This is a genomic window from Streptomyces sp. NPDC002851, assembly GCF_053591935.1.
The window spans coordinates 114,980-172,650 of sequence record NZ_JBSFUT010000013.1; the positions used below are offsets into that span (position 1 = coordinate 114,980).

Annotated in this window: 49 protein-coding genes and 1 pseudogene (2 of these 50 running past the window's edge); 24 read left to right on the forward strand and 26 right to left on the reverse strand. The window is 71.1% G+C overall.

All coding sequences use genetic code 11. From position 1 onward, the window contains the following. From ACWD10_RS16235 to mmuM, 8 genes are all read right to left on the reverse strand, one after another. Positions 1-1,890, reverse strand: partial view of a heavy metal translocating P-type ATPase gene (locus ACWD10_RS16235; RefSeq protein ID WP_451091281.1) — the 5' portion only. It extends 300 nt beyond the left edge of the window; the window shows 1,890 of its 2,190 coding nt (coding positions 1-1,890); the start codon lies at positions 1,888-1,890; its stop codon lies beyond the left edge, outside the window. Between the two features lie 2 nt (positions 1,891-1,892). Continuing rightward, positions 1,893-2,201 (reverse strand): DUF1490 family protein, encoded by a 309-nt coding sequence (locus ACWD10_RS16240; RefSeq protein ID WP_451091283.1) that lies wholly within the window; start codon positions 2,199-2,201, stop codon positions 1,893-1,895. Between the two features lie 208 nt (positions 2,202-2,409). Then, the gene (locus ACWD10_RS16245) at positions 2,410-3,273 is read right to left on the reverse strand and encodes a metal ABC transporter permease (protein ID WP_451091285.1); all 864 of its coding nucleotides are present in this window, start codon (positions 3,271-3,273) and stop codon (positions 2,410-2,412) included. Beyond that, positions 3,270-4,217, reverse strand: coding sequence for a metal ABC transporter permease (locus tag ACWD10_RS16250; protein ID WP_451091287.1), 948 nt, complete (start codon positions 4,215-4,217; stop codon positions 3,270-3,272). Before ACWD10_RS16250 ends, ACWD10_RS16245 begins: the two co-directional genes overlap by 4 nt. Further along, positions 4,214-5,146, reverse strand: a complete 933-nt coding sequence (locus ACWD10_RS16255) for a metal ABC transporter ATP-binding protein (protein ID WP_451091289.1) — start codon at positions 5,144-5,146, stop codon at positions 4,214-4,216. The genes ACWD10_RS16250 and ACWD10_RS16255 overlap by 4 nt, the downstream gene beginning before the upstream one ends. Further along, positions 5,143-6,123 carry a metal ABC transporter solute-binding protein, Zn/Mn family gene (locus tag ACWD10_RS16260; protein ID WP_451091291.1) on the reverse strand — a complete coding sequence of 327 codons (981 nt, stop codon included), beginning with the start codon at positions 6,121-6,123 and terminating at the stop codon, positions 5,143-5,145. Before ACWD10_RS16260 ends, ACWD10_RS16255 begins: the two co-directional genes overlap by 4 nt. A 244-nt stretch (positions 6,124-6,367) precedes the next feature. Further along, positions 6,368-7,453 carry a WD40/YVTN/BNR-like repeat-containing protein gene (locus tag ACWD10_RS16265; RefSeq protein WP_451091293.1) on the reverse strand — a complete coding sequence of 362 codons (1,086 nt, stop codon included), beginning with the start codon at positions 7,451-7,453 and terminating at the stop codon, positions 6,368-6,370. Positions 7,454-7,601: 148 nt separating this feature from the next. Then, entirely contained in the window at positions 7,602-8,567 is a 966-nt protein-coding gene (gene mmuM, locus ACWD10_RS16270; protein ID WP_451091295.1) for a homocysteine S-methyltransferase, read from the reverse strand. Between the two features lie 32 nt (positions 8,568-8,599). Here mmuM and aroQ point away from each other — a divergent pair, with 32 nt between their 5' ends. Further along, the gene (gene aroQ, locus ACWD10_RS16275) at positions 8,600-9,061 is read left to right on the forward strand and encodes a type II 3-dehydroquinate dehydratase (RefSeq protein WP_451091297.1); all 462 of its coding nucleotides are present in this window, start codon (positions 8,600-8,602) and stop codon (positions 9,059-9,061) included. A gap of 50 nt (positions 9,062-9,111) precedes the next feature. On the opposite strand, the gene ACWD10_RS16280 is transcribed toward aroQ, so the two are convergent. After that, positions 9,112-9,552: a nuclear transport factor 2 family protein gene (locus tag ACWD10_RS16280; RefSeq protein WP_451091299.1), complete on the reverse strand. Its 441-nt coding sequence runs from the start codon at positions 9,550-9,552 to the stop codon at positions 9,112-9,114. A 224-nt stretch (positions 9,553-9,776) separates the two neighbouring features. On the opposite strand from ACWD10_RS16280, the gene ACWD10_RS16285 reads away from it, so the two are divergent. Then, the gene (locus ACWD10_RS16285) at positions 9,777-10,481 is read left to right on the forward strand and encodes a DUF6882 domain-containing protein (protein WP_451091301.1); all 705 of its coding nucleotides are present in this window, start codon (positions 9,777-9,779) and stop codon (positions 10,479-10,481) included. A 197-nt stretch (positions 10,482-10,678) separates the two neighbouring features. Continuing rightward, positions 10,679-12,139 (forward strand): annotated as a pseudogene (locus tag ACWD10_RS16290) (alpha-amylase); the annotation flags it as partial. 69 nt (positions 12,140-12,208) lie between these two features. Here the strand turns inward: ACWD10_RS16290 and ACWD10_RS16295 are convergent. Beyond that, positions 12,209-13,237 (reverse strand): LacI family DNA-binding transcriptional regulator, encoded by a 1,029-nt coding sequence (locus tag ACWD10_RS16295; protein ID WP_451091303.1) that lies wholly within the window; start codon positions 13,235-13,237, stop codon positions 12,209-12,211. A gap of 350 nt (positions 13,238-13,587) precedes the next feature. Here ACWD10_RS16295 and ACWD10_RS16300 point away from each other — a divergent pair, with 350 nt between their 5' ends. The 6 genes from ACWD10_RS16300 to pulA all read left to right on the forward strand — a co-directional run bounded on the left by ACWD10_RS16300 (position 13,588) and on the right by pulA (position 22,543). Beyond that, complete coding sequence (locus tag ACWD10_RS16300) at positions 13,588-14,856, forward strand: extracellular solute-binding protein (protein ID WP_451091305.1); 1,269 nt, start codon at positions 13,588-13,590, stop codon at positions 14,854-14,856. Between the two features lie 18 nt (positions 14,857-14,874). Next, a complete protein-coding gene (locus ACWD10_RS16305) occupies positions 14,875-15,885 on the forward strand; it encodes a carbohydrate ABC transporter permease (RefSeq protein WP_451091307.1) in 1,011 nt (336 codons plus the stop codon). 125 nt (positions 15,886-16,010) lie between these two features. Continuing rightward, entirely contained in the window at positions 16,011-16,802 is a 792-nt protein-coding gene (locus tag ACWD10_RS16310) for a sugar ABC transporter permease (RefSeq protein ID WP_451091424.1), read from the forward strand. Positions 16,803-16,856: 54 nt separating this feature from the next. Further along, the gene (locus ACWD10_RS16315; protein ID WP_451091309.1) at positions 16,857-18,527 is read left to right on the forward strand and encodes a glycoside hydrolase family 13 protein; all 1,671 of its coding nucleotides are present in this window, start codon (positions 16,857-16,859) and stop codon (positions 18,525-18,527) included. Beyond that, a complete protein-coding gene (locus tag ACWD10_RS16320; RefSeq protein WP_451091311.1) occupies positions 18,527-19,573 on the forward strand; it encodes a LacI family DNA-binding transcriptional regulator in 1,047 nt (348 codons plus the stop codon). Before ACWD10_RS16315 ends, ACWD10_RS16320 begins: the two co-directional genes overlap by 1 nt. A gap of 201 nt (positions 19,574-19,774) precedes the next feature. Further along, positions 19,775-22,543, forward strand: a complete 2,769-nt coding sequence (gene pulA / locus ACWD10_RS16325; RefSeq protein ID WP_451091313.1) for a pullulanase-type alpha-1,6-glucosidase — start codon at positions 19,775-19,777, stop codon at positions 22,541-22,543. Between the two features lie 64 nt (positions 22,544-22,607). Here pulA and ACWD10_RS16330 read toward each other — a convergent pair whose 3' ends face one another. The 6 genes from ACWD10_RS16330 to ACWD10_RS16355 all read right to left on the reverse strand — a co-directional run bounded on the left by ACWD10_RS16330 (position 22,608) and on the right by ACWD10_RS16355 (position 31,434). Next, positions 22,608-25,673, reverse strand: a complete 3,066-nt coding sequence (locus tag ACWD10_RS16330) for an NHLP bacteriocin export ABC transporter permease/ATPase subunit (protein ID WP_451091315.1) — start codon at positions 25,671-25,673, stop codon at positions 22,608-22,610. 1 nt (position 25,674) lies between these two features. Beyond that, positions 25,675-27,918 carry an NHLP family bacteriocin export ABC transporter peptidase/permease/ATPase subunit gene (locus ACWD10_RS16335; protein ID WP_451091426.1) on the reverse strand — a complete coding sequence of 748 codons (2,244 nt, stop codon included), beginning with the start codon at positions 27,916-27,918 and terminating at the stop codon, positions 25,675-25,677. A gap of 56 nt (positions 27,919-27,974) precedes the next feature. Further along, complete coding sequence (locus ACWD10_RS16340) at positions 27,975-28,781, reverse strand: HlyD family efflux transporter periplasmic adaptor subunit (protein ID WP_451091317.1); 807 nt, start codon at positions 28,779-28,781, stop codon at positions 27,975-27,977. Positions 28,782-28,935: 154 nt separating this feature from the next. Then, positions 28,936-29,157 (reverse strand): type A2 lantipeptide, encoded by a 222-nt coding sequence (locus ACWD10_RS16345; RefSeq protein ID WP_451091319.1) that lies wholly within the window; start codon positions 29,155-29,157, stop codon positions 28,936-28,938. 592 nt (positions 29,158-29,749) lie between these two features. Further along, the gene (locus ACWD10_RS16350; protein WP_451091321.1) at positions 29,750-30,193 is read right to left on the reverse strand and encodes a hypothetical protein; all 444 of its coding nucleotides are present in this window, start codon (positions 30,191-30,193) and stop codon (positions 29,750-29,752) included. Positions 30,194-30,417: 224 nt separating this feature from the next. Beyond that, on the reverse strand, positions 30,418-31,434 hold the full coding sequence (locus ACWD10_RS16355; RefSeq protein WP_451091323.1) for a LysR family transcriptional regulator: 1,017 nt from the start codon (positions 31,432-31,434) through the stop codon (positions 30,418-30,420). Between the two features lie 246 nt (positions 31,435-31,680). On the opposite strand from ACWD10_RS16355, the gene ACWD10_RS16360 reads away from it, so the two are divergent. After that, a complete protein-coding gene (locus tag ACWD10_RS16360) occupies positions 31,681-32,316 on the forward strand; it encodes a hypothetical protein (RefSeq protein WP_451091325.1) in 636 nt (211 codons plus the stop codon). A 74-nt stretch (positions 32,317-32,390) separates the two neighbouring features. Here the strand turns inward: ACWD10_RS16360 and ACWD10_RS16365 are convergent, their stop codons facing one another. Both ACWD10_RS16365 and ACWD10_RS16370 read right to left on the reverse strand, forming a co-directional pair. Next, positions 32,391-33,806 carry a hypothetical protein gene (locus ACWD10_RS16365; RefSeq protein WP_451091327.1) on the reverse strand — a complete coding sequence of 472 codons (1,416 nt, stop codon included), beginning with the start codon at positions 33,804-33,806 and terminating at the stop codon, positions 32,391-32,393. A 120-nt stretch (positions 33,807-33,926) separates the two neighbouring features. Beyond that, entirely contained in the window at positions 33,927-34,295 is a 369-nt protein-coding gene (locus tag ACWD10_RS16370) for a DUF488 domain-containing protein (RefSeq protein ID WP_451091329.1), read from the reverse strand. Between the two features lie 269 nt (positions 34,296-34,564). Here ACWD10_RS16370 and ACWD10_RS16375 point away from each other — a divergent pair, with 269 nt between their 5' ends. Continuing rightward, positions 34,565-35,341, forward strand: coding sequence for an IclR family transcriptional regulator (locus ACWD10_RS16375; RefSeq protein WP_451091331.1), 777 nt, complete (start codon positions 34,565-34,567; stop codon positions 35,339-35,341). After that, positions 35,338-36,183: an SMP-30/gluconolactonase/LRE family protein gene (locus tag ACWD10_RS16380; RefSeq protein ID WP_451091333.1), complete on the forward strand. Its 846-nt coding sequence runs from the start codon at positions 35,338-35,340 to the stop codon at positions 36,181-36,183. Before ACWD10_RS16375 ends, ACWD10_RS16380 begins: the two co-directional genes overlap by 4 nt. Positions 36,184-36,466: 283 nt before the next feature. Here ACWD10_RS16380 and ACWD10_RS16385 read toward each other — a convergent pair whose 3' ends face one another. Both ACWD10_RS16385 and ACWD10_RS16390 read right to left on the reverse strand, forming a co-directional pair. Beyond that, entirely contained in the window at positions 36,467-37,747 is a 1,281-nt protein-coding gene (locus tag ACWD10_RS16385) for a YncE family protein (protein ID WP_451091335.1), read from the reverse strand. A gap of 172 nt (positions 37,748-37,919) precedes the next feature. Beyond that, complete coding sequence (locus ACWD10_RS16390) at positions 37,920-38,339, reverse strand: GNAT family N-acetyltransferase (RefSeq protein ID WP_451091337.1); 420 nt, start codon at positions 38,337-38,339, stop codon at positions 37,920-37,922. A gap of 193 nt (positions 38,340-38,532) precedes the next feature. Here ACWD10_RS16390 and ACWD10_RS16395 point away from each other — a divergent pair, with 193 nt between their 5' ends. The 8 genes from ACWD10_RS16395 (at position 38,533) to ACWD10_RS16430 (ending at position 48,389) form a co-directional block, all read left to right on the forward strand. Beyond that, positions 38,533-40,407, forward strand: a complete 1,875-nt coding sequence (locus ACWD10_RS16395) for an alpha-L-fucosidase (RefSeq protein ID WP_451091339.1) — start codon at positions 38,533-38,535, stop codon at positions 40,405-40,407. Positions 40,408-40,624: 217 nt separating this feature from the next. Beyond that, positions 40,625-41,515 carry an MBL fold metallo-hydrolase gene (locus ACWD10_RS16400; RefSeq protein WP_451091341.1) on the forward strand — a complete coding sequence of 297 codons (891 nt, stop codon included), beginning with the start codon at positions 40,625-40,627 and terminating at the stop codon, positions 41,513-41,515. Between the two features lie 135 nt (positions 41,516-41,650). After that, on the forward strand, positions 41,651-43,045 hold the full coding sequence (locus ACWD10_RS16405) for a M20/M25/M40 family metallo-hydrolase (protein ID WP_451091343.1): 1,395 nt from the start codon (positions 41,651-41,653) through the stop codon (positions 43,043-43,045). Then, positions 43,042-44,583, forward strand: a complete 1,542-nt coding sequence (locus tag ACWD10_RS16410; RefSeq protein WP_451091345.1) for a YfcC family protein — start codon at positions 43,042-43,044, stop codon at positions 44,581-44,583. Before ACWD10_RS16405 ends, ACWD10_RS16410 begins: the two co-directional genes overlap by 4 nt. 26 nt (positions 44,584-44,609) lie before the next feature. Beyond that, positions 44,610-45,182 (forward strand): dihydrofolate reductase family protein, encoded by a 573-nt coding sequence (locus ACWD10_RS16415; RefSeq protein WP_451091347.1) that lies wholly within the window; start codon positions 44,610-44,612, stop codon positions 45,180-45,182. 153 nt (positions 45,183-45,335) lie between these two features. Further along, on the forward strand, positions 45,336-46,490 hold the full coding sequence (locus tag ACWD10_RS16420) for a type III polyketide synthase (protein WP_451091349.1): 1,155 nt from the start codon (positions 45,336-45,338) through the stop codon (positions 46,488-46,490). Then, positions 46,487-47,794: a cytochrome P450 gene (locus tag ACWD10_RS16425; RefSeq protein ID WP_451091351.1), complete on the forward strand. Its 1,308-nt coding sequence runs from the start codon at positions 46,487-46,489 to the stop codon at positions 47,792-47,794. The genes ACWD10_RS16420 and ACWD10_RS16425 overlap by 4 nt, the downstream gene beginning before the upstream one ends. 52 nt (positions 47,795-47,846) lie before the next feature. Beyond that, positions 47,847-48,389, forward strand: coding sequence for a cupin domain-containing protein (locus tag ACWD10_RS16430; RefSeq protein ID WP_451091353.1), 543 nt, complete (start codon positions 47,847-47,849; stop codon positions 48,387-48,389). Positions 48,390-48,396: 7 nt separating this feature from the next. Here ACWD10_RS16430 and ACWD10_RS16435 read toward each other — a convergent pair whose 3' ends face one another. Continuing rightward, positions 48,397-48,906, reverse strand: a complete 510-nt coding sequence (locus ACWD10_RS16435; protein WP_451091355.1) for a DinB family protein — start codon at positions 48,904-48,906, stop codon at positions 48,397-48,399. A gap of 50 nt (positions 48,907-48,956) precedes the next feature. Further along, complete coding sequence (locus tag ACWD10_RS16440) at positions 48,957-49,409, reverse strand: Lrp/AsnC family transcriptional regulator (RefSeq protein ID WP_451091357.1); 453 nt, start codon at positions 49,407-49,409, stop codon at positions 48,957-48,959. A gap of 111 nt (positions 49,410-49,520) precedes the next feature. Between ACWD10_RS16440 and ACWD10_RS16445 the strand changes: the two genes are divergently transcribed. Continuing rightward, positions 49,521-50,162 carry a LysE family translocator gene (locus ACWD10_RS16445; protein WP_451091359.1) on the forward strand — a complete coding sequence of 214 codons (642 nt, stop codon included), beginning with the start codon at positions 49,521-49,523 and terminating at the stop codon, positions 50,160-50,162. Here the strand turns inward: ACWD10_RS16445 and ACWD10_RS16450 are convergent. Continuing rightward, a complete protein-coding gene (locus tag ACWD10_RS16450; protein WP_451091361.1) occupies positions 50,152-50,778 on the reverse strand; it encodes an RBBP9/YdeN family alpha/beta hydrolase in 627 nt (208 codons plus the stop codon). The genes ACWD10_RS16445 and ACWD10_RS16450 overlap by 11 nt on opposite strands. A gap of 12 nt (positions 50,779-50,790) precedes the next feature. Further along, positions 50,791-51,156 (reverse strand): PH domain-containing protein, encoded by a 366-nt coding sequence (locus ACWD10_RS16455; RefSeq protein WP_451091363.1) that lies wholly within the window; start codon positions 51,154-51,156, stop codon positions 50,791-50,793. Between the two features lie 221 nt (positions 51,157-51,377). On the opposite strand from ACWD10_RS16455, the gene ACWD10_RS16460 reads away from it, so the two are divergent. Further along, positions 51,378-53,441, forward strand: a complete 2,064-nt coding sequence (locus ACWD10_RS16460) for an ATP-binding protein (protein ID WP_451091365.1) — start codon at positions 51,378-51,380, stop codon at positions 53,439-53,441. Positions 53,442-53,466: 25 nt separating this feature from the next. Here ACWD10_RS16460 and ACWD10_RS16465 read toward each other — a convergent pair whose 3' ends face one another. Further along, positions 53,467-56,016 carry an NACHT domain-containing protein gene (locus ACWD10_RS16465; RefSeq protein ID WP_451091367.1) on the reverse strand — a complete coding sequence of 850 codons (2,550 nt, stop codon included), beginning with the start codon at positions 56,014-56,016 and terminating at the stop codon, positions 53,467-53,469. Positions 56,017-56,116: 100 nt separating this feature from the next. Next, positions 56,117-56,362, reverse strand: a complete 246-nt coding sequence (locus ACWD10_RS16470) for a hypothetical protein (RefSeq protein WP_451091369.1) — start codon at positions 56,360-56,362, stop codon at positions 56,117-56,119. A gap of 189 nt (positions 56,363-56,551) precedes the next feature. Between ACWD10_RS16470 and ACWD10_RS16475 the strand changes: the two genes are divergently transcribed. Together ACWD10_RS16475 and ACWD10_RS16480 are read left to right on the forward strand one after the other, a co-directional pair. Further along, positions 56,552-57,439: an AraC family transcriptional regulator gene (locus tag ACWD10_RS16475; protein ID WP_451091371.1), complete on the forward strand. Its 888-nt coding sequence runs from the start codon at positions 56,552-56,554 to the stop codon at positions 57,437-57,439. Between the two features lie 173 nt (positions 57,440-57,612). Further along, positions 57,613-57,671 carry the beginning of an SgcJ/EcaC family oxidoreductase gene (locus ACWD10_RS16480; RefSeq protein WP_451091373.1) on the forward strand. Its footprint extends 499 nt past the window's final position, so 59 of the gene's 558 nt are visible here — the first part of the coding sequence; the start codon lies at positions 57,613-57,615; the stop codon falls past the right edge of the window.

Here is a 57,671-nt window from a genome sequence, read left to right on the forward strand (position 1 = left end):
GGTCTCCAGGGCCACATGGGACGAGTGCTCGCCCATCGCGATACCGACGTCGGCCAGGGCGAGGGCCGGGGCGTCGTTGGTGCCGTCGCCGACCATGGCCACGGTGTGGCCCTCGGTCTGCAGATCGCGGATCAGCTGGAGCTTCGCCTCCGGCAGGGCATGCGCGTGCACTTCGGCGATGTCGAGGGCGTCGGCGACGACTTGGGCGGTCTCCGGGGCGTCGCCGGTCAGCAGGATGATCCGCTGCACGCCCAGGTCCCGCAGCTGTTGGATGACCGTACCCGCCGCGGCACGTACGGCGTCGGATACGCCGAGCATGCCGATGAGGTCCTCGTCGTGGGCGAGGCAGATGACGGTCTCGCCCTGACGGCGGAGCTGTTCCGTCCACTCCTGGGCGGCATCGGTGAGTTCAAGGCCGTGCCGACGGAGCAGTGCGGGGCTGCCCACGAGGAGCCGGGTGCCGTCGAGTTCGGCCCGCATGCCCATCCCCAGGAGCACCTCGCAGGCCTGGTGGATGGGAATGTGCAGGTGCTGTTCCTCGGTGCGGGTGACGATGGCCTGGGCGAGCGGGTGGCGGGCGTGCAGTTCGCCCGACGCGGCGAGACTCAGCACGTGGTCGGCGGTGTAGTCGCCGTGCAGCGCCACCACGCTGGTGACGAGGGGGCGGCCGAAGGTGAGCGTGCCGGTCTTGTCGAAGACGACGGCGGTGACCCGGCCGATGCCCTCCAGGTGCGTGCCGCCTTTGATGAGGGTGCCGTGGCGCGCGCCGTTGCCGATGGCCGCGCTGATCGCGGTGGGGGTGGCGAGCCCGGCGGCGCAGGGGCAGGCGATGAGCAGCATGGTCATGGCCCGGCGGGCGTCCCGGGTCAGCAGGTACGTGCCCGCGGCCAGGGCCAGCGATACGGGGACGAATCGGCGGGTGAAGCGGGCGGCCACGGTCTGGATCGGCGCCCGGTCGGCCTGGGCCTCCTCGACGCGGCTGACGATGCGGCCCACGGTGGTGTCGCCGCCGACGGAGACGGCGCGTACGGTCAGCGATCCGGACGTCACGATGGTGCCCGCGTAGACCTCCGAGTGCTGCTGCGTGTAGACGGGCAGGGCCTCGCCGGTGATGGCGGCTTGGTCGACGAGGGCCTCGCCCGAGACCACGACTCCGTCGACGGGGATCTTGTGGTGCTCGTAGACCGCGACCGTATCGCCGATCTCGACGTCTTCCAGGGCCGCTTCGACCTCGGCGCCGTCGCGTACGAGCCAGACCCGTTCCTCGCCGATGCTCAGGAGTTCCTCGATGGCCCGGCGGGTCCGGCGCAGCGTGATCGTCTGGAGGAACTCCCCGATGTTGAGCAGCCAAAGCACGGTGAGCGCGACGACGTTCTCGCGCAGCAGCAGCGAGATGACCGTGGCCGCGGTCACGAGCGTGTCGGTGCCCGGATGTTGACGTCCCGTCAGGGTGCGTAGTGCACCGCGGAAGAACGGCAGTCCGCTGAAGACGGTGACCGCGCCCAGGAAGCTCGAGGGGCCGCCGGTCACCCAGGGCGGGCGCCGAAGGAGCAGGCGGCGTACGGCGACCAGGGCCAACACCGCCCCGCCGACGACGAGTCGGGCCACCTCACCGGTGGAGGAGTCGGGCGTCGACCGGCTCGGCCGGGCCGGTACCGAGGGCGACGGGGCCTCTTCGAGTGCGGCGACCATCCGGTCGATGTCCACGTCATTCGGCTTGACCCAGATGATGACGCTGCCGGTCCGGGGGAAGATCCTCAGCGCGCGGAAACCCGGTGTGCCCGCGATGCGTTCGTCGATCAGCCCCGCGCATCCTGGGCGCGCCTCGAGCCACGGGACGACGAGGCGAATGCGTCCGGCCGCGGCGGAGCGTACGACGACGCCGGACATGATCAATGCTCGTGGTCGTGGGCGTGGCCGGTGTCGACCGCCGAAGGCGGCGGAGCCTCCTCGCCCAGGGAGGAGCGGGCCTCGGCCAGCATGTCCCCGGCCTTCAAGCGGGCCTCCTCCGCGGCGGAACCGAGCCACCGGCCGGCCACGATGCCCCCGGCAAGACCACTGACCAAGGTCTTACGAGCGGCGGGTTTGGCCTTCGGCGCGTACTTCACCGCACCACGGAAGATGGCTCCACCGATCAGGCCCGAGACCGCGTAATGCGCGAGACGACCGGCAGCGGCACCGGCGAGAGCTGCAGGGTGCATGGCGTCCTCCCTCTTTTCCGGCTTTTCCGGACCGTGTTTTCCGGACCGTGCGGAGACCGGAGACCCACACAGCTCGGTCAAGTGGTGTACGTCAATTGTGCGCCTCCATACCGCCGTAGCGCATTTGTTGCTCCATCAACCTGAATACGCCGGACGGCAGCGTGAGTTGGATGGAAATGGATGTCATCTGCCGCTCGGCGGAGCGCACTCAGCGAGCTACGGTGCGTGGCCGTATCCAGGGCCGGGGCAGCAGCGTCATCGCGTACACCACGACCGCCATGGTGATGATCGAGAAGCTGGGCGGCAGGCCGGGCACCGCATAGCTGAGGCCGAGCCCCGCCCACATCTCGCCCACGGCGAGTACGCAGGAGAGCGCGAGCGCCCGGAACGGCCGGTTCGTCAGGCGCTGCGCCGCCCCGGCCGGAGCGGCGAGCAGGCCGAGGAGCAGTAGCGCACCGACGGCCTGTGCAGCCTCGGCCGCGCACGCCCCGACCAGCGCGATGAAGGCGAACCCAAGGAGGCGCACCGGAACACCCCGGGCGGCGGCCACCGACTCGTCGACCGAGGCGAACAGCAGCGGACGGGCGAGAATCAGCATCGCGACGCAGATCCCGACGGCCACCACCGCGGCCAGTTGGGCCCGGGAAGCGGACAGGCCGAAGATCGAACCGAAGAGGACATCCACGCCCACGCCGCTGTCCGAGGTGCTGCGCGTCGTGGTGTAGAGCGTGAGGAAGAAGACCCCCAGGCCGAGCACCCACGAGAACACGCTGCCAATGGCCACGTCGTCGGCCCGTCCGCGCCGCCCGAGCACGCCGAGCAGCAGGGCGACGGCAATGGTCGCACCGAAAAGGCCCACCCGCGGGTCGTAACCGAGGGCGAGCGCCGCCACGGCTCCCGTGAACGCCACATGGCTCAGGGCGTCGCTGGTGAAGACCTGCGCGCGCAGCACCAGGAAGTGGCCGACGAGTCCGCAGGCGGCAGCGATCGCCGTGCCCGCGAGCAGCGCGTTACGGAAGTAGGGCTGGTCCAGAGCCGCCGCCCACACCACGACCTGCGCGCCGCCCGTCATACCGCGCCCCCGGTCGGTCGAGTCTCGGGTGACGGCTGGCGCACACCCAGGCGTGGGCGCACCACCCCGTACAGCCGCGCCATCACATAGACGGCGAACGCGAACGACGTCACCCAGAACCCGATCGGGTACGCCGAGTAATACGCGACGACAAGCCCGCTCCACGTGACCGCGAGCGCGATGACGATGCCCAGGGCCAGACTCACCGCGGGCCGGGCACTGAACCGCTGCGCGGCGGCGGGCGGCATCACGAGCAGCGCGAAGACAAGCAGGGCACCGGTGATCTGGCTCGCCTCCGCGGTCGCCGCCCCGAGCAGCAGCAGGAACAGCACCGAAAGCGCACGCAGCGGCACCCCACGTCCGGCCGCGACCTCGGGATCCACGGAGGCGAACAGCAACGGCCGCGCCATGCAGGCCAGCGCCGCGAGCACCACCGCGGCCACCACGGTGAGGAGAACGACCTGGCCGTGCGTGATGCCGAGGAACCGGCCGAAGAGCAGCTCGTTCACGCCGCTGAGCGATCCCCGGTACAGCGCGATGAACAGAAAGCCGCAGGCGAGCAGAAACGCCTGGACCGTACCGGTGATGGCGGCACTCTGCCCGTTGTCGCCCCGGCCGCCGCTCCCCGCCCCGCCGCGTGGTGCCAGGACGGCGATGGCCAGCGCGGCCGTCAGACAGAAGGCGAAGTACCCGTACAGCGCGCTGACCCCGACGAGCAGGGCACCGGCCGCTCCGGGAAATCCCACGACCGCGATGGTGTGCCCGGCGAAGCTCTGTCGGCGAAGGACCATGAACCAGCCGATCGTGGCGGCGAGTACGGCGACGACCGTACCGGCCCGGAACGCGTTGACCATGAACGGATAGGCCCACAACTCCGGCAGACCGACGGCCTGTTGCACACCGGCGACGGGATCCCACACGGGGCCGGTGCCGCTCCACGTCATGGCGGGTCCGCCGAGTCCCGGTGCGGATGCCCGTCGGTAGGCGCGGCAGGTGTCTCCGGCGTCCCCACCACGGCAAGCCGACCGTCCCTGGTGTGCAGGACCTCCACCGGTGTGTCGTACAGCCGGGACAGCGTCTCGGTGGTGATCACCTCCTCCGGTGTGCCGACGGCCGCACGGCCCTCGGCGATATACACCACCTGGTCCACATAGGGCAGGATCGGATTCACGTCGTGGGCCACCATCACCACACCCACGCGCTCCTCCCGGCAGATGCGCGCGATCAGCGCGGCGACCGCACCTTGATGGGACAGGTCAAGGCTCTCCAACGGCTCGTCGAGCAGGAGCAGTTCAGGGCGGCACACCAGTGCCTGCGCGATCAGGAGCCGCTGCTGTTCCCCGCCCGAGCACGCGCCGATCGGCCGGTGTGCATACGCGCTCGCGCCCACCAGGTCGAGTACGGCGGCGATCCGCTGCCGGGCGGCACGCCGCCGGGCACCGACTCCCGCTGGCAGGGGCAACGGGGTCCCCCAGCGGTCGCCGTCGAGTCCGAGCCTGACGATGTCGACGCCCCGGAGCGGCAGGGTGGCGTCGAAGCCGCGCCGCTGCGGAAGGTAGCCGATGCTGTGGTTGGCGCGGCCGGGTGGCCTTCCCAGGACGCGGAGTTCGCCCGCGGACGGTCGTACGAGCCCGAGCAGGACCTTGATCAGAGCGGTCTTGCCGACACCGTTGGGACCGAGGACGGCCACGAACTCCCCTGCGTGGACGTCGAGATCGACCCCCGACCACAGGGTGCGGCCGCCGACGCGGGCGGCGGCGCCGCGCACGGAGACCAGGGCATCACCCGCCGCTCCGGTCGCGGGAACGGCCGGAAGTCTCGCCGTCCGATTCGCTGTCGCCTCGCGGACTCGTTCCAGCGGGTTCATGGTCATCGGCCCGTCGCCTCGGCCAGCGCTCGCTCGATGCCCTCGAGCTGCGCGACCTGCCAGTCCTGGAAGGAGGCGTCCGGCGGGACCGGCGTCTCGGTCACCGAAGCGACCGGGATGCCCGCCGCCTTGGCCGCATCGACCTGCGCCCGCACGTCCGGCGTCGAGTTCTGGCTGTTGTGCAGGTAGACCTTGATCTCCTGGGTCTTGATCTGCCGGTCGACGGTCGCCTTGTCCTGCGCGGTGGGGTCGGCACCCTCGCTCATCGCGTCGAGGAACGACTCCGGGGTGAGCAGCTTCAGGCCGAGCCCTTCGGCGAGCGGCGTGACGATCGACTCCGACGCCCCGACCGGGGTGCCCCCGTAGGTGTTCCTGATCTCGGAGATGAGCTCGTCGTAGCGGGCCAGCGCCTTGTTCTCGTAGTCGCGCTTGCGCTCGTCGAAGTACGCCGACTCCGCGGGCCGCTGCTTCTTGTAGTCCGCCGTGATCCGGTCGATCACCTGATGCACGTCGTCCGGCGCGTACCAGCGGTGCGGATTGCCGCCCTCCTGCTCTCCGACCAGCTCCCCGACGTTCAGGACGGTGCGCTCGCCGTCGCCGGGGCCCTCTGCGTCACCGTCGGCGTCGAGGAGCCGGGTGGCCCAGGCGTCGTAGCCGACACCGTTGAGGATCACGTAGCGCGCCTCGGCGACCTTTCGGGCGTCCGCTGCTGTCGGTTCGTAGTCGTGCGGGTCGGCGTCCGGGTTGCCGATGACGCTCTCGACCGACACCTGGGTGCCGCCCAGTTGCTCGGCGATGCTGCCCCAGAAACTCTCCGCCGCCACGACCCGGATCTTCCCCGTGTCCCCGTCGGGAGAAGGCCGGGCGGCGCCCGGCTCGGAGGAGGTGGCACAGGCCGTACCGGTCAGGGCCAGGGCCAGAGCGACGGCCGAGCCGCGCCTCAGCGAGCGGTGGAGGCCCGTACGGGAGGTCACTGCAGGCATATCAGCCTCCTCCACGGCGGCCGGGCCCGCGCGGACAGGCCCGCTGCGAGGGACACTTCCACAGTAAGCAGGAACGATTTTCAGCACCACCGAAGCCCGGTTCGACCTGGTCACGGCCGCCGAGCCGGACGCCAACCGGTGGCCGAGGGTTGGCCCGGCCCGGCCCGGCCACCGGCTGACGGCACGCTCGCCTCTTCTCCGCCCCTCGGGTTCTCCGCCCCTCGGGACAGCTCTGCTCAACGCCTCAGGCCAGTACCGCCGCTCGTACGCACAGCACGTCCGGGAGGTGCGTCGCGAGCTGCTGCCAGCTGTCGCCGTCGTCGGCGCTCGCGTACACCTCGCCGTTGCGGTTGCCGAAGTAGACGCCCGCCGGGTCCGCGTCGTCCGTGCGGAGGGCGTCCCGGAGCACCGTCCCGTAGTGGTCGCCCTCGGGCAGCCCCGCCGACAGGGGCTCCCAGCTCTTGCCCGCGTCCGGTGTGCGGTAGACGCGGCAGCGGTTACCGGCCGGGACCCGGTCCTCGTCGGCGTTGATCGGGAAGACGTACGCGGTGTCGCCGCGGTGCGGGTGTGCGGCCGCGGCGAAGCCGAAGGTGGACGGCAGGCCCGCGCCGATGTCGGTCCACTGGCCGCCCGCGTCGTCGCTGCGGTACACACCCCAGTGGTTCTGCAGATACAGCCGGTCCGGGGTGACCGCGTCCCGCGCGACCTTGTGCACGCACTGGCCGAACTCGGGGTTCGGGTCCGGCAGGAAGACCGCCGAGACGCCGGAGTTGGACGGCGCCCAGCTCGCGCCGCCGTCCCGGGTGCGGAACACTCCGGCCGCGGAGACGGCCACCGTGACATCGGCGGGACTCCGCGCGTCCGTCAGGATGGTGTGCAGGCCCTCTCCGCCGCCGCCCGGTTCCCACTCGGAGCGCGTCGGATGCTCCCACAGCGGCCGGACGAGCTCGAAGCTCTCGCCGCGGTCCTCGGAGCGGTACAGCGCCGCCGGTTCCGTGCCCGCGTACACCACGTCCGGCTCGGCGGCGGACGGGTGCAGCTGCCACACCCGTTCCAGCGAGGCACCCGTGTCCTTGGGGAACTTCACCGGTGGCGCCGCGGGCTCCTTCCAGTTCGCCCCCAGGTCATCGGAGTGGAGCACGGACGGGCCCCAGTGCGCGTTGTCCCCGCCGACGAGGATGCGGGGGACCGGGCTGCGGGTGTCGATGGCGATGGAGTAGATCGCCTGGGCCTTGAAGTGCGGTCCCTCGAACTCCCAGGCGCCGCCGCGCCTGCGGCCGATGAACATGCCCTTGCGGGTGCCCACGGTCAGAAGAACATCGGTCGGCATGCCGACCACCTCCGCTGTCGGTTGACCTCGTTGTCACGACATGGCTCAGTCTGCACCCCACCACTGACAACGGCCCCGAAACCCGCCCTGACCTGGCATTTCCACCCCTGGTCCCGGCCAGAAGCGGGCGCCTGGCCGTGCGGCTGCGTCAGGGACTCGTACGCGACCCCGTGAGCGACGCCAGACGCGCGATCCCCGCCGGGCCCACCCGGCAACACCCGCCCACCAGCCGGGCGCCGGACGCCACCCAGTCCCGCACCCGGGCCCCGTCGAAGGTCGCGGGACCCCGGAAGGCGCGCGCTCGCGCGTCCCACCGCTCGCCGCTGTTGGGGTAGACCACGACCGGCTTCCCGGTGATCCGGGCGGCGAGTTCGACGGCCGCGTCCGCATCCTCCGGCGCACAGCAGTTGACGCCCACCGCGAACACCTCGTCGCTCTCCGCGGCCACCGCGAACGCCTCGGACAGGGGCTGCCCGGCCCGCGTACGGCCGCCCTCGACGGTGTACGACAGCCAGGCGGGCACCCCCAGGCCGCGCACCGCCCGCAGCAGCGCCCGGGCCTCGTCGACGTCCGGCACCGTCTCCAGGGCCAGGGCGTCGGGCCCGGCCGCGGCGAGCGCTTCGAGGCGTGGCCGGTGGAAGCGTTCCAGGGCGGCGACGCTCAGGCCGTAGCGGCCCCGGTACTCCGAGCCGTCCGCGAGCATCGCCCCGTACGGGCCCGCCGACGCGGCCACCCACAGCGGGCGCCGCACCCCGGCGGCATGCGCGCGACGGGCCGCCTCGCGGGCCAACTCCACGCTCAGGCCGAGCAGTTCCGTGGTGCGGGCGGCGTCGAAGCCGCGCGGCGCGAAGCCCTCGTACGTGGCCTGGTAGCTCGCCGTGATCGCGACGCTCGCGCCCGCCTCGTAGTACGCGAGATGCGCGGCCGTGACGGCCTCGGGCCGGTCGGCGAGCAGCCGCGCCGACCAGAGCGCGTCCGACAGGTCGTGCCCGTCGGCCTCCAACTGGTTCGACATCCCGCCGTCGAGCACCACCGGGCCCTCCGCCACGGCCTGCGGCAGTGTCGGCCCGGCGGTGGGTGGAGTGCCGGGCGTGGGAGTGCCGTGGGAGCTCATACGTCGACGTTAACGCGCCGTACGCTGTGCGCATGGCTTCCGTACTGATCCTCAATGGCCCCAATCTCAATCTGCTCGGCACCCGTGAGCCCGGCATCTACGGCGCCCAGACCCTCCAGGACGTCGAGGCGCTGTGCCAGAAGACCGCCGCCGGGCTCGGCCTGACGGCGGACTGCCGTCAGTCCAACCACGAGGGTCAGCTCCTCGACTGGATCCACGAGGCGGGCCGTGAGCAGGCCGAGGGCCGGTTGATCGGCGCGGTGCTCAACGCGGGTGCCTATACGCACACTTCGGTCGCCTTGCACGACGCCATCAAGGGCGCCGGGCTGCGCACCATCGAGGTGCACATCTCGAACGTGCACGCGCGCGAGCCGTTCCGGCACCACTCGTATCTGTCCCCGGCCGCGGCCGGCATCATCGTCGGCTTCGGTACGGATGGCTACCGCATGGCCATCGAGGGCCTGCACCGTCAGGCGACGGCGGCCCAGGGCTGAGGCCGAGCGCGGGCTGAGGGCGGACGCAGGCTGAGGACGGACGCGGCCGCCTAAGGCCGAAAACCGGCCTCCGTTTCGACCGGTCGTACGGTGTGGTCCTCCGGCGGCGCCGGGCAGACCCGGCTCGTCAGGAGGAGCCAGGTTCCGTCCTTCTCGACCCAGGTGCGGATGCACAACACCCGCTCGCTCAGGCCCAGGTCGAGGAGACGGTCGGACGGGACGCCCTCCGTGGTGAGGAGTCTGCGGGTGATGCCCGTGCGGCCGTTGACCGTCGCGATGGTCTCTTCCGTGACCAGGTGGTCCACACCGCGGCCGCCCGCGCGCATCCGCTCGATCACCTCGCGTCTGTCCAGTCTGCGGCCGTCCGGGCGGACGGACACGAAGTCCGGGTGAAGCAGCAGGTCGACGGTGGTGGCGTCACCGGCACGGACGGCCGTGCCGAGCCGCCGCTCCATGGCGATGAGCGCCTCGGCGGGGAACATGTCGTCCATTGCGCCGATCGTACGTCGGCGCGGGCCCCTCTATGTCGCCGACTCCCTTGCGGCCAGGGCGTTTTCGGCCAGGATCGCGCGGCCGTGGCGCGGTGCTGACGGCATCTGGCCGGAACGGCTCGGGAACCGGTCGGTTCGCACCGTGCCGCACAGGACGTGAAGGGCATGTGAGCGACTTCGATCACCGGCGTGGCGGGAGATCCGCTGACGTAGGGTCGGGCGTCATGATCACGACGTTCAGCGACGCTTTTGTCCGGGTGGCCGAGCCCCATATGGGATGGGTCGTGGAACAGCTGGAGACGTTCCAGGGATTTCTGCCGGACGCGCCGTGGACCGCGGATCTGGAGCAGGGCGTGTACCGGCAGGGCGAGCGCGAGGTCCGCGTCGGGGTGCTCGGCACCTACGACGAGACGGACCGCTCCTGGATGTGGGCTCTGGCCAACCCCGGTTTCGCCGGGACGGCGGCGGTGGCCGCCGCGAATGCCGTACGGGACGTCGGGCTCGGCGTCGGCGTGCCGGAGTTCACCGAGGACGTCATCGACCTGTCGGGCTTCCCGGACCCGCGCATCGCGGCGGAGACCCTGGCCTGCGCGGCGATGGGGGTGCTCGGCGCCACCGGGTACCTCGGCCTGGACGCCGGGCCCGGGGTACGGGTCTATCTGGTGCCCGAGGACCCGCGGGTGCCGCGCGCCCCGCTCGTACCGGCCGCCGTGCCACGGGTGCTGCTCGCCGGGGCCGGTGTCTTCGGGGCCTCGCCCCGCCGCGTCGTCACCGGCTACTTCAGGCACCACGGCCTGACCGCGGAGCGCTCGCCGGACCGGATCTCGGCGCGTACGGCCGACGGCGTCGCCATCGAGGTGCCGTTCGACGCGGCGGGACGGATCGCGTCGGTCGAGGTACGGGGGATCGGGGCCGAGCACAGCGGGTAACGGCCGCTCCTGCGGAAGGCGTTGAGGGACTGAAGGGGTTGACCCTTCAATCAGCCGCCTCTAGGGTCCGACCGCAAGATGTTTCTGCAAGAAGTCAGCAACTTGCCGGAAACATTCAACGGGCCGTTTCCCGCGGCGTCTTGAGCCGCCCGGTCTCCCCGGCCCGTCCCCCCACTTTCCCCCACGGAGGAGGACCGATGCGCGGTCGTACCCGGAGAACCCACCGCATACCCAGGTCCCGCAAGCTGCTCGCACTCACCGCCGCGCTCGCCGCGGGCACGGCGGGCAGCATCTATCTCGGCGCTCACGAGCCCACCGAGGCCGCGCCGAACGCCGCACCGGGCGCCGGGCCCAAGGCCGCCGCGGCGGCCGCGGCGGCCGAGAAGGATGTCACCGCGGTGATGTTCGAGTGGAGCTTCGCGTCCATCGGAAGGGCCTGTACCGATTCGCTCGGCCCCGCCGGATACGGCTCCGTGCAGGTCTCGCCGCCGATGGAGCGGATCAAGGGCGAGCAGTGGTGGACCGGATATCAGCCGGTCAGCTACGACATCGCGTCCTCGCTCGGCGATCTCGACGCGTTCAAGGCGATGGTGAAGAGCTGTCACGACGCGGGCGTGAAGGTCGTCTCCGACGCGGTGATCAACCATATGACGGCCGGATCCGGCACCGGCACCGGCGGCTCGTCGTACACGAAGTACGACTACCCGGGCCTCTACCAGGCCGCCGACATGAACGACTGCACGAGCGAGATCAAGGACTACACGAACCGCGCCGAGGTGCAGAACTGCGAACTCGTGGGCCTGGCCGACCTGGACACCGGCGAGGAGCACGTCCGTGGCGCTATCGCGGGCTACTTGAACGACCTGATGGAGCTCGGTGTCGACGGCTTCCGTATCGACGCCGCCAAGCACATGCCCGCGGACGACCTGAAGGCCATCAAGGCCAAGCTCAGCAACCCGGACGCGTACTGGAAGCAGGAGGTCATCCCGGCCGCCAGTGAGCCGATCAAGCAGGACGAATATCTCGGCACCGGCGACGTGCAGGAGTTCAACCTCGCGTACGCCCTCAAGTCGGCCTTCGAGAGCGGAAATCCGGCTTCACTGAAGAACGTCACGGACGGCAAGCTGCCCAGCGAGTCGGCGGCGACGTTCGTCACCAACCACGACACCGAGCGGCAGGGCAACACGCTCACGTACAAGAACGGCGCCGCCTACACCCTCGCCCATGTCTTCCTGCTCGCCCACCCGTACGGGCAGCCCGATGTGCACTCCGGCTATGTCTTCGACGACAAGGACGCGGGCGCCCCGGACGGCGGCAACGCCGACTGCTCCTCCGACGCCTGGGTGTGCCAGCACGCGCAGCGGGAGATCGCGAGCATGGTGGGCTTCCGCAACGCGGCGGGCGACGCCGAGCTCACCGACTGGTGGGACAACGGCGGCAGCGCGATCGCGTTCGGTCGCGGCGACAAGGCGTACGTCGCGATCAACGGCGGCGACGGCGAGCTGACGGAGACCTTCAAGACCTCGCTGCCGGCGGGGGAGTACTGCGATGTGCAGTCCGGCAAGCCGGTGACCGTGGGCGACGGCGGTGAGCTGAAGGCCACGCTGGCCGCGCAGAGCGCTCTCGCGGTGCACGTCAACGCCACGAGCTGCGACGGAAACTGACGGGTTAACGGCTCGCGGCAGGTTCCGGAGATTCCGGAGGTTCCGTCCGGGGTGTGGGTGTGCTCACGCCCCGGACGGACGCCGTCCCGAAGCCGTCGAGCCGCGTACCACCAGCTCCGGCATGAACACGAACTCGTTGTGCGGCGCGGGCGTGCCGCCGATCTCCTCCAGGAGCGTGCGCACCGCCGCCTGGCCCATCGCCTGCACGGGCTGCCGGATCGTGGTCAGCGGCGGATCGGTGAACGCTATCAGCGGGGAGTCGTCGAAGCCGACCACGGAGATGTCCCGGGGCACCTCCAACTCCCGCTCCCGGGCGGCCCGTACGGCCCCGAGCGCCATCATGTCGCTGGCGCAGACGATCGCCGTACAGCCGCGGTCGATGAGGGTGCCTGCGGCGGCCTGCCCGCCCTCCAGGGTGTACAGCGAGTGCTCGACGAACGCCTCGGCCTCGTCCGCCGGTACGTCGAGCCGCTCGCGCAGCCCGAGCCGGAACCCCTCGATCTTGCGCAGCACGGGCACGAAGCGCTTCGGCCCGACCGCGAGGCCGATCCGGGTGTGCCCGAGCGAGGCGAGATGGGTGACCGCGAGGCGCGCGGCGGCCCGGTCGTCCGTGGAGACGAAGGGCGCGCGGACCTTCGGCGAGAAGCCGTTGACGAGGACGAACGGGACGCCCTTGCCGCGAAGCACCTCGTAGCGGTCCATGTCGGCCGTGGTGTCGGCGTGCAGGCCCGAGACGAAGATGATCCCGGAGACGCCCCGGTCCACCAGCATCTCGGTGAGCTCGTCCTCGGTGGAGCCGCCGGGGGTCTGGGTGGCGAGCACCGGCGTGTAGCCCTGGCGGGTCAGCGCCTGCGCGATGACCTGGGCGAGCGCCGGGAAGATCGGGTTGTCCAACTCGGGCGTGATCAGGCCGATCAGGCCCGCGCTGCGCTGCCGTAGCCGGACCGGGCGTTCGTAGCCGAGTACGTCGAGGGCGGCGAGGACGGCTTCGCGGGTGGCCACGGCCACGCCCGGCTTGCCGTTGAGCACACGGCTCACAGTGGCTTCGCTGACCCCCGCCTGCGCTGCGATGTCGACGAGCCGTGCGGTCATGCCAGTGGACTGTACCGGCCAACGGGCCGCTTGCCCACCGGCGGCCGAAAGGAGACGGTGCGGACGGCCTTGCAAAGGTCTTGCGACGTCTTGCTGTGCGGTGCCGGTCGCGTGCTCGCCGTGCCCTTGCGGGCCTTGCGGGCCTTGCGGTCGCGAGACCGGCAAGGGCGGGGACACATGAAGGTAACGATCCCCGCATCTTGCAGAAAGATGTCGCAAGGTCTTTCGGTGGCTTTTCAGTCCTGTTACGTTCCTGCCAACCCGGCGCCGTGTCGAGAGCGGCTCGCAGGGCACCTCCTGCCCCCCTGGTGTGACCTGCCTTGTTTCCGGGACCAGTTGAAGGAGTGCACATGCGGCGTGGCATACCGGCCACCGCTCTGGTCGCTGTCCTGTCCATGACAGTGGCGGCCTGCGGTGGCGACGGCGGTGACGGCAAGCAGGGCTCGGGGAAGATATCCGGCACCGTCACCTTCTGGGACACCGCGAACGACGCGGAGAAGGCGACGTACAAGAAGCTCGCCGAGGGATTCGAGAAGCTCCACCCCGACGTCGACGTCAAGTACGTGAACGTGCCGTTCGGCGAGGCCAACGCCAAGTTCAAGAACGCCGCGGGGGCCGGATCCGGCGCCCCCGACGTGATGCGTACCGAGGTCGCCTGGGTCGCCGACTTCGCCAACCTCGGCTACCTCGCGCCGCTCGACGGCACCCCGGCCCTCGACGACGAGGACGACTACCTCAAGCAGGCCAAGGCCAGCACCGAGTTCAAGGGCAAGACCTACGCCGCCCCGCAGACCATCGACACCCTCGCGCTCTTCTACAACAAGAAGATGCTCAAGGACGCCGGGGTGAAGGTGCCCACCTCCGTCGAGGAGATGAAGGCCGCCGCGAAGAAGATCAAGGCCGAGAGCGGGAAGACCGGTCTCTACCTGCGCGGCGACGACCCCTACTACTACCTGCCCTACCTCTACGGCGAGGGCGGCGACCTGCTCGACACGAGCCGCAAGAAGATCACCGTCGATGACGCGCCGGGCGCCGCCGCGTTCGCCGTGATGAAGGACCTCGTCGACTCCGGGGCGGCCACCACCGACGCCAGCGACGGCTACAACAACCAGCTCAACGCCTTCAAGAACGGCAATGTCGCGATGGCACTCGACGGACCCTGGTCCATCGAGGGCGCCCTCGCGGGCAAGGCGTTCAAGGGCGACAAGGGCAACCTCGGCGTCGCCACCGTGCCCGCCGGAAGCAAGGCCCAGGGCGCCCCGCAGGGCGGCTGGAACCTCGCCGCGTACGCCGGTTCCGGCAACCTGGACGCCAGCTACGAGTTCATCAAGTACATGAGCTCCGCCAAGGTGCAGCAGCAGACCACCGAGAAGCTGAGCCTCCTGCCGACCCGGACCTCCGTCTACGCCAAGCCGTCCGTGAACAGCAACCAGATGGTGCAGTTCTTCAAGCCCGCCGTGGACAAGTCCGTGGAGCGGCCCTGGATCCCCGAGGCCAACTCCCTGTTCGAGCCGATCCGGCTCCAGATGGAGAAGGTGCTCAGCGGCAAGAGCACCCCCAAGAGCGCCGCGAAGGGCGTCGGCGACGCCTACCGCAAGCTGCTCAAGGACTACCAGTAGGAAAGGCTGTACGGGCACATGGCTGTCGAGACCAGCCGGACCGTGGCGAAGGCCGCGGGCGCACCGAGCGCCCGCGGCCGCGCCCCGCGGACCGGCGACAAACCCGGGCGGCTGCGCAGGGCGCTGACCACCCACTGGTACGCGTGGAGCATGGTCGCCCCGGTGGTCCTGGTGATCGGCGTGATCATCGGCTACCCCCTGGTGCGCGGCATCTACCTGTCGACCACCGACGCCAACGAGGCGAACGTCGAGCGCACCATCGGCGTCAACCACATCCCCGCGACCTACGAATCCGTCGGGTTCGACAACTACACCGCGATCCTCTCGGACGGCGTCTTCTGGGACCGGCTCGGCTGGACCGTGGTGTGGACCGTGTCCTGCGTCGCCCTGTCCTTCGCGCTCGGCCTCGGGCTCGCCACCATGCTCAACCGGAAGCTGACCGGGCGGTCCGTCTACCGGATGGCGCTCATCCTGCCCTGGGCCGTACCGGCGTTCGTCTCCGTCTTCACCTGGCGGCTGCTCTTCAACGAGAAGAGCGGCATCCTCAACAAGATCCTCACCGGCGGCGGCATCGACGCGATCCCCTGGCTCAACGACCCCACCTGGGCCAAGCTCTCCGTGATCACCGTCAATGTGTGGCTGGGCGTGCCGTTCATGCTCGTCGCCATGCTCGGCGGACTGCAGTCCATCCCGGGCGAGTTGTACGAGGCCGCCGAGATGGACGGCGCGAGCCCCTGGCAGCGGTTCCGCAACGTCACCCTGCCCGGACTCCGCTCGGTCAGCTCCACCGTCATCCTGATCAGCGGGATCTGGACCTTCAACATGTTCCCGGTGATCTTCCTGCTCACCCGGGGCGGGCCCGGCGACGCCACCGAGATCCTGGTGACGTACGCCTACCGGCTCTCCTTCGTGGTCAGCCCGCGCGACTTCGCCGGATCCGCCGCCTGGGGCGTGCTGATCCTGCTGCTCCTTTCGTTCATCGCGGTGATCTACCGCCGCGCGCTCCGCAAGCAGGGAGAGGTGTGGTGAGCACCGTGACCGACGTGACCACCGTGTCCACCAGCCCTACGAAGTCCACCAGCCCTACGAAGTCCACAAGCCGTACGAAGAAGGTACGGGCGCGCGGCGAACGCGGGCCGCTCGCCTCCGTCGCGCTGCACACCACCCTGCTCATCGCCAGCGCGGTCGCCGTCCTGCCGCCGCTGTGGCTGCTCGTCACGTCGTTCAAGCCGAAAAGCGAGGCGTTCTCCACCGACCTCGTCAAGGACTTCACGCTCGGCAATTACGACCACGTCCTGACCGGCACCAACTTCCCCAGCTGGCTGGCGAATTCGCTGCTCGTCGTCGGCCTCACCACCGTCATCGGCGTCTTCCTCTCGGCCACCACCGGATACGCCGTGAGCCGGTTCCGGTTCCCCGGGATGCGGCCGGTGATGTGGCTGCTCCTGGTCACCCAGATGTTCCCGGTGGCGATCCTGATCGTGCCGCTGTACAACCTGCTCGCCGGGCTCGGGCTGCTCAACCAGCCGGTCGGCCTGGTCGTCACCTATCTGACGATCGCCGTGCCGTTCAGCGCCTGGATGATGAAGGGGTACTTCGACACCGTTCCCGTCGAGATCGACGAGGCCGGACGGGTCGACGGGCTCAGCCCGTTCGGCACCTTCTGGCGCCTGATCCTGCCGCTCGCCAAGCCCGGCCTCGCCGTCACCGGCTTCTACAGCTTCATCACCGGCTGGGCCGAGGTCGCCTACGCCTCCGCGTTCATGACCGGCGACGAGAACCTCACGCTCGCCGGTGGCCTGCAGACCTTCGTCAACCAGTACACCAGCGACTGGGGTTCGCTGACCGCGTCCGCCGTGATCGTCGCCGTACCCGCCGCAGTGATCTTCGGCTTCGCGCAGCGCCACCTGGTGTCCGGGCTCACCGCCGGTGCCACGAAGTCGTAGCCCATTCCGCCGAGTTGGGGCCACACCCCGCCTCCCGGACCTATCAAGGAAGACATGACCCAGCATCTCGCCGCCCCCGCGGCCCCCACCACCGGCACCCGCACGGACTGGTGGCGGGACGCGGTGATCTACCAGGTGTATCCGCGCAGCTTCGCCGACGGCAACGGTGACGGCACCGGCGACCTGGAGGGCATCCGCAGCCGCCTGCCGTATCTGCGCGACCTCGGCGTGGACGCCGTCTGGCTCAGCCCGTTCTACGCCTCGCCGCAGGCCGACGGGGGTTACGACGTCGCCGACTACCGGGCCGTCGACCCGATGTTCGGCACCCTGCTCGACGCCGATGCCGTGATCCGTGAGGCCCACGACCTGGGCCTGCGGATCATCGTCGACCTCGTCCCGAACCATTCCTCCGACCAGCACGACTGGTTCCGCCGCGCCCTCGCCGAGGGCCCGGGATCGCCGCTGCGGGACCGCTACCACTTCCGGCCCGGCAAGGGCGCCCACGGCGAACTCCCGCCCAACGACTGGGAGTCCATCTTCGGCGGCCCCGCCTGGACCCGTACCGCCGACGGCGACTGGTACCTGCACCTGTTCGCGCCCGAGCAGCCCGACTTCAACTGGGAACACCCCGCCGTACGCGACGAGTTCCGCTCCATCCTGCGGTTCTGGCTCGACATGGGCGTGGACGGCTTCCGCGTCGACGTCGCCCACGGGCTCATCAAGGCCGAGGGCCTGCCCGACATCGGCCACCGCGACCAGCTCAAGCTGCTCGGCAACGACGCCATGCCGTTCTTCGACCAGGACGGCGTGCACGAGGTCTACCGCAGCTGGCGGCAGGTCCTCGCGGAGTACGCGGGTGACCGGATTCTCGTCGCCGAGGCGTGGGCGCCCAGCGTGGAGCGCACCGCACGCTACGTACGCCCCGACGAGATGCACCAGGCGTTCAACTTCCAGTACCTGGGCACCCATTGGGACGCGGCCGAGCTCCGCGAGGTGATCGACGGCTCGCTCGCCGCGATGCGGCCCGTCGGCGCCCCCGCCACCTGGGTGCTCTCCAACCACGACGTCACCCGGCACACCACCCGCTTCGCCAACCCGCCGGGCCTCGGCACCCAGCTGCGCACCCCCGGCGACCGCGCCCTCGGTCTGCGCCGCGCCCGCGCCGCCACCCTGCTCATGCTGGCCCTGCCCGGCTCGGCCTACCTCTACCAGGGCGAGGAGCTGGGCCTGCCCGACGTCACCGACCTGCCCGACGACGTACGCCAGGACCCCTCGTTCCACCGGGCCGCCGGCCAGGATGGCTTCCGCGATGGCTGCCGGGTGCCGATCCCGTGGACCACCGACGGACCGTCGTACGGCTTCGGAAGCGGCGGCAGTTGGCTGCCGCAGCCCGACCACTGGGGCGAGCTGAGCGTCGCCGCACAGACCGGCGACCCCGGCTCCACCCTGGAGCTGTACCGCAGCGCGCTCGCGATCCGCCGGGCACAGCCCGGGCTCGGCGCGGGCAACACCAACGACCCGCTGGACTGGCTGGACGACGCCCCCGAAGGCGTCCTCGCCTTCCGCCGCGAGGGGTTCGTCTGCACGGCCAACACCACCGGCGCCCCCGTGACCGTGGCGGCACCGGGCCGCGTGCTGCTCGCCAGCCGTGCCGACGCCGAAGTCACGATCGAGGGCGGGCGGGCCGAGCTGCCGGCCGACAGCACCGTCTGGTGGGCGGTGTGATGGTGCTCGAGCCGCGGGACGCCGAGCGCGGCGCCCCGCGGCTCGCCGACATCGCCGCGCAGGCCGGGGTCAGCGAGGCCACCGCCAGCCGCGTCCTCAACAGCCGCGCGGGCGTCGCCGCCGCCACCCGGCAGAAGGTGCTCGCCGCCTTGGACGTGCTCGGCCACGAGCGGCCCAAGCGCCTCAAGCGGCGCAGCGCGGGCCTCGTCGGCCTGGTCGTGCCGGAGCTCAGCAACCCGATCTTTCCCGCGTTCGCGCAGGTCATCGAGCAGGCACTCACCGTGCACGGCTACACCCCGATGCTCTGCGCCCAGGTGCCCGGCGGCGCCACCGAGGACGAGCTGGTCGAGCAGCTGGAGGAGCGCCGGGTCCAGGGCATCGTCTTCGTCTCCGGGCTGCACGCCGACACCACCGCCGACCCTGCCCGCTACCGCGAACTCGCCGCCCGCGGCACCCCGTTCGTCCTCATCAACGGCTACAACGAACAGCTGCCCGGCCCCTTCGTCTCCTCCGACGACCGGGCCGCCGCCCGCATCGCCGTACGCCACCTCACCGACCTCGGCCACGAACGGATCGGTCTGGCCATCGGGCAGACCCGCTACGTGCCCTCGCGCCGCAAGGCCGACGGGTTCACGGCCGCCCTGCACGACCGGCTCGGCCGCACGCGTGAGGAGGCGCAGACGTTCATCACGCGCACGCTGTTCTCCGTCGAGGGCGGGCATGCGGCGGCCGGGCGGCTCATCGACCTCGGCTGTACGGCGATCGTGTGCGCCAGCGACATGATGGCGCTCGGCGCGGTGCGCGCGGCTCGTGAGCGGGGGCTGCGGGTGCCTGGTGATGTGTCGGTGGTCGGGTTCGATGACTCGCCGTTGATTGCCTTTACAGATCCGCCGCTCACCACGGTCCGTCAGCCCGTGCACGCGATGGCGACGGCTGCGGTGGGCGCGCTGCTGGAGGAAATCGCTGGGAGCCCTGTGCAGCGTACGGAGTTCGTGTTCCAGCCGGAGCTCGTTGTTCGGGGGTCGACGGCTCAGGTGCGGGCTTAGGGCGTGTGCGGTGGGTTTTCTCCCCTATCCCGCCCCTTCCCGTAACTGGGGGCTTCGCCCCCAGACCCCCTTTTTCGCGCTGAACGCGCTCGTCCTCAAACGCCGGACGGGCTGAATCACCCCAGACCGGCCGCCCGGCACCAACGCCACCCCGCCTCGCCGGGCGGCCACTCCCATCGTCGCCAACCGAAGGGACTCGCTGTGACCGGCACCCGCCGCCGTACCGCCCTGACCGTCGCCCTCGCCCTGCTCGCCGCCACCGCGCCACCGGCCGTGCTGGCCGTCGCCGAGCCCTCGGTGGCCGTCGGGGCCGCCTCGGCCGCCGCCGAACAGGTCGACCTGAGTAAGTCCCGGGCCCAGTGGATCGACCGCACCACGGTCGCCTGGGACCTCGACACCAACCCCCAGGACCGCTTCCACCTCCGTACGGACGACGGGCGGATCCGGCTGACACCGGTCGAGGGTGGTCTCACCGACGCGCAGCGGGCGAAGTTCCCGCACCTGAAGTCGTATGCCGCCTTCCGCGTCGACCCCCGTGACCGTGATCGGATACGTACCGCGCTCACCGGACAGCTCGTCGCCGTCGCCGTCGCCGACGATCAGGACGGGGCGCCGCGTGCCGCGACGGGGGTGCAGATCCAGGGCGTGCTCGACGATCTGTACGCCCCGGCGGCGACCCGGGCGCGGCTCGGTCCCACGTTTCACAACGGCCGTCCGTCGCTTGCGCTGTGGGCGCCCACCGCGCAGCACGTCGCCCTGGAGATCGACGGGCACACCGTGCCGATGCGGCGCTCGGACGCGTCCGGCGTGTGGACGGTCGCGGGTCCGAAGAGCTGGACCGGAAAGCCGTACCGCTATGTGGTGAAGGTCTTCTCGCCCGGCGCGGGGGAGCCGGGAGAGGCCGGGAAGGTGGTCACGAACACGGTCACCGACCCGTATTCCACGGCCCTGACCACCGACTCCGAGCGCAGCCTCCTCGTCGACCTGTCCGACCCGGCGCTCGCCCCCGACGGCTGGTCGGCGCTGCGCAAGCCGCCCGCCGTGCCCGCACGGGACGCGCAGATCCAGGAACTCCACATCCGGGACTTCTCCGTCGAGGACCCCACCTCCGCGCACCCGGGGCAGTACCTGGCCTTCACCGACACCGGCTCCGACGGCATGCGGCACCTGCGCCGCCTGGCCGAGGCCGGGACGTCGTACGTCCATCTGCTTCCGGCCTTCGACCTCGGGACCGTCCCCGAGCGCAAGGGCGAACAGGCCACCCCGGAGTGTGACTTGACGGCGTACGCGCCCGACTCCGACGAACAGCAGAAGTGCGTGGCGAAGACCGCCGCGCAGGACGCCTACAACTGGGGCTACGACCCGCTGCACTACACCGTGCCCGAGGGCTCCTACGCCAGCGACCCCGACGGCACCCGACGCACGGTCGAGTTCCGGCAGATGGTGCAGGGCCTGAACCGGGCCGGGCTGCGGACCGTCATGGACGTCGTCTACAACCACACCGTGGCGTCCGGGCAGGCCGACAAGTCGGTCCTCGACAAGATCGTGCCCGGCTACTACCAGCGCCTCGAGCCGGACGGCTCGGTCGCGACCTCCACCTGCTGCGCCAACACCGCGCCCGAGAACGCCATGATGGGCAAGCTCGTCGTCGACTCCGTCGTGACCTGGGCGAAGCAGTACAAGGTCGACGGCTTCCGCTTCGACCTGATGGGCCACCACCCCAAGGCCAACATCCTGGCGGTACGGAAAGCCTTGGACGCTCTGACTCTGGAGAAGGACGGCGTCGACGGCAAGAAGATCCTGCTCTACGGAGAGGGCTGGAACTTCGGCGAGGTCGCGAACGACGCCCGCTTCGAGCAGGCCACCCAGCGCAACATGGCGGGCACCGGGATCGCCACGTTCTCCGACCGGGCGCGGGACGCGGTACGCGGCGGCGGGCCGTTCGACGAGGACCCGGGCGTGCAGGGCTTCGCCAGCGGCCTGTACACGGACCCCAACTCCTCGCCCGCGAACGGCACTCCGGCCGAGCAGAAGGCCCGCCTCCTTCACTACCAGGACCTCATCAAGGTCGGCCTGTCCGGCAGCCTCGCCGACTACCGCTTCCGGGCCAGCGACGGTCGTACGGTCAAGGGCTCCGAGGTCGACTACAACGGCGCCCCGGCGGGCTACGCGGCCGCGCCCGGCGACGCGCTCAACTACGCCGACGCGCACGACAACGAGACCCTCTTCGACGCCCTCGCCTTCAAGCTCCCGCCCGACACGTCGGCGTCCGACCGCTCCCGCATGCAGGTCCTCGCCATGGCCACGGCGGCGCTCTCCCAGGGCCCGGCCCTGTCCCAGGCGGGTACGGACCTGCTGCGCTCCAAGTCCCTGGACCGGAACTCGTACGACAGCGGCGACTGGTTCAACGCGATCCAGTGGAACTGCCGGGCCGGAGAAGCCGAGGGCATGGGCAAGGGCAACGGCTTCGGACGCGGGCTTCCTCCGGCCGCCGACAACAAGGACAAGTGGCCCTACGCCAAGCCCCTGTTGGCGGCCTCGGCGGCGCTGACCCCGGACTGTGCGGACATCCAGGGCACCTCGGCGGCCTACCGCGACCTCCTGAAGATCCGCTCGACCGAACCGGCCTTCTCCCTGGCGACGGCGGGGGAGGTGCAGTCGACCCTGTCCTTCCCGCTGTCCGGCACGGCGGGGGAGACCCCCGGCGTCATCACGATGCGCCTGGGCGACCTGGTGGTCGTCTTCAACGCGACGCCGGAGCGGCAGAAGCAGCGGGTGGACGCGGTGGCGGGCACGGGGTACGGATTGCATCCGGTGCAGGCGGGCGGCGCGGACGAGGTGGTCAAGACGTCGTCGTACGAGGCAAGTTCGGGCACCTTCTCGGTCCCGGCCCGGTCGGTCGCGGTTTTTGCTCCCCAGCCCCACCCCTTCCCGGCTGTGCCTGACATGCGGCTAACGCCGCGTGGCTGACGGCGCTTCGGGGGCGGAGCCCCCAGTTTCGGGAAGGGGCGGGGTAGGGGAGAAAAGAACTCGCCTAGGCCAACTGCCGCCGTACCAGCTCCGTCAGGTGCCCCCTGGGGTTGGCGAGGAGGGTAGCCGGGGCACCCTCCTCAACAACCCGCCCCTCCGACATCACAAGGACCCGATCCGCGTCCATCACCGTCGACAACCGGTGTGCGATCACGATCCGCGTCGCGTTCAGGGCACGCGTGCTGTCCATCACCGTCCGCTGCGCCTCATTGTCGAGCGCGCTCGTCGCCTCGTCGAAGAAGAGCAGCTTCGGCCGTCGGATCAGCGCCGCCGCGATCATCAGCCGCTGCCGCTGCCCGCCCGAGATCGCCCCGCCCCCGGAGATCATCGTGTGCAGGCCCATCGGCATGCGCTTGATGTCCTCCGCGAGGCCCGCCATCTCGGCCGCCGCCATCGCCTCTTCCTGCGTGAACGTCTCGGTGCCGCTGATGCAGTCCAGGATCGAACCGGTCAGTGGCTGCGCGTTCTGCAGCACCACACCGCACTGCCGCCGCACCGCCGTCTGGTCGAGGGCCGTGAGGTCCTGGCCGTCGTACAGGACACTGCCCGAGGTCGGTTCGTCGAAGCCGATGAGCAGGCGAAGCAGCGTCGACTTGCCGCAGCCGCTCGCCCCGACAACCGCCACGAACTCGCCCGGGTTGATCGACAGGGACACCTCGTCGAGGACGAGCGGACCGTCGTCGGAGTAGCGGAACGACACCGACCGGGCCTCGATCGCGCCGGTCAGCTCCCCGGGCGGGGTGCTCGCGACCTGCACCTCCGGGGCCTCGTCGAGCACCGGCTTCAGCTGCTCGAACATGGGAAGCACCTCGGCCGCCGAGAGCAGCGCACCCGTGAGCTGCGTGATCGAGGTGAGCAGCATCGTCACGGCCGTGTTGAAGGTGAGGAACTCCCCGGCCGACATGCTGCCCCGGGCCGGACCCGCGAGCAGCATGAACATGATGAGGGAGGCAAGGGGCAGATAGATCGCGTTGAGGACCGTGGTCAGGTTCTGGATACGGCCCGCGCGCTGCTGCATCTCGCGGCTGCGCGCGAACTCCCCCGCCCACGCCGCGTACGCGAAGCTCTCCGCACCTGCGACGCGCAGCTTGGGCAGGCCGCGCAGGGTCTGGAACGCCTGGTTGTTCAGCTTGTTGTGCAGCTTCACCAGCTTGCGCTGCCAGCGCATGCCCCACAGGCCGAGGCCCAGGAACACGCCCGCGATCACCGTGAGCATGCCGAGCGCGGTGAGCGCCAGCGGCACGCTGTACAGAAGAAGAAGCACGATGTTCATCGCGCCGATCGTGCAGGACTGTAGAGCGACCGGTCCGACGCCCGACAGGACGCGCCGGATCGCGCTGATGCCCATCGCGGCGCTCGCCAGTTCTCCTGTGGAGCGGGACGCGAAGAACCGGGTCGGCAGGCGCAACAACCGGTCCCATACGGCCGGTTGGAGCGTCGACTCGATCCGGCCCTCCATACGGAGGACCGTCAGGTTCTGCATCAGCAGGAACGCCGCCGTGACGACGCTCGTGGCGATCAGCGCGACCGCGACCTGCACGATACGGTCCGTCTCGGCCTGCGGTACGTACTCGCCGAGCACCGTGCCCGTCGCGACCGGCACCAAGGCGCCGAACGCCACCGTCACAAGCCCGGCGAGCAGCAGGTTGCGCAGATCGCCACGGGTGCCGCGGAGACTGAACGCCATCAGGCGCAGCGGCGTCATCGGCCGGTCCGGCAGCGGCCGGTAGAACATCACGCCCCGCGGCTCGAACTCCTCCGCGTTGTCGGCGCCGATCCGGGTGCGCCGACCGGTCGCCGGATGCACCGCCTCGTAGCCGCCGCGCCGCCACAGCAGCGCCACCGGCGTGCCCGTGACCCGGTGCCCCACCAGGGGGCCGGTGTTCTCGCGCCACCAGCGGCCGGTGAGCCGCACCGGGCGGCACCGGATCCGCGCGGCCACCGCGACCTGTTCCACGGGGTCGAGCCGCCCCCCGGCCTCCGGGCCCTCCGGCGGGCGCGACAGCGTGATCCCGGACGCCTGGGCGACCAGGCGGCAGGCGGCGTACGTCGCGTCCGCGCCCCGCGCGTCCCGGTCCTCGCCCGCGCCCGAACTGCCCTTCTTGTACTTGCCGATGGAGCCGACCAAGGTCCGGTCGGCCTGCTCACGGACCGCCTCTCCGGCCCGGATACCGGCCGCCGTACGGTCCTCGTGGGCGCGTTCGAGCAGCTCGATCCAGCGGTCGAGGGCGGCGAGCAGCCGGTACTGCTGGTTGACCATCCGCTGCCACAGCTCGCCGTCGACGAGCAGGTCGTGCGCCGCGTCCGCGCTGAACGCCGCCCCGTACTGCACACTGCCCGGCGCCACCGGCAGCCACAGCAGATCCTCGTCGCCCGCGCCGGTGTCGAGCATCGCCCCGGCGGCCCGGCCGTCCAACGGCGCCTCGAAGAGCACCCGTTGGCTGCGCCCGATACCGCGCGAGAAGGCGTGCTCCAGGAGGCTGAGCGCCGAGTCCTGGGTGTCGTACTGGCTCTCGTAGCCGTACGAGGCCGGATCGGCCACCGGGTTGCCCCACGCGTCGTACACGACCGGGCGCTGAAGCTCCCGCAGCTCGATCCGGCGCAGCGCGCAGCCCTGAAGCGGGCGGCCGACCAGGGTGTGCCGGGTGCCCTCGACCGGGCCGAGCAGCAGCGTGCCGGGCTCCAGACGGCCGAGGAAGTGCCAGTGCCCGGCCTGCGCGGCGTCCACCGCGAACAGGTCGAGCGCCCCGGCCACGACCAGCCACAGGACCTGCGGCCCCTCGAGCGGCAGGCTGCGCAGACCGGCACAGTCGACGGCCGTACCGAGCGCGCCGAACGCACCGATGACGGCGTCCCCTTCGGAGGCGGGGTGCCCGACGAACCCGGGCCCGGGCGCTCCGTTCCCCGTCGCCCCGGCCCCGTACACGGTGGGGTTCGCGCCGGTGTCGTACGCGGTCGGGGTGGCCCCGGTGTCGTACACGGTGGGGTTCGTCCCGGTGTCGTACGCCGGGGTCGCCCCCGTGTCGTACCCGGACCCGCCCCCGCTGCCGTACTGCTGTGGAAACGTCATGTCACCGCTCCCTGACCAGCTCGGCGTACGCGCCCCCGGCGGCGAGCAGTTGCTCGTGGCGGCCGCGCTCGACGACCGTGCCGTGGTCCAGGACCACGATCTCGTCGCTGTCGCGGACCGTGGAGAGCCGGTGCGCGATCACCACGCAGGCGCAGCCGCGGCGCCGCAGATTGTCGATGATGACCAGCTCGGTCTCCGCGTCCAGGGCGCTGGTCACCTCGTCCAGGACCAGAATGCTCGGGTCGCGCACCAGCGCGCGGGCGATCTCCAGACGCTGCCGTTGCCCGCCGGAGAAGTTCCGGCCGTCCTGCTCCACGCGCGCGTGGATGCCGCCGGGCCGTCGGGACACTACTTCGTAGAGGGCGGCGTCGCGCAGTGCGGCCACCACCGCTTCGTCGGGGATGGAGGGGTCCCATAGGGCGACGTTGTCGCGCACGGTCCCCTCGAAGAGGAACACGTCCTGGTCGACGAAGGACACCGAGGCCGTGAGCGCGCCCCGCGGAATGTCCTCGAGCCGCTGCCCGTCGATGCGTATGACGCCTTCCCACGGGCTGTAGAGCCCCGAAATCAGCCGCGACACCGTGGACTTGCCGCTGCCCGAGCCCCCGACGAGCGCCACCTGCTGCCCGGGCCCGACGGCGAGCGAGAACCCGGTGAGCAGCGGCTTGTCCAGAGGGCTGTACCCGAACGTGATCTCTTCGAGGGACACATGGCCCTTGAGCCTGCGGGTACTCGCGGCCGGTTCCGGCCGGGAGTAGAGCGAGTCGACGGGAAAGGCCTCCACGTCCTTCAGACGGGCCACATCGGCCGCGAAGTCCTGCACCCGCCCGGCGACACCGTTGAGGCGGGTGATCGGCGCGGTGAACCGGGTCACCAGGGCCTGGAAGGCGACGAGGAGACCCACCGACAGCTGCCCGTCCACGGCGCGAAGGCCGCCGATCCACAGGATCAGGGCGGAGTTGAGGGTGGCGAGCGTGGGCGCGACCATACCGAGCCACGCACTGGGCACCCCCAGCCGCTGCTGCTCCTCCAGGGTGGTGGCGTGCTGCCCGGCCCAGCGCCGGAAGTAGCCGTTCTCGCCGCCGGTGGCCTTCATGGACTCGATCAACTGGAGCCCGGTGTAAGCGGTGTTGGTGAGCCGGGCACTGTCGGCCCGCAGCTTCTGCGTACGGGTCGCGCGCAGCCGGATCACGATCCGCATCGCCACCACGTTGAGCAGCGCGATGCCCACGCCGACGACGGTGAGCTGGGGGTCGTACGTCCAGAGCAGGGCGGCGTAGAGGAGCACCACGATGCCGTCGACGCCCGCCGCCGTCAGATCGCGCGCCAGGGTCTCGGCGACCTGGTCGTTGGACTGGAGGCGCTGCACCAGGTCGGCCGGGCTGCGCTGGGCGAAGAACGTCACCGGCAGGCGCAGCAGATGGCCGAGGAAGCGGGCGCTGGACAGGGTCGAGGAGATGATCCGGCCGCGCAGCAGATTGGACTGTTGCAGCCAGGTCAGCGCGGCCGTCAGAGCCACCATCGCGGCCATCGACATGAAGAGCGCGCCGAGCAGCGAGGTCTGCTGCCCGATCAGGAACATGTCGATATACGTCCGGCTGAGGGCCGGTACCGCGGCCCCGACCGCGACCAGAAGGAGGCTGGCGACCAGGGCGGCCAGCATCGTCCCGGTGGTGCCGCGCAGGCGCGCGGGCATCGCCCCGAGCACGCTGGGCTTGCGCCCGCCGGGCCGGAACCCGTCGCCGGGCTCGAGGACCAGGACGACGCCCGTGAAGCTGGTGTCGAAGTCCTCCATGGGCACGAACCGGCGACCCTTGTCCGGGTCGTTGATGTGCACGCCGCGGCGGCCGAAGCGGCGCCCCATCCCGTCGTACACGACGTAGTGGTTGAACTCCCAGAACAGGATGGCGGGCCCCTGCACCTCGGCGAGCGCGCCCGGCTCCATCTGCATGCCCTTGGCGGTGAGGCCGTAACTCCGCGCCGCCTTCAGGACGTTGCTGGCCCGCGAGCCGTCACGGGAGACGCCGCAGGCGATCCGCAGCTCCTCCAGTGGGACGTGTTTGCCGTGGTGGGCGAGGACCATCGCGAGCGCGGCGGCGCCGCACTCCACGGCCTCCATCTGGAGCACGGTGGGGGTGCGGACCGTCTTGACCCGCTTGCCGCGCGGGGCGCGCCGGGGCGGCCCAGCGCGCCGTCGGCCACCACTCGGGGCGGGCGCGCGGCGGCGCCCGCCGCGGGAGGCCAACTGCGGCTGGGGTGGGGTGCTCGTGGGGCTCGGTGCGGCCGGTTCCTGGGGCACGGTCACGGAAGCAGCCAATCGATCGGGCGCTGCTCGGCGAGGTGGATCGCGGCGGCGGTGGGGGTCATCGAGTCCAGCGCGTACGGCGGACCGTCCGGCGTCGACCAGCGGTAGCCGGACTTCGTCCGCGAGGACTTCTCAAGCTTGACCAGGATTCCCACGGCCGGGCCGTCGGCGGTGAACTGCCGGGCCAGCTCGGCGTCCCCGAGGAACGCGGTCAGCTGCCGCCGGGTCTCGGCGGTGCGGCCCACCGCCTGTACGCGGCCCCGCAGTGTGCCGTACTCCTGGGTGGGCACGGACTGGACGGTGACGTCCACCCGCGCACCGGCCGGCACCGTGGCGGCGGTGTCGGCCGGTACGTAGAGCACCGCGCGCAGTGGGTCGTCGGGCGTGCGGGTGCGTTCCACCACCGCCACGTCGGCGCCCGTCTTGACGACGGCGCCGACGGTGGCGACCAGGGTGGTGAGACGACCGGCCGTCAGCGCGCGCACGGCCCGGTCACCCTGCTCCGTACGGACCTTGAGCAGCGACGCGCCCGCGTCGAGGTGGGCACCTTCCTCGGCGAGCACGTCGGTGACCTGGCCCGTGACGGGGGTCTGGACGACATAACTGCCCTGCGCGTGCGTGAGCACCCCCGCGGTGCGCACCGTCGACGACACCGAGCCGGTCACGGCCCAGATCGCGGCGGCGGCCATCACCACCAGGGTGACGGCCAGGACGAGCAGGCCCTGCGGGCGTGCGTAGCGCACCGGCAGGTCGAGTTCCTCCGGCGACTGCAGCTTGGACAGGGCCTGTTGGCGGAACTGCACGTACTTTTCCTCTACCTAGGCCAGGGCACCCCACAAGCCCCGGAACCACTGGTTCCGGGGCTAGGGGCTCATATCGGCTCAATGAGCCGGTATGAGTCTCAGCGCGTCGAACGCCTCTGAGAGTGCTCCTCGGTGTTGCTCAGCGAGTTGCGACTCAGAGACCGGCGGTGAGGTTGGCGGCCAGGCCGGTGGCGGCGGCGGTGTTCACGCCGGTCACGTTCTGGACCGTGCCCTGCACGCCGGCGACGACCGGGGTGACCGGGGCGACCTGGTCAACGGTGGAGGTCACGTTGCCGAGGACCTGGCCCACCAGGCCACCCGCGACGTTGTCGAGGTCGGCGTCGGCGATCTCAGCGGTCTCGATCTGGGGGTTCATGAAGGTGCCCTTCTCATCGGTATTTCCACAACAGCGGGGTCCGTAGAGGCTGCTCACAGGCAGGCCCGTGAGGGGGACGCCTCGAGGAGGTGACCCTGGAGATCGCCCCTTCCGAAGCCCCGCGGTTGCAGGATCAAAGCACGTCGCGGCCTCGCACATCCAATCGGCGGGTGACCACTCCGGTCCTTCTGTGACCGCCGAACCACCCTTAGGCGCAGGACTGTTCACGTATCGGTGCAGCACCTTCACAAGATCTTCTTCGGCGGTGCCGCATGGAGGCTGCGACCCGGCGCGGCCGCCCCGGGGGAAAAGCGGAAACTACGCCCCCAAAGGGTGCGGATTTCATCACGGACGGGCCCGGGCCAGGCGGCGTGCCGTGTGATGCGTGACGGCGCTGCGCAATCGGTGTGCAGGTTTTTTGCAGGAGGCCCGGATTCCGCAAAGTGACGTGGGTTCTTGACGGGGAGTCGGTTGTCCGGAGGGGAAGAGGTTCCTCGAGGGAATTCGGTTGCCCGGAGGGGGCTGTGAGTCCTGGAGGGGATCAGGAGCGTCCCGGAGGGGATCGGGAGCGTCCTGGAGGGGCCAGGAGGCGTCACTCCGTGTCGGTGTCCCGCTCCCCGTGGTGAATGTGGGGCAGCCGCAGATGGTGGTGGTGCTCCGGAGGCGGCGGGTGCTCGGCGCCGCTGGCCCGCTCGACGAGGCCCGCCGTGAGCGGGTACACGCGGCGGCCGCCGCACGCGGGGCAGACCGCCGCGGCCAGCGGGGACCGGACGGCGTTGCCGTCCTCGTCGACGTACTCCTGGGTGTTGAGGCCGTCGGGGTCGGTGGAGAGCACCAGTGCGTAGGTCCGCTCCCAGGTCTCTCCACAGTCTCCACAAGCGAAGGCGAAGGTCTCCGTGACGGGCTCGCCGGCCTCGGACATCGCTGCCTCCCGGAGCTGGTGCGCGGTCTGGAAGGCCAGGCCATCACCGGCCACGGGCGCGCACCACCGGCCGGGGCCGTACGGGTGAGCCCCGCGGCCGCCCGAGAGGCGCACGGAATTACGGTGCGCGAATTGCGTACGACCGTGAACTCCCGGGGTATTCGCCCGAAATGGACGCGGTCCACGCCCCATGTGGCCCGCGCCCAATTCAGGGCCGGGCGGAATTCTCCAGATGTCTGGACCACGGACCACGGAAGAAGACCACGGACCACGGAAGAAAAGGAGGCGAGGGTTCCGGGGGAGAAGGAGGCGAGGGTTCCGGGGCAGGAGGCGGCTCCCTAACGGAGCCACCACCGTTCGCTCTCCTTCGACAGGGCCTCCCAGAGCAGATTCAGCGGATGGCCCGGCTCGCAGGACTCCCGGTCCCCGCGCCGCGTGAACACCCCCACCAGAACCTCGGTCCTCGGCCCGATGTCCCCCACGACGTCCACCCGCCGCAGCCCCGCCGCCTCCGGCAGCTTGCCGCCCTCGGCGGCCTCGGCGATGCCCCGCGTGACCAGCATCGCGCCGCTGAGCACCCGGGAGCGGAGCAGCTCGAAGCCGTAGTGCGCCGCCTCGATCTCGGCGGCCACGGTCAGCTCCTTGCGGTAGTCCGCGCCGTACCACGAGGTCAGAAAGCGCCCGATGAGGCCGCCCGCGGAGACCACGAGCGGCAGCTTCGACAGCCCGGCGGCGCCGACCTCGGGGCCGGGCAGCCGGTCCGGCGGCAGATTGGTGAGCAGCGAGAGCCCGCTGCGGCGCCACTCGAGGATCTCGTACGGATCGAGCTCGGCCTCGGCGCCCTCGGTGACCACGACACTGCCGCAGACCAGGTCGAGCTCCTTGGACCGCAGCTTCGTGAACAGGTCCCCGGTGCGCACATGCGTCACCTTCAGATCGACCCCGCGGCGCTCGTACTGCTCGCTCACGCGCTCCACCGCGTCGAGCAGAAAGCCCAGCGTGTAGCGCGTGGAGCCGACCGACAGGGTGCGGCCCAGGCGTCTCCGGGCGTCGTGGAGGCCGTCGTTCCACTGGTCGAGCGTGGCGCGGGCGAGCCCGGCGAGCGCCTCGCCGGTCGCCGTGAACAGGACGTCCTTACCGCGGCCCCGCTTGATCACCAGGGCCTCCCCGCACAGTGCCCCATAGGTGCGGTTCAGGGTGTCCAACTGCTTCTGCACGCTGGACTGTTCCCGTCCGAGCAGACGGGCGGCGGAGAGCGCGGTTCCGGTCTCGTACACCGCGAGCAGGGTGCGCAGCTGATCCATCGTGGTGTCGAGGAGTTCCGCGGGGTACTGCTGCGGATCGGTTAAGGCCATGCGCGCCGACTCGCTCTCAAATCCTTGCGGTGCTATGCGATTTACGGCCTCGCAGCATAACCACAGCAGATCTGCCCGGAGGAAAGCAGGGCAGAAACGGGTCGCCCCGGAGCGGAAACTGGTCGCGCGGACAGCCCAAATTATCTGGGGATTTCTTCCGGAAAATGCTGGATGCGTTCCCGGTACCCGTGGAATCGTCGAGGCAATCCTGATCAACTACCCATCTCTGCGAGGAGAGTTACGCTCGTGAGCCACTACCAGGCCGGCCCCGCACCCGCACACCCCGGCGGGCAACACGCAGCGGTGCCGGCGCCCCCCACCGCCAAGCGGCCGGGAACCCTCGTCGCCTTCTTGGTCGTTTCGCTCGTGTCCGCGCTGAGCGCCGTCATCGGCGCGGTCATCGTCCTCGCCGGGGGCAAGGAACTCGCCGACGACAACATCCGGGATGTCATCGACGAGAACCCGGACGTGGTGGGCCTGCCGTCCGGCACCACCGCCGCGGACATCAAGGACCTCTCCGGTCCCATCTGGGACGAACTCGTCAGCGAACGGGCGGGGTCACTCGCAGCCCGCGCCTGGATCGCCGTGTTCATGGCGGTCGTCCTGCTGGTGTTCGCGCTCTGCGCCCGCGCCGCCGCGGCCGTGTGGGCCCGGGTGCTCGTCACGATATGCACGGTGCTCAGCCTGTTCCCGCACATCCTGATCATGGGCGACTACGAGCCCGACTCGGTGGTGCTGCTCAGCCTGGTCTCGCTGCTCACCGCGCTCGTGGTGATCGTCCTGTGCTGGCTGCCGCCGATCAACCGGTACGCGCGTGAACGTAAGGCACCCGCGCAGCAGCCCATGCAGCAGCAGATGCCGCCGATGCCGATGGGCAGGTGAAGCTCGGCACAACAGCCGCGTACGACAGGGTCGGTGCCCCCGGGGGTTGGGCACCGGCCCTGTCGACGTGCGTGTTACGCCCCTGAGGTCTGCCGTCCGTCGTCCGGCAGCGGAAGCTCTACGGCGTGCTCTCCGTCGGGAAGCAGCAGCTCCCAGCGCTCCATGTGCGCGAGCTGGGTGCCGAGCCAGGCGAACCCCGGGGCCAGGGCGGCGAACCCGGCGAGGAGCCAGGTCCAAACCGTACCCATGCCGTACGCGACGGCCGCAAGCGCGGAGAGGCCCATGAGCAGCACCACCGCCGTGCCCCGCCGCCGCAGCAGATCCCAGGCCGGGAACACCGGGAACTCCCGTAGCCCACGGCCCCCGTTCACCACCGAGGCGGGGGTCACGGGACGCCCCGCGGGACGTCCGGTGCGCCCCTCCCGTTCCTGGGCATCGGGGGCGCCGACGGTCTGGAGCCGTCCCTCCAGGCAGTACGTGTCGCCGAAGGTCATGACGGCTTTGACCGAGCCGAAGCCGTCGGGGCCGCGCCGGGTGCCCTTCCTGGGGGCGTGCACCCAGAAGATCCGGCCACGGCGGCCGGTCACCTGCGGCGCGAGAGAGGGCAGATCGATGGCGTCGTGCAGGAAGAATTCGAGCCGGTCGTCGTCGTTCTCGCCGTCCCCGGTCCTCTCTCCGTCCCCGGCCTCGAGGAACAGGCATGGCTGCGGCTGCTTCTGCCGTTTGCCCTGATCGTTCCGCTCGTCACGGGCCACCCCGGCGCCCGTGACGGTCACGGTGCGGGCGTGGGTGGACTGTTGTGACCGTGGGTGGAGGATCGGGCCCAGGCTGTTGTTGCCGGAGCGCGTGGCCATCACGGCGAAGGCCAGACATGCGGCCAGGAGCCCGCCCAGGCTCAGCACCGCCCAGGGGTCGGCCGGGCCACCGATCTTCGTTTCGAGGCTGCTTCGGTCGTTGGAAAGGAGCACACCGAGCTCTGCCGAGTTCGGCGCGTAGAGCGCCCACACGGTGTCCCCGGGCACGGCGGCCCAGCGTCGGGTCGTCACCTGGCCCTCGACCCGGCGGCTTCCGTCACGAAAGGAGACAGAGACGCGGACGTCGTTGGTGTAGGACTTGGAGCCCTTGTTGCTGTGCTCCTCCGAGCCCAGCACCTTTTCCACCGTGACCTGGCGCATCGTGTGCCCGGCCTCGGAGATCCGCCACGCCTGTGGAGAGAAGGAGGCGATCGACACCGTCAAAAAGAACACCAGGAGCACCCACGCGAGCCACGCGAACCCGTGCGCGCCACCTTGTCGGTCGGACCACCGGATGCCGCCGCGCAGCGTCCGGCGCCAGCCGGAGAAACCCGCTCCTGCCACGGCCAGTCCGGCGATCAGGTCCCAGCGGGGAGGCGCGGCGGACGGTGCGGCGGCCATCCCGAAGAGCGTGACGAGCAGCCCGGCTCCCGTCACCGTCGACCAGAGCACGGCCGAGCGCACCCTCCTGTCCACCGACAACCCCCTGTTTCCCCACATAAGCCGCCCCCGGATGGCGGGCCAGGATGGCCCGCGTCCGGCGGGCCAGGATAGACACCCGGAGGCGTCGGCCCTGGTCCGGGGGTCCTTGTGGGGTCAGCCCTCCGCCAAGTGCCGCAGCAGGACGGAGGCGTGGCTGTGGTCAGGATCCTTGGCCGCCGTCAGGAGGGTGAGGGGCCCCTTGCGGGCGAGGGCGCGGAGCGCGGTCAGGGCCTCGGCGGCCTCGGGTTCGGTGAGTTCGGCCTCGTATCGGCGGCAGAAGGAGTCGTACGAGCCGTCCGGGCCGTGGAACCAGCGGCGGAGCTCCGTCGACGGGGTGACCTCCTTGGGCCAGACGTCGATCCGCGCGTCCGCTTTGGAGAGTCCGCGGGGCCAGAGGCGGTCGACCAGGACGCGGGTGCCGTCGTCGGGTTCGGGGGCCTCATAGACGCGGCGGACGCGCAGGCCGTGGCGGGGTCGGGGCATGGGGGCGGCTCCTGTCCGTGATGCGGGTCTTCTCCGTTCCCAGTCACGCACCTTTCCGTTTCCAGTCACGCACCTTCCGGCGCGCGGCGCGAGCCGTTGGCAGGCTCCACCCAAAGGAAGGCTGTCCGGACGGTCGCGTCGCGGGCTGTTCCGCAGCACTATGGCCGGGGCCGAAGGCACCATTGCCCTGTGAACAGGGCTGTGAGTAGCCTATGTTCGCCATTCCGGCCATTGGCCGGAGTCTCGAACGGAGAGGGTGGGTGAGGCAGATGGGACGTCTGGTCCCCGCGGTGACCAGGGCGCTGGACATCCTGGAGCTGTTCTTGGAGGGCGACGGCACGCTCTCCGCCCCGGATATCACCCGCAAGCTCGGCCTCCCGCGCACCACGGTGCACGAACTGGTCACGACGCTCGCGGCCCGCTCCTATCTCGTACCGGTGCCCGAGCAGCCAGGGCGCTACCGCCTCGGTGTGCGCACCTACCAGCTCGGCAGCCGGTACGCGGAACAGCTCGACCTCGCCGCCGAGGGCCGCGAGGTGGCCCGCGAGGTCGCCGAGACCTGTGACGAGACGGTACACGTCGCGATACTCGAGGACCTCGACGTCATCTATATCGCCAAGGTCGACTCCATCCACGCGGTCCGGATGGTCTCCGCGGCCGGGCGGCGGCTGCCCGCGCACTGCACCTCCGTGGGCAAGATGCTGCTCGCCGCGCTGCCCGCCGAGGAGCTTGACGCCCGGATCGAGGAGGCGGGCGAGCTGGTCGCGATGACGCACAACAGCATCACGGACCCGGCCGAGCTGCGCGCCGCCCTCGACGGGATCCGCGAGCGCGGCATCGCCGTCGAGCACCGCGAATCCAACCCGGATGTGAGCTGTGTGGCCGCGCCGGTCCGGGACGGCTCGGGCCGGGTGGTCGCCGCCCTGTCCATCTCGGTGCCGGTGATCCGCTGGACCGAGGAGCGCGAGGCCGAGCTCGCGGAGCTGGCCGCGAAGGGCGCGGGTGATCTCTCCGTACGCCTGGGCCACCGGGGCGGCATTCGGTGAGGCCCGAGGTCGCGGTGCGGGCGGAGGCCACGCTCGGCGAGGGTCCCACCTGGGACCCGGCGGCCGGGCGGCTGATCTGGGTGGACATCCTGGGTTCCCGGGTGCACACCTACGCCCCGGCCGACGGGCGGCGCACGGTTCTGGCCACCGAGCAGCACGTCGGCGCGGCCAAGCCGCGGGCGGCGGGCGGCCTGGTGGTCAACCTGCGGGACGGCATCGGGCTGTACGACGCCGAGGGCGCGTTCTCCTGGCTGGTACGGGATCCGGTGGCCGGGCGACGCGGGAACGACGCGGCGGTGGCCCCGGACGGCGCGCTGTGGGCGGGCACCATGCGGTACGACGAGGCGCCCGGGGGCGGGGCGCTCACCCGGGTCGCCCCGGACGGCTCGGTCACCGAGGTCTTTCCCGAGGTGGCGGTCAGCAACGGGACCGGGTGGAGCCCGGACGGCACGCTGCTCTACTACATCGACTCGCCGACCCGGCGCATCGACGTCTGTCGGATGGACGACCAACTCCCCGTGGACCGGCGGCCGTTGGTGACCATCGAGGACGGCGCCGGGTTCCCGGACGGGCTCACCGTCGACGCGGACGGCTGTGTGTGGGTAGCGCTGTGGGACGGGGGACAGGTCCGCCGGTACACCCCGGAGGGCCGCCTCGACCGCACCCTGCACCTGCCCGTGCCCCGGCCCACGGCCTGCTGCTTCGGTGGGCCGTCACTGCGGGATCTGTACGTCACCACGGCCCGGGTCGGCCAGGACGACGGGCCGCACCCGCTGGCGGGCTCGGTCTTCGTGGTGCCGGAGGCGGGACAGGGCATGGCGGGCGTGACCTTCGCCGGATGACGTAACGCCTGGCCGGAAGCCGGAAGCCGGAAGCCGTCGGCCGGAGCTGCTGCCCGGCAGCGTCAGGGGGCTCGTCCATCCCGGAGCGGCCGCGGCCGGCGTTCGCGGCCGCTCCGGGTACTTCCCCCCAACTCCCCCCGATTGCACGGTAGTTCGGATGTCGCGGCGCCAGGCAGGTCGCGCCCGGGGCGCATCTGCTGCGCGGACTCGCTCACGGGGAGCAGGGAGGGGCGCCTGCGGGGCAGGGAAGTGGGCGTAACAGAGGCGGGGAACCGCCCCGGGCTCACTCGGCCCCGACCCCCGTCCACCCGGCCGGAATTCGCGCGAGCCGGACCCGCTGCGGGTGGTCACCCACCGCCACGCTCGCCGTCTTCTTGCCGGTCGCGAAGTCGATCGCCGTCACGCGGTCGGTGCCGCTCTCCGAGACGATGCAGGACCGGCCGTCGCCGCTGACCGTCGCCCAGTACGGCTTGGCGGCGGTGACCAGCGGGCCCTCCTCCAGCGTGGCGCGGTTCACGATTGTCACGTAGTCGTCCATCGTCCCGGCCGCGCACAGCTTGTCGCCCTTGGGGCTCATCGAAAGCCCGTGGTGGCGGGAGTCGTTGACCCAGGTGGTGCGGTCCTCGCTGGTCTCCGGGTTCTTCGGCAGCGTCTTCACGCGGGTGACCTTGTCGGAAGCGACGTCGTACTCGACAAAGCCGTTGAAGAACGACACCTGGAAGTACAGCTTCGACTCGTCCGGGTCGAACGCCACCGGCCGTATCGCGTCGGAGAGGTCCTCGCGCCCGAACGCGTCCAGGCGCTCGCGCATATCGACCACCCTGACCGGCTCGAAGGTCTTGGCGTCGACGATGGTGATCCGGCGGTCGCCCTTCGTCCCGTCCATCCACGGTTCGTCGAGCGGGGTGTGGACCTCGCCGATCGACATGTTCCAGAGCAGCTTGCCGCCGTCGGTGTAGACGTTCTCGTGCGGCTTGTCGCCGGTCTTGAAGGAACCGGCCTCGTCACCCGTCTCGATGTCGAGGACGTGGACGGTGTTGGAGAGCGACGCGGAGACCGCGACCTGGCGGCCGTCCGGTGAGACGGCCATGTGGTCGGCGCGGTAACCGGACACCGGGAAGCGCCAGTTGATCTCGCCGGTGGTGAGGCTGATCGACACCACGTCCGCGAAGCTCGGCCGCGAGACCACCATCGACGAGCCGTCCGGGGTCGCGTACATGTCGTCCACGAACTGGTCGTTCCCCTCGCCCGGGCCGTACCGGACGGCGAGGAAGACCGCGAGCTTCACCGGGTTCGTGTAGATCTCCCGCAGCCGCTCCTCCTTGTCCGGGATCACATTGATCCGGCCGACACGGGCCAGGTCGCCGCCGGGCTCGATGACATCGGCGGTGCCGTCCCAGTTGTTGCCGACGAACAGCACCTCGCGCAGCGGCTGTTCACGGTCGGGCTGTTCACGGTCGACGCCTCCCGCGGGAGCGGCGCTCGCGGCGAGCGCGGCCAGTGCGACGGCACCCGCTCCGAGCGCCCGCAGAGCGGAGAACGTTCCAGAAGTAACTGCGGCCATGCTGATACCGACCCCTCGGAGTCCCGTCGCCGTCATCGTGGGCGCGCGGCGGACCGGCCAGGTCTCATCCGGTCAGAAAGATGAGCAAGTGTCAGGTCCACTGCGGCTACTCGAAGGTAATGAGCGGTGGATGATCGCGGCAAGAGGTCTGCGGCGACCGGTTGACCGCGGGTTACCCCAGCTCCGGCCGCCTCCGGTGGCGGAACCACTCCGGAGCCAGAATCGACATCAGCGTGGCGTCGAACCGCGCGCCCTCTCTCTCATTGCCCGGGTCCCACTCATTGAGCACGGCCTCGCCGACCACCAGCCCGGTCGCCCGCTCGACCACGGCGAGGTCGAGGCGGTCGTCCCGCTCCCCGCGCGTGCCGTACCACGCACGCAGCCGCGGCTCGTCGAAGGTCTCGTGGCTGCCGGTCAGGCGCGCGGACTCGGGGTCCCGGAACATCGGCAGGAGCGCCGGGACGTCGTCCTCGGTCACCGGTCGCAGGGTCACGAGCTCTCCGGAGAGCGTGGGCTTGTCGGCGGACGAGGCGGACGAGGCGGACGAGGCGAGCGAGGTGGGTGATGTACGGGCGGGCGCATGATCGTTCATGGGGCCGCATTCTCTCCGTACGACCGGCGCACCTGCACAGACATCGGAGGTTCCCTCAAGAACAGCGTAACTGTCGGGGGAGTGGGGCGAGTTGGGCCCGTTGACATCCGATGTATCCGGCGGTACTCCGTCACATGCGGTCCCGAACTTCCGACGACCCAGACTCCAGACCGCAGACCCCAGGAGCCGCCCCATGCGCACCCCCCGCGTCCGCACCCGGAGCAGACTCAGGCGCCGCCTCATCGGAGGCGTCTTACTCCTCGCCGGGGCTCTCGCCGCCACCAGCCTGCCCACCACCGCCGGAGCCGTCCCCATCGCCCCGAACACCCCCGCCACCCCCGCGCGCCCCGCCGAGGGCCCCGGCACGGACTACGCCACCGACGACCCGTTCAGCGCGGAGCGCACCAGCTGGTTCCGGCAGGACCGGTTCGGCATGTTCATCCACTTCGGCGCCTACTCGAACCTGGAGGGCGAGTACACCCGGCCCGACGGCACCGTCTGCCGCAACGCCGAGTGGATCCAACGGGAGTGCGCCATCCCGAAGGCGGAGTACGAGAAGCAGGCCGCGACCTTCAACCCCGCCGACTTCGACGCCGAGGCCGTCGTCAGAACGGCCAAGGACGCCGGGATGCGCTACATCGTCATCACGTCCAAGCACCACGAGGGCTATGCGATGTGGCCGACCAAGGTCAACTCCTGGAATCTCCGTGACCATTCGGCGTTCGACCAGAAGCGCGACATCCTCGCCGAGCTCAGGACCGCCGCCGACGCGGCCGGTATCAAGCTGGGCTTCTACTACTCGATCTGGGACTGGCACGACCCGGACTTCGCGGACCCGGAGACCTTCCCCGCGTACGAGAAACGGATGTACGCGCAGCTCAAGGAGCTGGTCAAGGGGTATGACCCGGACCTGCTCTGGTTCGACGGCGAATGGGACACCGAGAATCCGCACAACCCCTGGACCGCCCGCGACGGCGAGCGTCTCGAGGCGTATCTGCGCGGCCTCGACCCCGAGTTGATCATCAACAACCGGGTCGGCAAGCGGCGCGTCGTCGACGGCGACTACGGCACGCCCGAGCAGGAGATCCCGGACGCGCCCGTGGACGGCCAGCTCTGGGAGTCCTGTATGACCCTCAACGGGCACTGGGGGTACGCCCGTTACGACCACGACTGGAAGTCCGCCACCACCCTGGTGCGCCACCTCCTGTCGACCTCCTCGCGCAGCGGCAACTACCTCCTGAACATCGGCCCCGACGCCCGCGGCCGCATCCCCGAGCCCTCCGTGGAGCGGCTGCGCGAGATGGGCGACTGGCTGCGCACGGCGGGCCAGGGCGAGGCGGTGTACGGCGCCCGGCACGCCGGTCCGGTCGCGGAACCGGACTGGGGCACGGTCAGCCGCAAGGGCGACAAGCTGTACGCGGCCGTCACCGACTGGCCCGCATCCGGCTCGGCACTGCACCTCACGGCGCGTACGGACTTCGCGGTGACCGGGGCCCGGGTGCTCGGCTCCGACCAGTCCGTGGACGTACGGAAGGCCGGTGACGGCTACGACCTCACGCCGTCCGGTGCGGCCACCAACGACAAGGCCACCGTCATCGAGCTGACGGTCGACGACGGTCCGACGGCCGAGCCCGGCAGCGGGACCGGCCTCAAGCAGGAGATCTACGACAACCCGGAGCTCACCGGCACCCCGAAGGTCACCCGCACCGACCCCACCGTCAACCACTCCTGGAAGTTCACCGGTTCACCCGGCCCGGACATCCCCGCGGACGGCTTCGGCATCCGCTGGACCGGCACGGTCGAGCCGCGCCGCTCCGAGACGTACACCCTCACCACCGTCTCCGACGACAAGGCGCGGGTGTGGATCGACGGCGAGCTGGTGCTCGACGCCTGGACCCCGCACGGGCCGCGGATCGACAAGGCCGAGGTGCGGCTGACCGCCGGAACCCGGCACGCCATCAGGATCGAGTACGCCGAGCAGACCGGGGAGGCGCACATGAAGCTCCTCTGGTCGAGCCCGGGCCAGGAACAGCAGGTCATCCCGTCGACACAGCTGTACGCCGACTGAACCGCACCCCCACCGCGCCCCCCGCGCCGGTACCGCTCCGCGACCGTTCGCGGAGCGGTACCGGCAAATCATGATAAAACGGGTGGCGTGTGGCGGTGTCCGAGAGTCACTCCCGACGGAACAAACAAGATCCGGACCCCCTTCCGCTTTCGACCGGCCGCGGGATACCTCTTTACGTACGGAATCCCACGCAGCCGGACAGAAAGCGGAAACCCTCATGAACCGTTCCTCCGAACCCCACTCTTGGTACGTCGACGACCGCTGCACCAACTGCGACGTGGCCCGCCAACTCGCCCCCGACCTGATCACCGAAGTGGACGGCCGCTCGCGGATGGTGCGGCAGCCGCGCGACGCCGCCGAGGAACGGAGCCTGTACGCCGCCGCGTTCGCCTGCCACACCCGCTCCATCCGGCCCCCGTCGGGACGGCTCGCCGCCGAGCTCGACCCCTTCCCGGTCGATCTGGACGACCGGGTCGCGCTCTGCGGTCACAACGGCGCGAAGACCGCGGGCGCCAACTCCTACCTCTTACGGCGCACTTCGGGCGGCACCCAGGTCATGGTGGACACCCCGCGCTGGAGCGAGCAGCTCGCCGCCCGTTTCGAGGCGCGCGGTCCGGTCACCGACGTCCTGCTCACGCACCGGGACCACGCGGCCCACGGCCGCCGCTACGCCGACCGGTTCGGCGCCCGGCTGTGGATCCACGAGGGTGACCTGGACGCGGCGCCCGACGCGGACCGGGTGCTGCGCGGCACCGAGCCGGTCGAGGTCGCCGAGGGCGTCATCGCCCATCCGCTGCCCGGACACACCGAGGGCAGCGTCCTGTACGTCGCCGACGAGACGTACTGCTTCAGCGGCGACAGCTTCTACTGGTCGCGCACGACGCGGGACATCGAGGTGGCCGAGAGCGTCACCTGGTACTCGATCGAGGTCCTTGCCAAGTCCCTTGCCCGCACCGTCGACCGGCTCCGGTTCGGCTGGCTGCTGCCCGGGCACGGGGACCGGCGCCGGCTGCCCGTGGACGAGATGGCGCGGCGCATGCGCGCGCTCGCCGAGCGCACCGGACGACTTCGGCCGCAACCGGTCGACTTCACCCGCTTGCGCTGGTAATCCACGAACAGCGGCAGGTGCCCCATCCGGCCGACCCCCGTGCGGGTCCCGGAGTGCGCCCGTCCGGAGGGTCCGGAATTCTGGGCGCATCGGGGTCGGCCGGAGCGAGCGGGCCTCTGACCAGCGGGAGCGCGCGTGGAGCTTGCAGCCAGGGTCGACCACCTCATGGGCGGGCTCCGCACGGATCTGGAACGGCTCGCCGCCATCCCGTCCATCGCCTTCCCGGGCTACCCGGCCGAACCCGTCGAACGGGCCTACGACCTCCTGACCGGCCTGCTCCGCGGCGTCGGCGTACCGCACATCGAACGTCTCGACCTGCCGGACACCGCCCCGGTGATCTACGGGGAGATCCCGCCCCCGGACCCGTCCGCGCCCACCGTGCTGCTCTACGCCCACTACGACGTGCAGCCGCCGGGCGACGAGAAGCTGTGGCTGTCGCCGCCCTTCGAGCCCACCCCCATCGAGGAGGACGGCGAGCCCGGCCTCCGGGCCCGCGGCATCGCCGACGACAAGTCCAATGTCATCGCCCACCTCGGCATGCTGCGGGCGTACGAGGGGCGGCCCCCGGTCGGCGTGAAGCTCGTCATCGAAGGCCAGGAGGAGTACGGCAGCGCCTTCGACGCCTATCCGCCGACCGACCCCGAGCGGTTCGCCTGCGACGCCCTGCTCGTCGCCGACCTGGGCAACATCCGGCCCGGCAGTCCCACCCTCACCACCGGCCTGCGCGGCGCGAGCGAGGTCCTCGTCGAGGTCCGCACCCTCGCCGAGCCCCGGCACAGCGGCGGCTTCGGCGGCGCCGCTCCCGACGCCCTGCTCGTCCTGCTCAGGGCCCTGGCCACGCTGCACGACGAGAACGGTGACGTCGCCGTGGCGGGCCTGGACCGCGGGCCGTGGAACGGCACCACATACACCGACGACGAGTTCCGCGCCCTCGCCGGGATCCAGGACGGCCTGCCGCTCCTGGGCTCGGGCGAGCTGGGGGAGCGGCTCTGGAGCGGGCCCGCGATCACCGTCATCGGCCTCGACGCACCGAGCGTCGACCACGCCGCCTCGGCCGTGGTGCCGTACGCCCGCGCCAAACTCAACCTCCGCTTCCACCCGCGGCAGGACCCGCAGGAGGCCCAGGCCCGGCTCGTCGACCACCTGCGGGGGCTGCGCCCCTTCGGCATCCCGCTGACCGTCACACCGGGCGACACCGGCCCCGGCTACGAGGCCGCCACCGGCGGGCCCGCCTACCGCGCCGCCGTCACCGCGCTCCGCGAGGCCTGGGGCAAGGACGCCTCGTACGTCGCGAGCGGTGGGTCCATCCCGCTGGTCAACGGGCTCGCCCGGGCCGCGCCAGGCGCCGAGGTGCTGCTCTTCGGCGCCCAGGACAGCATGTGCAATCTGCACGCCCCCAACGAGCGGGTGCTCCTGTCCGAGCTGCGCAACACGGTCCTGGCCCTCTCCGCCTTCGTACGCTCCTACGCCGACGACTTCCGGCGCGGAACCGGGAACGGAAACGGGAACGGAAACGGGAACGGCGCATGACCGAACCGCCCGCCCCCGGCACCGCCACCGAGCCCGAAGAGGCCCCGCACAGACCGAAGTTCACCTTCCCCAGCGCCCTGACGGTCCTCGTGGTCGTCACCCTCGCGGTCTGGGCGCTCGCCTTCCTCATCCCCTCCGGCCGGTACGAGCGCGACGCCGAGGGTGCGCCGATCCAGGGCACGTACCACCGCGTCCCCTCCGGCCAGACCTTCCTCGACCGCCTGAACGACCTGTTCCTGTCGCCGGTCAACGGCCTGTACGGGGTGGAGGACGCGGAGTCCGGCCTGGTCGGGCCCGATATGACCGGCGAACTGTACGGCGCCGCGGGCGTGTTCCTGTTCGTCCTCGCCATCGGCGCGTTCATCACCGTCGTCTTCGCCACCGGCGCCCTGGACCGTGGCATCGCCGTGCTCGCGCACCGGCTCCGGGAGCGCGGCGCACTGCTCATCGTGGGCGTCATGGTGGTCTTCTCGGTGCTCGGCACCGTCGAGGGCTTCGCCGAGGAGACCCTCGGTTTCTACGGGCTGCTCGTGCCGATGATGCTCGCCCTCGGCTACGACCGGCTGGTGGCCGTCGGCGCGTCCATCCTCGGCGCCGGGATCGGGGTGCTCTGCTCCACGGTCAACCCGTTCGCGACCGGGGTCGCCTCGTCGGTGGCGCAGATCTCGCTCGGCGACGGCATCGCACTGCGCTTCGCGATGTGGTTCGTCCTCACCGGCGTCACCGTCGCGTACGTCGTGCGCTACGCCCGGCGGGTGCGGCGCGACCCGGACCGGTCGCTGTGCGGCTTCCTGCCCGGCGACCGCGAGCAGAGCCACAGCTCGCGCGCGGAGGCCGAGGAGCCGGAGCTGACCCGTCTGCACAAGACCGTCCTCGTACTGCTCGGCCTGGTCTTCGCCTTCATGATCTTCTCGGTGGTGCCCTGGTCGAGCGCCCTGACGGGCAACGCGGACGCGACCCCGTACAGCTTCGAACTCGGCTGGTCCTTCCCGCAGTTGGCGTCCCTGTTCCTCTGTGCGGCGGTGCTCGTGGGCCTGGTGGCACGGATGGGGGAGCAGAAGCTCAGCTCCACGATCGTGCGGGGCGCGGGCGACTTCGTCGCGCCCGCCCTGGTGATCATGCTGGCCCGCGGCGTCACCGTGATCATGAACAACTCGAAGATCACGGACACGGTCCTGCACTCCATCGAAGGCGCCGTACAGGGCACCTCATCGGCCCTCTTCGCGGTCATCGTCTACGTGGTCAACCTGCCGCTGGCCTTCCTCATCCCCTCCACCTCGGGCCACGCCACGCTCGCCATGCCGATCCTCGCACCGCTCGCCGACTTCGCCGGAGTCCCGCGCGCCGTGGTCGTCACGGCCTGGCAGTCGGCCAGCGGCTGGATGAACCTGTGGGTGCCGACCACCGCCGTCACCATCGGCGGCGTGGCGCTCGCGAAGGTCGGCTACGACAAGTACCTGCGCTTCGTGTGGCCGCTGCTCGTCATCCTCGCGGTGCTGATCTGCGGCTTCCTGGCGCTCGGCGCGACGGTCACCTGAGGTGACGACGGACGGAAGGATCGACCATGGCCAAGGTCAGTTACTGGATGACGATGTCCCTCGACGGATACATCGAGGACGCGAACGGAAGCATCGCGTTCTCCGCCCCGGACGAGGAGGTGCACCGCGCGGCGAACGAGCAGGCCAGGAACGCCTCCGCCTTCCTGTTCGGACGGCGCCTCTACGAAGTGATGGAGGAGCCCTGGACCACGGCCGCCGCGGAACCGGACGAACTGCCCGACGTGGAGGCCGAGTTCGCCCGCGTGTACGTCGACACCCCCCGCTATGTCTTTTCCGACACCCTCACCACCGTCCCCGACGGCGTCACGCTGGTCCGCAGCACCGAAGCGCCGCACGTGGTGCGCCGTCTCAAGAAGGAGTCGACCGGTGACCTCTCCGTCGGCGGCCCGTCCCTGGCGGCCTCGCTGCTCGACCTGATCGACGAATTCTGCGTCTACGTCGCGCCGGTCGCCCTCGGCGCCGGAAAACCGTACTTCCAGGGTGCCCGGCCGGTCGGGCTGCGTCTCCTCGAGCACCGGGTGTTCACGTCCTCCGGGACGGTGCTGCTGCGGTACGGCAGGAAGAACAACAGGGCGTGAGCGAGCACCTCCGCCACGTTGTCAAGCCCAGGCCGGTCCTGCCGGAAAGGCCCGAAAACTGCTCCCACTGGAGTAGTCCGAGGGGCTATACGGCGCCGCCTTGCACAGGCTGGCGACAACAGGCATTCCCCGCTCGAGAGAGGGCGTCGCCTCATGGCCACCCTGTGCAAGCCCGCCGTGCACGTGCCCGAGAACGTGATCACCCAGGAGGAGACACTGGAACTGGCCCGCGAACGGCACGCCGGCCATCCGCAACTCCCTCTGGCGCTGCGCCTCATAGCCAACACCGGGGTGCGGAAGCGGCACATTGTGCAGCCCATCGAGGAGACCCTCCGCCACCCCGGATTCGAGGACCGCAACCACCTGTACGAGGCCGAGGCCAAGGCCCGCGTGCCCGCGGTGGTGCGCTGCGCCCTGGCCCACGCCGAGCTCGAGCCCGCCGACATTGACGTGATCCTCTACGTCTCGTGCACCGGCTTCATGATGCCGTCGCTGACCGCCTGGATGATCAACACCATGGGCTTCGCGGATCACACCAGACAGATACCCATAGCCCAGCTCGGTTGTGCCGCGGGCGGTGCCGCGATCAACCGGGCGCACGACTTCTGCACCGCCTACCCGGACGCCAACGCCCTCATCGTGGCCTGCGAGTTCTGCTCGCTCTGCTACCAGCCCACCGACCTGGGCATCGGCTCGCTCCTCTCGAACGGCCTCTTCGGTGACGGCATCGCCGCGGCCGTGGTGCGCGGACGCGGCGGCAACGGCGTCGCCCTGGAGCGCAACGGCTCGTACCTGATCCCCGCCACCGTGGACTGGATCTCGTACGACGTCCGCGCCACCGGCTTCCACTTCCTGCTCGACAAGCGGGTGCCCAAGACGATGGAGCCGCTCGCCCCGGCGCTCAAGGACCTCGCGGGCGCGCACGGCTGGGACGCCTCCCGGCTGGACTTCTACATCATCCACGCGGGCGGTCCGCGGATCCTCGACGATCTGAGCAAATTCCTCCGAGTGCCCCCGGAGGCCTTCCGGTTCAGCCGGTCCACGCTCACCGAGTACGGCAATATCGCGAGCGCCGTCGTCCTGGACGCGCTGCGCCGCCTGTTCGACGAGGGCTCCGTGAGGGCCGCGGCCCGCGGCATGCTCGCCGGGTTCGGGCCGGGGATCACGGCCGAGATGACGCTCGGGCACTGGACATACGACGACGCTGCCGCCGCGGACCGTGCGGCGCGCACCTCGGGGGAGACGGACACAACGGGCAAGGGCTCGGACGAATCAGGCGACTCGGACTCAGTGGAGGCTTTCGCATGACCGCGCGTACACCGGCATCGGAGGCTTCGGCCGCATCAGCCGCAACGGAGGCAGCCGCCCAGGGCTGCCCGGTGAGCGGGTCCGGGAACGGCTCCGGCCCCACGGGCACCGACTGGCCCCCGCCCATCCGTGACTGGCCCGCGCTCGACCTGCACGGCGTCGACTTCGACCCGATCCTGCGGCAGCTGATGGCCGAGCAACCGCTCACCCGCATCCGGCTGCCGCACGGCGAGGGCTGGGCCTGGCTGGTCACCCGGTACGACGACGTCAAGCTGGTCACCAACGACTCCCGGTTCAGCCGGGCGGCCGTCGTCGAACGTCAAGTGACCCGCCTGGCCCCGCACTTCATCCCGATGCCGGGCGCCGTCGGCTTCGTCGACCCACCCGAGCACACCCGGCTGCGCCGCTCCGTGAACTCCGCGTTCACCGCGCAGGGTGCCGCCCGGCTGCGCTCCCACGCGCAGTCCACCCTCGACGAGCTGTGCGACGCGCTGCTCACCTCCGGGCCGCCCGCCGACCTGACCGCGCAGCTGCTCTCGCCGTTCCCCATCGCCGTGATCAGCGAGGTCATGGGCATCCCGGACTTCCGGCGCAAGGACATGCACGACTGGACCCAGCTCATCCTCTCCTCGAACCAGGGCGCCGAGCGCAGCGAGCAGGCCAAGACGGCGATGGCGGCCTGTCTGCACCAGCTCATCCGGGCCCGGGCGGCCAGCGGCGGCGAGGACGTGACCGCGCTGCTCGGCCGGGCCGTGGAGCGCGGCGAGCTCACCGAGGACGAGGCGGTCGGCTTCGCCGTGCTCATCCAGATCGGCGGCGAGGCCGTCACGCACAACACCGGCAACATGATGTACACCCTGCTCACCCGGCTCGACCTGTGGCAGCGGCTCCGCGACGACCGTGCGCTGCTGCCGCGCGCGATGGAGGAGTTGCTGCGTTTCGTCCCGCACCGCAGCGCCGTCGGTCTGTCCCGGATCGCGATGGAGGACGTCGAGCTGTGCGGCGCCACCATCCGCGCGGGCGAGCCGGTCTACGTCTCCTATCTGGCCGCCAACCGCGACCCGGACGTCTTCCCCGAGCCGGACACGATCGACTTCGCCCGCCCGGCCACCGCACACGTCTCCTTCGGGCACGGGCCGCACTTCTGTATCGGCGCCATGCTCGCCCGGATGCAGACCGAACTGCTCCTCGGCACACTGCTCGACCGGGTGCCGGGGCTGCGCCTCGCGGTACCGGCCGAGCAGGTCCCGTACCGCCGCGGCGCCCTGATCCGGGGCCCCGAGGCCCTGCCGGTCACATGGTGAACCACGCTGACCTGGTGAACTCCGGCCGTACGCAAGGGAGGTGGCGCTCCCGGTGACCGCCCTGACCCCGCCCCCGGAGGGCCTGCTCGTGCCGCCCGGCCACGGCCGTACGGTGCGCACCCCGGCCCAGGAAGTGACGTTCAAGGTCACCGGGGAGCACTCCCGGATGGCGTCCAGCTTCGAGGTGACCGTGTCGCCGGGCTTCGACGTGGGCGCGCATGTGCACGCGCGCAGCGAGGAGCTCTTCTACGTCCTGGAGGGCGAGCTGGACGTCCTCGCCTTCGAGCCCCGGGTGCGCACCCCCGGCAACTGGCAGCGGTGGCGCTCCTCTTCGGGCCGCGGCGTCACCCGCGCAGGCCCCGGCACGGTGATCGCGGTACCCCCCGGCTGCCCCCACGCCTTCGCCAACCCGACCTCGGCCCCGGCCCGCATGTTCTTCCTGGCCTCCCCACCACCGGACCATGAACGCTACTTCGAGGAACTCCTCGCGATCCTCGGCACCCCGGCCCCCGTGGCGGAGCTCCAGACCGCCATCGCGGACCTGCGCTCCCGCTACGACATCGAACAGCTGACGCCGCTGCGGCACGGCCCGTGAGCCCCGGTCACTCTCCCGTACGGCCGTCGATCGCTTCGCGCAGCAGGTCGGCGTGGCCGTTGTGACGGGCGTACTCCTCGATCATGTGCGTGACGATGTACCGCAGCGAGAAGACCTCGCCGCGGAACTCCACGGTGTCGTCGAGGGACGCGGCCTCGGCCACGATCCCCCGGGAGCGCCCGCATGCCGCTTCCCAGAGCCCGAACGCTTCGTCCGGATCGGAGGCATCGGTCACCTCCCACTCGCCGTAGCTGCCGTCCGCCGCCTGCGGCCAGAGCCGCTCGATATCCGCGCCGCACCACACCCACTGGAACCAGCTCCGCTCCACGGATGCCATATGCCGGACCAGGCCGAGCAGAGACAGGTCGGACGGCGGCACGGCCCGCTTCCGCAGCTGTTCGGCGGACAGGCCCGCGCACTTCATCTCCAGGGTCTCGCGCTGGTACTCCAGAAACGCGAGGAGCGAGGCGCGGTCGTCGGCGGTACGGGGCGGCTTGGTGCGCTGCTGATCATCCATCGGGGCATCGTGCCGGACGTACCCGCCCGGCCGCAGCCGAATTCCCGCCGTCACAGCGGCAGCGAGCGCTCCTGCACCACGTGCTTCATCACCAGGGTGGAGCTGAGGCGCTGCACCCCCGGCAGTGTCGCCAGCTGCTCGTCGTAGAGCCGCTGGAAGGCCGGGAGGTCCTCGGCGACGAGGCGTACCAGATAGTCGGGGTCGCCGAAGAGCCGCTCCGCCTGTACCACCTGCGGAATGTCGGCGAGGCTCCGCTCGAAGTCGGCCACCGTGTCGCGATCCTCCTGACGCATGGTGACGAAGACCAGCGCCTCGAAGGTGAGGCCGACGAGGCCCGCGTCCAGGATCGCGCGGTAGCCCCGGATGGCGCCGCTGCGCTCCAGCTCGCGCAGCCGACGGTGGCAGGGGGAGAGGCTGAGCCGCACGCGGGCGGCCAGTTCGGTGACGGTCAGACGGCCGTCGTTCTGCAGCTCGGAAAGGATCTTCCGGTCGGTATCGTCCATGAAGAAGATTCTTCCACCACGCCGGAGCATGGCGACCATCTTTGAAAACACCTTCGGGCGACTCGGAACTAATCTCCTTCAGAGAAGCAAGAACAGAGGGAGAAGCGTTCCGTGGCCGCCAGTTACATCACCGCCTTCTGGGCGGTATCCGTCCTGCTCATCCTGGTTCCCGGGGCGGACTGGGCCTTCGCGATATCCGCCGGAATCCGGGACCGGTCCGTCGTACCGGCCGTCGGCGGGCTGCTCCTCGGGTACGTCGGCCTCACCGCCATCGTCGCGGCAGGCGTGGCCGCCGTGGTCGGCAAGCACCCGGTGCTCCTGACCGGGCTCACCGTGTGCGGGGCGCTCTACCTGGTGGTACTCGGCGCGACGACCCTGGCCCGTCCGGCGCCCGCCCCCGCCGCCGCGGCGGACTCCGTCACCGCGACGCCCGGCGGGGACGACCCGGGCTGGGGCGCACGGCTCGCCAAGGGCGCGGGCGTCAGTGGCCTCAACCCCAAGGCCCTGCTGCTCTTCCTGGCTCTGCTCCCGCAGTTCACGGACCCGGACGGGAGCTGGCCGACCGCCGCGCAGATCGGCACCCTCGGCCTGGTGCACACGCTCAGCTGCGCCGCGATCTACCTGTCCGTCGGCCTGCTCGCCCGCACCGTCCTCGGCGCCCGGCCGACCGCCGCCCGCGTGGTCACCCGCCTCTCGGGTGTGGCCATGCTCGTGATCGGCGTGCTGCTCCTGGTGGAGAACCTCAGGGGCTGAAAAACCGCCCCGTCACCCGCACCGACGGATCCAGGCACCACGCGAGGACCGACGGCCAGGACCCGTACCCCGCCTCCAGGTCCAAGTGGGCGCCGCCGGGGACGACATCGGTGTCCAGGCCGAGCGGCTTCCCGTAGACCTGCTCCGCGCCGCCCGGGCAGTACGGATCGTCGTCCGCCGCCACGAGCCGCGTCGCCCCCGCGGCGGCCGCCACCTGCGCGGCCGTCGCACCGGACCCGGTGAACCCGGCGACCTCCGGGTGCCCGGCGAGTACTTCCTCGGCGGGCGGGGCGAGCAGGAGGACCCGGTCGGCCCGGGCCCCGCCGCGTACCACCGCATGCAGCCACAGAGGCACCGACAGGCTGTGACAGACAACCACGCGCTCGTGCCCCGCCCCGTCCGGCAGCGCGTCCAGATGCGCGCGGAGCCGGTCGAGCCACGTCTCCAGGTCGGGGTGATCGGGATCCGGCAACTGCGGATAGCTCACGGCCGCGCCGCGGGCGGCCAGTTCACCGGCGAGCCAGTGCTGCCAGTGGCCTTCCGGGCGCCGGTTCTGCCAGCCGTGCAGCAGCAGGTAGTGACGGGACACCGGGTGCGGGGAGGACGCAGACGTCATACGAGGCGGCCCCTAGCGCGCCACGAACTGCGTGAGGATCGCCTGGACCTCGTAGATGTTCACACCCTTCGTGAACGTCTTCGTGATCGGCGCGTGCTCCCCGGACACCCAGATCTTGAGCTCCGCGTCCAGATCGAAGTGGCCCGCGGTCTCCACCGCGAAGCGGCTGACGCTCCGGTACGGGATGGAGAGGTACTCCACCTTCTTGCCGGTTATCCCCTGCTTGTCGATGAAGATCAGGCGACGGTCGGTGAGCAGGATCGTGTCGCGGATGAGCACATAGGCCCCGTAGACCTGCTCGCCGTGCCCCATCAGCTGCGCGTATTCCTGGTGCGCCTTGGCGGGATCGACGGTGTGCGCGTTTCCGAACAGCGCCATGTGCAGGCCCCCATGTATGTGGTCGTCCGTACGGTCTGTGCTCCGGGCCGGAGTTACGTCACTGTATCCCGGGCGGGTGTGCGGATCGCGGGACGGTTCGGTCCGTGGGCGGATTCGGGGAAACGCTCTTGCAGCATCGTTTCTTTGGGCAGGATGACGGCGAAAACGGAGCGGTATATTCCGATCTTGCCTGAGTTCCGGAAGGACGGAGAGGTCGACGGGTGTGGGGGCGGCTTCGCGGCGCGACGACGGAAGAACTGTTCGGAAGAGAGGGGGAGTTGGCGGACCTCGTGGCGCTGCTCGGGCGGCACCGCCTGGTCACCGTGACGGGCACGGCAGGTGTGGGCAAGAGCCGCCTCGCCGAAGCCGCGGCCACCGAGTCCGCCGGGACCTTCCCGGACGGCGTGCTGCTTCTGCGGTGCTGGGCGGACGACGGCGCGCACGGCTCGCGGGCCGAGGCGGTACGGCTGCGGGGTGCCCGGGGCCGGGCAGCGCGGGCGGCGCCGGGGCCGGTGGACCTGTCCGACCCCAAGGACGCGGAGCGCCTGGTGGCCTGGCTGGCGGACCGGCGGATGCTGCTGTTCCTGGACGACCTCGACCCCGCGCGCGCCGCGGGCATCCGCGTACTGCCGTCGCTCCTTGAGCGTGCTCCGGGGGTGCGGGTGTTGGTCACGGCGCGTCAGCCGCTCGGGCTCGGCGACGAGCGGGTGCTGCGGCTCGGTCCACTGCCGGTCACGGTCACGTCGTACGAGTCTTATGCGGCGTACGAGGCGAGCAGGAGCAGAGCGCGCGAGGTGCATGAGGCGAGTGAGGCGGACGGGAACCGGCAGCGCGATGTGCGGCCCGGTCCCGGGATGCGGCTGTTCCTCGCCCGGGCCCGCGCGGCCCGGCCGGAGCCGTCGGCGCCGAGCGCACACGAGCGCGAGGGGGAGGACAACCACCTCGCCGCCGTGGAAGAGGTGTGCCGGATCCTCGAAGGCGTCCCGCTCGCCCTGGAGTTGGCTGCCGCGCACTCGGCGCGGATCCCCGTGGAAAATATGGCGCGGCTGCTCACCCTCTCCCAATCCTGGCTGGTCGGGCCGGAGCAGGGGCTCCGGCGGCACCGCTCGGTGCGTACCGCGGTGAGCAGCGGGTTCACGCTGTGCGAGCGGCGCGAGCGGATCGTCTGGGCCCGACTGAGCGTGTTCGCGGGGGAGTTCGACGAGCGGGCGGCGGTCGCCGTGTGCGCGGGCAGCGGGGTAGGGGCGGACGAGGTACCCGCCGCGCTCGCCCGGCTCACCATGGCCTCGGTCCTCGAGACGGTACGCGACCCGGGCGGCGTACGGCCCGGACGGTACCGACTGCCGGGCGCGGCACGGGAGTTCGGCGCCGAGCGGCTGCGCGTGGCCGACGAGAGCGTGGTCGTCGCCGGGCTGTACCGCCACCACTACGGTCGCGTCGCCGGGATCGCGCACGCACTGTGGCACGGCGGTCGGCACGGGCAGGCGCTGCGGTTGCTGCGCGAGGAGGCGGAGAACGTGCGGTACGCCCTGCGCACCGCCCCGGAGGAGGGCGAGGAGGCGGAGGAGGCGCTGCGCACCGCCGTCGACCTGTGGTTCTGGTGGGTGGTCGGCGAGCGCGAGGCCGAGGGGCTCGACCTGCTCCAGCGGCTGATCCACCACGGCCCGGTGGACGGTCGGCTGCGCACCCGCGGCCTGTGGCTCGCGGGCTGGCTGGCCGTGCACGCGCGGGACCCGCGGGCCGGTGATCTCCTCGGCCGGGCCTGGCGGGTGGCGGTGCTCGACGGGGACGACGCCATGGTGGGGCGCACCCTGCACGCGCAGGGAGTGCGGGCCCACCTCGCCGGGGACGCCGAGCGTGCCGTCGGCTATCTGGAGGAGGCCGCCCGGATCACGCCGCCGTACGCGGACTACGGGCCGTCGGTGGCGGTGAGTTGGGCCGCCCTCGCGGTGGCGCAGTCCCGGCACGCGCCCCGGGCGGCGCTGCGCAGCGCGCGCCGGGCGCTCGCGGATCCGGAGCTGCGGCAGGACGCCTGGGCCCGGGCGATCGCGCAGTACGCCAGGGCGCTCGCCGAGTACCGGCTCGGACGGACGGGACGGGCCTGGCGGTGGGCCCACAAGGCGCTGGCCGTGCTCGAGGGGCTGGGTGCGACCTCGCGGGTGGCGTGCCTGGAGGCATTGGTACGGAGGATCGAGGCCGGGGGCGGCCCATCGGCCCGTCCGGCGTTCGAGGACGGGCGCCTTCAGCGCGACGAAAGCGAGGTCAGCGGGCGCAACCTCCAGTAAAGCCCCGCGCCCGCAGCCGTCGGCCTCAGCGGCGACGGATGAGTTGTTCCAGGCCGGGGAAGAGCGTGCGCCACTCCTCGTCCGACACCCCGATGTCGTACGTCAGTTGCAGCCGCGTGACCCGCACCGCAGGGAGGATCTCCGCCAGTCGCCGGGGCGGGACCGGTCCCGCGATCTGTAGCCACGCGCGGCCGCCGAGTCGGGCCAGGGCCCGGGCCTCGCCCAGGTCGGAGACCGGGAAGTACAGGTTGGTCTCGTCGAGGTGGGCGATGATCTCCGTCGCGTACCGCTCGGTGTCGTACCGCCGCCAGGCGCCCGCGAGTTGGACCCGGATGTCCAGGCGGCGCCGGTCGCGCAGGCCGGTCAGGAAGTCGATGGCCATGTCGTCGTCCACGGAGGTCGCCGTGATGGCGAGGAGATGGGCGTCGTGGTCGTCGACGGTCGCCGGGTGGGGCAGCATCTCCAGGACGATCGGTCCGATCCAGCCGAGGGAGCGGGCGCCCGCGGGGGTCTTGGGGTGGACGATGTGCTGCGTGACGTCCTGCACCCGGGCACGTACCGCCGGTTCGATCTCCGTGACGTGCGCCAGGCAGGCCGCGGCGAGCAGCTTGAGGTGCCGGGCCTTCGCCGCGGCGGTGACGTCGCCCTGGTGGCCGACCATCTGGGTGAGCAGCTCCGCGCACTCGCCCGGGCGCGCGAGCGCCATGGTCATCCGTACGACGTCCTCCCACTCGGTGAGATGGGCGTGGTTGAGCAGGAGGCCGAAGTCGTGCCGCTGCACGATCGCGTCGGCCGCCAGATAGTCCTGGAACGTGCGGTGGATGAAGTCGACGCTGCCGGGCGTGGGTTCGCGCAGGAGCCCGGTGCGGTTGAGCAGGTGGCGGTAGATCTGCTCGGCGTCGCCCTGCCGGGCCGCCTCCGGCACGGCCGGGAGGTGCTGGGCCAGTATGTCGACGGCCAGCTCGCGGTCCATCTCGGACCGGTTGTTGATCAGCATCCAGTGGGCGAGCTTCTGCAACAGCTGCACCTTGGGCTGGCGCGGGAGGTCGATGCCGTCGGCGGGCACCACCATCTCCCGCTCCCGGTCCCGGCGTTCGAGCAGCATCGACAGGGCGGCGTCGTACAACTCCTTGCGGCCGCTGGGCAGATAGCCGCGGCGGTCCCGGTGCAGGGCGCAGAGCAGGCCGCACATCAACGGGTTGGTGGCGAGCCTGCCGAGGTCGCGGGTGATCCGGATGGCGCCGAGCAGACTCTGCTCGTACCGGTCGAGGCGGTCGGTGTCGGCCGAGGGCACCCGGCGGGCCGCTTCGTGCCAGCGCTGCACGAACGACGTCACCTCGTCGCGGCTCATCGGCGCGAGCACCAGCTCGCTGAAGCCCTCGGCCGCCAGCCAGTCGTCGCGTACCGCCGAAGGTCTGCTGGTGACCAGCCATACGTTGCCGGGGTACAGCTCCGTCCAGGCGCGCAGGCGGCGCCGCAGCCGCTCGCGCTCGTCCTCCGGGGCCTCGTCGACGCCGTCGACCAGGAGCAGCGCGCGGCCCTGCGTCAGGACGCGGTCGGCCCAGCCCGCGGGCTGCGCGTCCGCCCCCGGGTAGCCGACGGCGGTCAGGAAGTCGCCGGGCGACGGGAAGCCGTCCCGGGCGAAGCGGCGCATCGGCAGGACGAACGGCACCCGGTGGCGCAGCGCGGCAAGGCGGTCCGGGAGCGCGCCCTTGGCGGTGCACACGGCGAGCCACTGCACCAGCGTGGTCTTGCCCGAGCCCGCGACGCCGCGCACGAGCACCCGGGACTTGCCCTGAAGGGCCTGCTCGGCGGGGATCGGCGCGGCTGACTCCTGGGTGGACTGGGTACCGCCCGCGGCCTCGGGCTCGCACTGCAACCCCAGATACGCGGCGTCGAGCGGCCAGGAGTCGGGGGAATGGGTCAGGTCGATGCCGAAGATGGTCAGGTGGTTGTGGAGCAGGGCGATGTCCCGCGCGTACCGCTTCTCGAACGCGGCGTCCACGGCGTCCGGCGCGGGGATCCGGGCCGCCAACTGCCGGTACTTTTCCTCAAGTTCCGACAGGGACCGGCCGTGCGCGACCAGAGCACCCGCGGCGAACGTCGAGCGGCGCGAGAAGAACTCCAGGATGTGTACGGCCGCGACGTCCACGAGCAGGGCGTACAGCAGCGCCCCGTCGGCGGACAGCTCCCGGTCGGCGCCCGGTGCCCGGGCCCGCAGCTCCCGCGCGAAGCCCTCCGGGCGCAGCCCGACGGCCTGTACGTCGTCCATCTCCAGCTCGCCGAGGGCGCCCAGAGTGCGGGCGAGGGCCTCGGTGACGGCCAGGTCCTCATCGGCGGGCACCGGGCGTTCGCCGTCGCCCTCGACGGCCCGCCGCACCAGCTCCGCCGCGAGCCCGCGCAGTTCGTCCGCGCCGAGGCCGCGCTGCTCGCCGCGGAGGCCGACGAGGCGCCGTACCGGCACGGCGGGCCGCTCGACCAGCCCGGCACCGGGACCGTCGCGTACGAAGAGCCGCTTGATCAGCGCGGCGACGGCGGTCTGGGCGAGACGGCTGACGACGAGCGCGGCATCCATCGCTGCTCCCTCGGCTGACCTTCGTAACTGCGCTCCGGCAGCGGCCTGTTGGGAGTCAGACGAACAAAGGGGGCGATGTAGTTCCGGGAGGCGCGCCCGCTCACCCGCCGTGCTGCGGCGGCTGCTGGTACGGGGCCTGCTGAGGCTGCTGGTAAGGACCCTGCGGAGCCTGAGGCGGCTGGGCGGGGTTCTGGTACTGCAGCGGGGGCGGTACGGGGGAGCCGTAGGCGAGGCCGGGCGGCGGCGTCTGCTGCTTCTTCTTGTTGCTGGCCAGGATCACCACCACGATGCCGATGACGATCAGGGCGAGCAGCCCCACCCCGACGATGACCACGAAGACGCCCACTGACTTGACCCTTCTCGTACTGCTTCTGGTGCTGCTTCTCGTACCGCGTACTGATGCCTCACGACCCTACTAAGCGCCCCCGGACGCCCGGACCCCCGGTCTCGGCCAGACCGGAGCGGGCACAGGATGTCGGGTCGGGGAGTATCGGTGATCCCTAGCGTGCGGAAACGTCAGCGGAAGGAGTCGCGGGTGCAGGAACGCCTCAACGAGGCCATGGAGTACGTCGAGCGAACCCTCGGCGATCCCGGCGAGCCGGGCTGCCCGGTCGACATGGCTGAGCTCGCACGGATCGCCGTCACGTCCGAGTACCACTTCCGACGGATGTTCTCGGCGCTCGCCGGGATGCCCCTGTCGGAGTACATCCGCCGCCGTCGGCTCACCGTCGCCGGTGCGGAGGTGCTCGACGACCGGCGGACGCTCCTGGAGATCGCCGTGCGGTACGGCTACAGCTCGGGCGAGGCGTTCGCCCGGGCGTTCCGCGCCCAGCACGGGGTCGGCCCGGGCGAGGCAAGGCGCCGCGGCGCGACGCTGCGGTCCCAGCCCCGGATGTCCTTCCGCCTCATCGTCGAAGGGAGCGCCAGCATGCGCTATCGGGTCGTGGAAAAGCCGGAGTTCCGCCTCGTGGGACACACCACGCGGGTGCCGCTCGTGCACGAGGGGATGAACCCCGCCATCGTCGAGTTCCTGCGTGGCATCGGCTGGGCGGAGCTCGACCGTCTCGCCGAGCTGTCCGATCAGGAGCCCGACGGAGTCGTGAGCGCCAGCATCAATGTGGACGAGAGCCGGGCCGAGGGCACCGAACTGGACTACTGGCACGGTGTGGTGCGCGGTGGTCCGGTGCCCGAGGGCCTCGCCGCGCTCGATGTGGCCGCCGGTACGTGGGCCGTGTTCGAGAGCGAGGGCAGCTTCCCGGAAACGCTCCAGTACCTGTGGCGGGACGTGTTCACGCAGTGGTTCCCGTCCAACCCGTACCGCAGTCGTCCGGGCCCGGAGCTGGTGCGGGCCGACGTGAGCGAGGACCGGAGCGAGGCCACGGCCCAGCTGTGGATTCCCGTGGAGCGGGCCGCTCAGGGCTGAGGGCTCGTTGCGGGGCGTCACGGGCGAGATGCGTGAACTCGTGCGCACGCTCCGCGACTTGTACGGATCTTGGACGCCTCCTGCATGCCCGTTGGACCGGCCCTAACCGGCATCCAGCGACGGTGAGAGCACCCCCGCAGAAACGGGGAACGCAGCTCACCCAAGGATGTGTCATGAAGCGTCAGATACCTGCCCGGACCACCCTCGTCACCGGCGCCGCCCTGCTCGTCGC

Excerpts from the sequence above, each read along its gene's own strand:
- ACWD10_RS16255 (WP_451091289.1), bottom strand. The coding sequence starts at position 5,146 with ATGACCATGAACCCGCTGGAACGAGTCCGCGAGGCGACAGCGAATCGG.
- ACWD10_RS16330 (WP_451091315.1), bottom strand. The coding sequence starts at position 25,673 with ATGACGTTTCCACAGCAGTACGGCAGCGGGGGCGGGTCCGGGTACGAC.
- ACWD10_RS16355 (WP_451091323.1), bottom strand. The coding sequence starts at position 31,434 with ATGGCCTTAACCGATCCGCAGCAGTACCCCGCGGAACTCCTCGACACC.
- ACWD10_RS16410 (WP_451091345.1), top strand. The coding sequence starts at position 43,042 with ATGACCGAACCGCCCGCCCCCGGCACCGCCACCGAGCCCGAAGAGGCC.
- ACWD10_RS16425 (WP_451091351.1), top strand. The coding sequence starts at position 46,487 with ATGACCGCGCGTACACCGGCATCGGAGGCTTCGGCCGCATCAGCCGCA.
- ACWD10_RS16435 (WP_451091355.1), bottom strand. The coding sequence starts at position 48,906 with ATGGATGATCAGCAGCGCACCAAGCCGCCCCGTACCGCCGACGACCGC.
- ACWD10_RS16320 (WP_451091311.1), top strand. The coding sequence starts at position 18,527 with ATGGTGCTCGAGCCGCGGGACGCCGAGCGCGGCGCCCCGCGGCTCGCC.
- ACWD10_RS16395 (WP_451091339.1), top strand. The coding sequence starts at position 38,533 with ATGCGCACCCCCCGCGTCCGCACCCGGAGCAGACTCAGGCGCCGCCTC.
- ACWD10_RS16305 (WP_451091307.1), top strand. The coding sequence starts at position 14,875 with ATGGCTGTCGAGACCAGCCGGACCGTGGCGAAGGCCGCGGGCGCACCG.
- ACWD10_RS16315 (WP_451091309.1), top strand. The coding sequence starts at position 16,857 with ATGACCCAGCATCTCGCCGCCCCCGCGGCCCCCACCACCGGCACCCGC.
- ACWD10_RS16400 (WP_451091341.1), top strand. The coding sequence starts at position 40,625 with ATGAACCGTTCCTCCGAACCCCACTCTTGGTACGTCGACGACCGCTGC.
- ACWD10_RS16465 (WP_451091367.1), bottom strand. The coding sequence starts at position 56,016 with ATGGATGCCGCGCTCGTCGTCAGCCGTCTCGCCCAGACCGCCGTCGCC.
- ACWD10_RS16390 (WP_451091337.1), bottom strand. The coding sequence starts at position 38,339 with ATGAACGATCATGCGCCCGCCCGTACATCACCCACCTCGCTCGCCTCG.
- ACWD10_RS16245 (WP_451091285.1), bottom strand. The coding sequence starts at position 3,273 with ATGACGGGCGGCGCGCAGGTCGTGGTGTGGGCGGCGGCTCTGGACCAG.
- ACWD10_RS16285 (WP_451091301.1), top strand. The coding sequence starts at position 9,777 with ATGATCACGACGTTCAGCGACGCTTTTGTCCGGGTGGCCGAGCCCCAT.
- ACWD10_RS16455 (WP_451091363.1), bottom strand. The coding sequence starts at position 51,156 with ATGGCGCTGTTCGGAAACGCGCACACCGTCGATCCCGCCAAGGCGCAC.
- aroQ (WP_451091297.1), top strand. The coding sequence starts at position 8,600 with ATGGCTTCCGTACTGATCCTCAATGGCCCCAATCTCAATCTGCTCGGC.
- ACWD10_RS16375 (WP_451091331.1), top strand. The coding sequence starts at position 34,565 with ATGGGACGTCTGGTCCCCGCGGTGACCAGGGCGCTGGACATCCTGGAG.
- ACWD10_RS16260 (WP_451091291.1), bottom strand. The coding sequence starts at position 6,123 with ATGCCTGCAGTGACCTCCCGTACGGGCCTCCACCGCTCGCTGAGGCGC.
- ACWD10_RS16415 (WP_451091347.1), top strand. The coding sequence starts at position 44,610 with ATGGCCAAGGTCAGTTACTGGATGACGATGTCCCTCGACGGATACATC.
- ACWD10_RS16420 (WP_451091349.1), top strand. The coding sequence starts at position 45,336 with ATGGCCACCCTGTGCAAGCCCGCCGTGCACGTGCCCGAGAACGTGATC.
- ACWD10_RS16370 (WP_451091329.1), bottom strand. The coding sequence starts at position 34,295 with ATGCCCCGACCCCGCCACGGCCTGCGCGTCCGCCGCGTCTATGAGGCC.
- ACWD10_RS16240 (WP_451091283.1), bottom strand. The coding sequence starts at position 2,201 with ATGCACCCTGCAGCTCTCGCCGGTGCCGCTGCCGGTCGTCTCGCGCAT.
- ACWD10_RS16280 (WP_451091299.1), bottom strand. The coding sequence starts at position 9,552 with ATGGACGACATGTTCCCCGCCGAGGCGCTCATCGCCATGGAGCGGCGG.
- ACWD10_RS16385 (WP_451091335.1), bottom strand. The coding sequence starts at position 37,747 with ATGGCCGCAGTTACTTCTGGAACGTTCTCCGCTCTGCGGGCGCTCGGA.
- mmuM (WP_451091295.1), bottom strand. The coding sequence starts at position 8,567 with ATGAGCTCCCACGGCACTCCCACGCCCGGCACTCCACCCACCGCCGGG.
- ACWD10_RS16295 (WP_451091303.1), bottom strand. The coding sequence starts at position 13,237 with ATGACCGCACGGCTCGTCGACATCGCAGCGCAGGCGGGGGTCAGCGAA.
- ACWD10_RS16300 (WP_451091305.1), top strand. The coding sequence starts at position 13,588 with ATGCGGCGTGGCATACCGGCCACCGCTCTGGTCGCTGTCCTGTCCATG.
- ACWD10_RS16345 (WP_451091319.1), bottom strand. The coding sequence starts at position 29,157 with ATGAACCCCCAGATCGAGACCGCTGAGATCGCCGACGCCGACCTCGAC.
- ACWD10_RS16450 (WP_451091361.1), bottom strand. The coding sequence starts at position 50,778 with ATGACGTCTGCGTCCTCCCCGCACCCGGTGTCCCGTCACTACCTGCTG.
- ACWD10_RS16250 (WP_451091287.1), bottom strand. The coding sequence starts at position 4,217 with ATGACGTGGAGCGGCACCGGCCCCGTGTGGGATCCCGTCGCCGGTGTG.
- ACWD10_RS16265 (WP_451091293.1), bottom strand. The coding sequence starts at position 7,453 with ATGCCGACCGATGTTCTTCTGACCGTGGGCACCCGCAAGGGCATGTTC.
- ACWD10_RS16440 (WP_451091357.1), bottom strand. The coding sequence starts at position 49,409 with ATGGACGATACCGACCGGAAGATCCTTTCCGAGCTGCAGAACGACGGC.